Here is a 47,524-nt window from a genome sequence, read left to right on the forward strand (position 1 = left end):
AACGTAGTATTATTTAAATTGAAATATTAAGTATATGACTTAACGTATTTAAACGTAGTCTTAATCTAATTGAAGTTCAAGTTCATTAATTTGCTTTTTTAATAGATCTATTTGCTTACGAAGATGTTGGCTTTTTTCATCATTAGATTCAATAACTTGTTCTTGGGCTGCTGCTGTTAAAATAGATTGACCTATGCTTACAATAAAATTTCCAAGTGAATTTTGTTGGTTTGCATCTAAGCCATCAATCAATAGGACGCCTATCAATGATGCTAAGATTGCAAATTGTTTTGGAGGTAAGGAAAAGAAACATGAATTACATGTGTCCTTAATATGATTTATGTTTAAAATATTATTATCTTTATTACCGTATGTTTCATTATTCTTCATATCTAAGTAGCTCCTTTCATAAATAAGTCAATTTTGAATATTGTAATCAATATAAATAAGTTCATATATATTATATTATGTGAAGATTTCATAAAGTTGAGAGTATAACAATATAATGACAAAAGATTAAATTAACTGTTGATAATTAAATATGATATTGATATAATTCTAAATTAATACTTGAGTTCTGTGAAAATGAAGTAATAATTAGTAATGTTCTGAAAAACAAATATGCTTAAATTTTTAATCTATATTAAATAAAAGTTATCTCATAAATAAAAAGGAGATAAGAATTATGCTATATACAAATGTTAATATTTTGTATTCAAATAGAGAAATTTACATCTATATTTAAAGATGCAATTTGTGATATGTCTAGACTCAAATTTAATTATCTAAATAATTTAATATGTAGTCTAATAAATGTAGAAATTATTAATTATATTTGAAATATAGAGAATAAAAGGATAAATATTTTTAATACTCTATCTTAAAAATTTTATGATTGAAAGAAAAACATAATATAAAATAATTGTCTAATATAGGATAGAAATGGGTAAATAATAGAATATAATTAAGCAATAGATATAAATAATATAAGTAAATTATATGGAGGTAATGATGAAAAATACTGTATCTCAAGAATGGTTAATAAATAATATATTAAAAGATAATTTAATTATACTAGATGTTAGAGCCGAGTTAGATAATCCTGATTATGGAATTGTAGAATATAAAAATGGTCATATAAAGGGAGCCCAATTTGTTTCAGTTGAAGATATTATGACAGGTAAAGTCAGTACTCATGGTGGCAGACATCCATTACCTGATATGGAGAAGTTCATAGAAGATATGAAAAGACTTGGCATCAATGATGATTCTACAATAGTTATTTATGATGATGGGGATCTAGCAATGGCAGGAAGATTATGGTGGTTGCTTAAATACTCTGGAAAAAATAATGTTTATATTTTAGAAGGAGGCATAAAGGCTTGGAGTAATAGTGGATTAGAAATAACAGCTCAAATTCCCGAAAATGAAGAATCTAAATCATTAAGCTTAAATATAGATTCTTCAATGAAAGTAGATATAAATTATGTAAAGAGTGCTATAGATTCAGATAATATAGCAATAATCGATTCAAGGGCAGCTGAAAGATATAGGGGAGAAGTAGAGCCTATAGATAAAATAGCAGGTCATATTCCAAACGCATTAAATTATCCTTGGATGAATTTAGTAGTAGATGGAAAGATAAAATCTAAGGAAGAGTTAATTGAATACTTTAAAGACCTAGAGAAATATGAAGAAATAATTGTACATTGCGGATCTGGTATCACAGGTACAGTAAATTATATTTTTATGGAAGAAGTAGGACTTAAGCCAAAGCTATATGTAGGAGGATATAGTGATTGGGTTAGCTATGAAGATAATATTGTAATATGATAGAGGATAGCATTGCTATCCTCTATTTTTTAGTATAAAAATTCTTAGTTTTTATGGAAATATCTATATAATACTTTTACAAATTCAGGTATGGTCTTAGACACATTAGTCAATTTTACTTTTCTTTCGTATTCTTTTTCGTTTTTTATTGTTTGAAGTGCATACTGTAAAATATCTTTTTCACTTGCTCTTACTCCTGTTTTGTAGAAATACATATCTGATAATAAAGTTAAGGCTTCATCATTATCTATAAAAGCAAAGGAAGCAAACAAGCAGAAACCAAGATTCTCTAAAGCAATTATATAGGCGTATAGATAGTCTAAGTCTGACAATCCTAGTAATTTAACAGCCTTTGACTGGATATCTATATTAAAATTATCTTCTTCTGTTATAGAGGGCCTTGTTACCATATCTTTATACTTTTCTTTTTCTCTAAATAAATTATATATACCTGAAGTTTTGCTGCCTAGTACTCTACCAGCTAATGTCATATTTTTAACTTCTTCTAGAGCTTTGTCCATTTCTTCCATACTACCTTTTATATCTTGAAGGTTAAAATAAATATTACAGCTAAATATAAATTCAATACAATCTATCCCTAGTTCAAAGCATCTTTTTGTAAAGTTTTTTACATAGTGCTTATCATCTATACCAAATGACGCATTTAATGCTGCATAAGCTTCACTTTCAGTAGGAGCAGAATAATAATCTTCACCTGTTTTAGCATGTCTATTTAAGCATCCCACCACACAAAGAGGAGAACATGTTCTATTTATTTTAAATTCTGTATCCTTGTTATTTCCTTTAGAACTTCCCTGACTGACATCAATATTTTTACCTTGCTTTAACATTTTCATTAAAGTAATAGAGCCAAGCCCAGGTAAAGCCTTACCACAGATAGGATGTTCTATTATGATTCTAGATAAGGACTTTGAAGCTTGCTTCATATTTTCTTTATCCAATACAGTGGATTTAAAATAAGCTTTATTCTTGGCAACTATAGCTTTTATGCCTTTATGTCCAAATACATCACCAATACTATTTCTAGCACAATAGAATGAAGGATTACCTTCTGGGTATGTACTAAATAAGGTTGATATTGGCAATAAATTTTCTCCTGAAGGTCCTATGCCAATGATTCCACAATTTTTTCCATAAAGATTATGTATCATGTCTATAGTATGAGAGACTTCCATTTCTTTAATGCTGTCTATAGTATTTAAAGTAATATTGTCTTCTTCGATTACTATAGTTAAAGGGATTTTATCCGTATTTCTCCCTAATATAACAATAGCATCTATATTAAATGATGCTAACTTTTGTGATATAGTTCCCGCTAAATTTGAAATTTGAATACCTTCATCTTTTGATCTCTTTGTACCTACTATTAGTCTTCCCGTACTAGGTGCAAGAGTTCCCGAAAAAAGCCCTGGAACTAATACTATTGCATTTTCATCTGTTAATCTTTCTGTCTCTGGAGAAACTTCTTCATTTATAATTTTTGCAATAAGACCTCTGCCATAGTCAGAAAAATTCTTTTCCTTTTTAATAATCTTTCGGTTTGTAAGATTTATATAAATTATTTTACCCATAAAAATGCCTCCTAAAGTTCATCTTAAAAAGGATTATACCATTTAAAAAGTATCTTTTTAAATTAGGATAATCTATACTTGAAAATTTGTTATAGATAATTTTAAAAGGATAGTTAAAATATTGACATGAAAAATTATATATGATATACCTTACATATGTTGATGATGGACAGATATAGGCAACTAGAACAGTATATTAATTGACTAGGAAAGGGTGTGGAAGATAAAAATGAGTTTTTGTAAAAGAGGAATTTTGATCTTATTAGCTATTATATTGACTATATCCATGGTAGGTTGTAAACCAAAGGATGAGCTTAAACTGGACGAAGGAACAGGAGATGTATCGGAAACGCTACAAACAGAAGAAATAGAGAAACAATCACAAGAAAGTAAAAGTATCACTATAACAGATCATCTTGGAAGAGAAATAATACTTGACAAAAGTGCAGAAAAGATAGTAAGTGGTTATTACATAACTACATCCATGATGATAGCTTTAGGACTAGAAGATAATGTAGTAGGTATAGAAGCAAAGGCAAAATCAAGAAATATTTATGCATTAGCAGCACCTGAGTTTCTGGAGCTTCCAAATGTAGGTACTGCAAAAGAATTTGATTTAGAAGGCTGCATTGCTCTTGAGCCAGATCTTGTAATTTTACCTGTCAAATTAAAAGAAGCAGTAGAAAGCCTTGAGGGACTAGGTATAAATGTAATAGCAGTAAATCCTGAAGATATGAATTTATTAAAAGAAACCTTGATAATGATTGGGAAAGCTACAGGGACTGAGGATAGAGCTGAAAAATTAATATCCTATTATGATGAAAAGATTTCAGAAATTGGGAAGATAACTGAAAATAAAGAACAAAAGAAGGTTTATCTGGGAGGAAATAGTGATTTTCTTTCTACTGCACCAAAGAAAATGTATCAAAACTATATGATAGAAACAGCAGGGGGGGTCAACGTTGCTTCTGATATAGAGGATACCTATTGGGCTACGATTTCCTATGAGCAGCTATTAGCTTATAATCCAGATGTAATTATTATAGCACCTAGTGCTGATTATACAAAGGATGACATAATAAATAACAACAAATTATCTGCAATATCTGCAATGAAAAACCGTCGAGTTTATGTAATGCCAGATTCCTTTGAAGCATGGGATGCGCCTATACCATCAAGTATTTTAGGCACAATGTGGCTGACAAGTATATTAAATGAAGAGGACTACTCAAATGATACTTTTAAACAAGATGTGGCTGATTTTTATAAGGAGTTTTATGATATAGAAATAAATAAGGAAGATATTATAAAATAATGAATGTTAATGATAGAATATTGGTAGAAAATCATAATAAAGAGTTTATACAATATTTAATAGCCTCCACATTATTGGGGGCTGTTTTTCTAATATCAATAGGAGTAGGTAAGTATCCTATTAATATTAGTGATATCTTAAAAATTATCTTTGGTGGTAAAGTTGAACCTACTGTAAAAATGGTATTTTTCTCTCTTCGTCTTCCTAGGAACATTATGGTTACCATAGCAGGAATAGGGCTCAGTATAGCTGGCAGTGTATATCAAACTATTTTTAAAAACCCCCTTGCAACACCAGACATTATAGGAGTTGCATCAGGTGCAAATCTAGGAGCAGCCATAGCTATTATTTTTATTGCAGGTGGAACCTTCACTATAGCTATATCTGCCTTTGTAGGTGCTATAGTGGCAGTATTTACAGCAATAGGGCTTACTAAGATATCAAAGGATAAAGGAATTTCAACATTTGTACTTTCAGGAATTGTAATTAGCTCTATAACCCAAGGTTTAATAATGATGTTAAAATTTTTCGCAGATCCAGAGCGTCAGTTGGCAGCAATAGAATTTTGGTCAATGGGAAGTTTTGCAGGAGTTACAAAAGAAAGGGTAATATCCATATTACCATTTTTTCTAATAGGCATAACAATACTTATTTTACTAAGATGGCAGATTAATGTATTGTCTCTGAGCGATGAAGAGGGGAAAAGTTTAGGCATTTCTGTGGAATTGATACGTTTAGGTGTAATCATAGCTGCAACTTTAGTGGTGGCTAGTATTGTTTGTATTACTGGTTTAATATATTTTATAGGTTTAATAGCTCCTCATATAGGAAGAATGATCACAAAGAAAAATGACTTTCATACGACTATTTTAAGTGGATTTATTGGAGGCATAATTTTAATTATAGCAGACTGTCTTGCAAGAAGTTTGGCAGGCAGTGAGATTCCTATTAGTATATTGACTACCTTTATCGGAGCACCATATCTGGCGTATCTAATGACTCGCTTGAAATAGGAGGATTATAATGGATTTGATGAAAGTAGAAAATATAAGAGCAAGGTATGATAAAGAGTTAATAGTTGATGATATTAATTTAACTATGAAAAGTGATGAGTTTATTGCACTTCTAGGTTTAAATGGAACAGGGAAGACGACCCTTCTAAAAGTGATTTGTGGATTACTAAAACCTAAGAGTGGTAAATGCTTAATAAATGGTATGGATATCTATGAGTTTAGTGAGAAACAAAGGGCAAAACATATTAGTTTCATGCCTCAACGACATAGTATAGTTTATGATACAAAGGTATTGGATGTTGTATTAATGGGTGTAACTCCATATCTTGGAGTATTTGAATCTCCTACAAAGGACCACAGAGAGATGGCTTATAATATGCTGAAAAAAATGGGAATAGAGAAATTTGCAGAGGAAAATTTTCTTCATTTAAGTGAAGGGCAAAAACAGCTTATTATAATAACTAGAAATTTAATGCAAAACTCAGAGATTATGTTATTTGACGAGCCAGATAGTGCTCTTGATTTTAACAATAGGCATATGGTCTTATCTAAAATAAGAGAAGTGATAAAAAACGAGAATAAATCTGGATTGATTACTTTACATGATCCAAATATGGCACTTAATTATTGTGATAAAATAATAGTTTTAAAAGATAAGAAAAAATTTGCTGATTTTTATACTACCAATGTAGATAGAGAGTTTCTTATAGAAGTATTCACTAAAATATATGGTGAAATTGAAATAATAAAACATAAGGAAAAGTATTTAATAATAAAATGATAAATAAAATTCTCATTTCTGGTTTGAATTATAGATTAATTCTTACCTAAAATGAGAATTTATTTTTTGTTTATCTAAAATACCCAGTTTCCATCTTTAAATAATTCAACTACGTTTCCATTCTTTTCATATGCAGTAATATTTAGTTGTGGTCCACCTACCATAAAGTCCACATGGATTAAACTAAAATTAGCACCTTTAGCCGTTAATTCTTCTTGAGTCATATTGGAGCCATTTCTCATAGCATAAGCATAAGCACGACCTAAGGCAAAATGACAGGAAGCATTTTCATCAAATAGAGTTTCATTAAATAATATACCAGTATTGGATATAGGAGAATCATCTTGAACTAAAGCAACTTCGCCTAAGTATCTAGCTCCTTCATCATTTGCTAAGAGCTTTTCTAACACGTCATATCCTTTTTCTGCATAGAAGTCTACTACTTTACCATCTTTAAATATAAATTCAAAATTATCTACAATTTTACCATTTACACTAAGAGTTTTGTAGCCTTTAAAGTACCATTGACTTTTAAACGATGAGGTGTAGTAAATACTTCTTCTGTAGGAATGTTGGCAACATAAAAATGTCCAGCCTGACTTTCTTTAGCTCCACCCATCCAATAATGTTCATCCGCTAAATATACTTCTAAATCTGTGCCAGGACCTTTAAATATTAACTTTTCAAATTGTTTCTCATTTAAGAAGTTTCTATACTTTTTAAGATTTTTATCGTGTATTTCCCACGCCTTTACGGGATCTTCCTGATCAACTCTAGTGGCAGCAAAGATATTTTCCCAAAGTTTTTCTATAGAATTTTCCTCATCTAAATCAGGGAATACTGATTTTGCCCATGAAATTGACGGCATAGCAATTATATTCCATTTAGTGACTCCGGTCATTCTGTATTTCATTACAGGAGCCATTGCTTGTGAAGCTGATTTTTGACTTTTAGCAACTATTTCTCCGTCAATATCCTTTAGTAGTTCAGGATCAGATGCAAGAATAAATATATGATGGTAATTATCCTTATACATAGCCTCTAAGGAGCTTACTTTCCATTCTGGGAAGTTGTCAAATACATAATCCTTTCCGTATTTAAACCTTAATAAGCTGATTTCATCATCAGCAAGCTGAAACTCTACATGCTTTGCTCCTATTTCATAGGCTTTTTTTACTATTAATCTTGCGAGGGGTAAGGTATCGGCATTACCAGTTACTATAAGACCTTCCTTTTCTTTTAGATTAACACCAACTTTTACAGCTAGTTCAGCATATTTCTCTAGATTGTGTTCAAAATTATTCATTATGACCTCCTTATATAACTTAGCATTTATATACTAACTTTATTGTTATCATTATTATCATTATATTCTTTATTTTAATAATCTTAAAGAATAATTTACAAAAAAAGTAAAATAATAGCTATGAGAGAGTAAAATTTAAAGTTATACAAGCATTAAGAATATTATAGGAGGTAGTTTGGTGAATAATAAAAAAGTGTCAGCAGAAGAGTTGAAAATTATGATATCTGAATTTCTCAAGGAACATAAGGAGGGTTCTCTTGCTACATGTATGAATAATATACCAAGAAGTAGTCCTGTTCAGTATTTTGTAGGGGATAATATGAATATTTTTATACTTTCAGCAGGTGGAGAAAAATTTAATGCAATAGCAGAAAATCCTAATGTCTGTCTATTAGTTAATACAGATTATATTAACTATAGACAAATTAGAGGGGTACAAATATTTGGTACAGCAGTAACTAGTCTAATGGATAATGGGATTTTTGGAGAGGCAAAAGATCAATATTCTGACTCATATGTAATGGAGAAAGAAAAGGATATAAAAGTTATAAAGATAGTGCCAGAGGAAATTGTTTATTTGGATTCTCTAGGAGATGGAGATAGAACTAAGCAAATTCTTAGATACAATAATGTGATAATAAAAGAAGATAGAGAACCCATATATCTTTAGTAGGGCACAAACAAATAGTAGGGAGCATATCCCTACTATTAATTATTTCTTTATAGTAATTTTAGTATTTATATTTATAATTTCATTGTAACATATATGTAACTTACTCAACACTTGAATTAGGTATAATATATATAAAATTTAGTTGTGGTTTACTAAAATATATATTGGGGGACATATGATTAAAGAAAAACGAAAATCTAAATTTATTATAACGAATAGGAAAGTTCTACTTATAATTTTTATTTTATCAGCTTTTTATAATGGACTTATTGTGAAGAACTATAAGATAAGAACCGATAAGATATTAGATAGTCATTCTATAAGAATTGTGCTTATATCAGATTTACATAGTCATGTATATGGTAAAAATCAAAGTAAGATTATAAATAAAATAAAAAAGCAAAATCCCGATATAATTGCTCTAGCTGGTGATATTGCAGATGATATGGTTCCTATAGAAGGTACTAAATTATTTTTAGAAGGTATCAAGGATATTGCACCTATCTTTTATGTTACAGGCAATCATGAAATTTGGACAGATGAAGTAGATTATATTAAGGAAGTTTTCAAATCCTTTAATATAATTGTATTAGAGAATGATTATAGGAAAGTAGATATTAACGGAGTTGAGTTAGTTATGGCAGGTGTAGATGATCCAGATATAATCAAATATGAAAGACCCCAGTCTAATTGGAATGAAGAAATATATAAATCATTTTCTAATATAGAAGATGTATCGGGATATAAGGTGTTATTATCTCATAGACCAGAAGCTGTTGATTTTTATAACTCTTTACCTTTTGATATGGTACTTTCGGGGCACTCTCATGGTGGACAGGTACGTATTCCATTTATATTAAATGGACTTTTTGCACCAAATCAAGGATTTTTTCCCAAATATGCTGGAGGAGTATATGAGCAGGAAAATTATACTCACATTGTAAGCAGAGGGGTGTCATTTAATCCAAGATTACCTAGAATATTCAATCCACCAGAAATAGTAGTTATAGATATACAAGGTCAATAAATATATAAGAGGTTCAATTTATTGTACTTGAAAAATAAAGCTTGACAATAAGGAATTATTATTATATCATGAACATGAACGATGTTCACGGGGTGAAATAAGACATGGAAAACTATAATAAAAATTATAGAGAGATTATTTTATCAGAAGCTAAAGATATTGCTATGAAGGAAGGTATTTCAAATATAAATATTCGTGCTGTTGCTAAGAATAGTGGAATAGCCATAGGTACAGTATATAACTATTTTCCTTCAAAAGGAGATCTGCTAGTAGCTATTATTGAAGATTTTTGGGAAGGTGCTTTTGCGAATGTTGATTGGCAAGATCTCTCTTACAATAACTTCTATGATAATTTAGGGAAGATTTATAGCACTTTATATCATTATCTTCTCAAATTTAAAGAAAACTGGCTAGAACAGCTTGCTTTGCTAAAGACACAGGAAAAGATACTTGGAAAACAAAGGGAAAATGAATATTTTGAGAAAATCTATTCTAAGATTAAAATATTAATGGATATGGATAATGAATTAAGACAGTATCCATGGTCAGAAGCAATCTCAAAAGAAAAAACAGCAGAATTTATTTTTGAAAATATGCTTATTATGCTTAGAAAAGAAGAGGAAGATATAAGTTTTTTTATAGCAATTCTAAAAAAAATAATGTCAGATTAAAATCATACTACAGTATGATTTTTAATTTGAACATCAATGAACAATGTTCATCAATATAATTAAGGAGTGATTATTATGCAGGCAATTATGGAAACTTTATTTGATGCAGTTTATTTAGTAGGGGTTATTACAATAGGAATGATAATGATATTAAAGGGTGGGAATAACAAGCAATTTAAGTTATTTGGTATTATGGCTGTTGTATTAGGGGCAGGAGATTCATTTCATTTAATACCTCGGTCATATGCTTTACTCACAACAGGATTAGAAGCCAACGCTGTTGCACTTGGGATAGGAAAATTTATAACATCTATTACAATGACCATCTTTTATGTAATTTTATATCATATATGGAGACAGCGTTACAGAATTAGGGGGAATAAGGGACTTACATTTTCAATCTATGCTTTGAGTATTATACGAATAGGATTATGTATTTTTCCTCAGAATGATTGGTTAAACTATAATGCACCTGTTTCATGGGGAATATATAGAAATATTCCATTTGCTATTATGGGTGCTATTATTATCTATATTTTTTATTCTGAAGCAAAGAAGTGTGATGACAATAATTTTAAATTCATGTGGCTGGCGATTGTATTATCTTTCGTTTTATATATACCTGTAGTGCTATGGGCTAATACAATTCCATGGATTGGAATCTTAATGATACCAAAAACTCTTGCCTATGTTTGGGTAGTATTAATGGGTTATAAAGAATTTAGGTTCAATGAAAAAAAGAAAGCTTTATAAGAAATAAGACGTTATATCTTCTAACTACTATAAAAAATATTTGGATTAACTAGGTCATAATAGGGTATCACTAAAAAGCAAACAAATAATAAATAAAATAATTAATAAGATTATAATAAAAATTAGAAGGAGAGATATCCATGACAAATTTCCATGGCCAAGAAATAGATTTGAATACTGGGAAATACTCTCAGATAATAGAATATATCCTCAAGAAGCATCATACTCCGTTAAAAAAGGAATTACCAGAATTAGAAAAATTAGTATATACAATATTTAAAGTTCATTTTGACGATTCTGGAGATGTTTTTGAAAAGGTTCATAGATTATTTGGAGGATTAAAGACAGTGTTAGAATCTCATATCATTAAAGAAGAGAGAAAGTTATTTTATATGATAATTGACTATGAAAAGGAACCTTCACAAAAGCTGTTAGAAAATATAGTAGAGGAAATTGAGAATGTTGAGAAGGATAATAAAGAATTAGAAGGGCTAGTTAAGAAAATTCGAGAGATTACAAATGACTACTTAGTTCCACCTACAGGATGTCCCACTTATGTAAATACTTACGATAGACTGAAGGAATTAGAGATAGGCCTATTACAGCATATAGATATAGAAAATAATATAATGTTTTATAGATTGAAAAAAGAAGCTAATAAGGGATAGTAGGATAATTTCCTACTATTTTCTATTTTTCTACTTTCGGCTATCATTGCATATTCATACCTTACTTGGAAAAGATAATCCTATAACTTAATTGGAGGGATTTCATGAGGGCAATAGTATATGAGGGAATAAATGATGTGAGGGTAGCAAAGGTTGATGATCCAAAGATACAAAATGAGGATGATATTATCGTTAAGGTAACATCAACAGCTATATGTGGATCTGATTTGCACTTAGTTCATGGAATGGTACCTAATATGCCAAAGGGATTTATTTTAGGGCATGAAACCATGGGTATCGTAGAAGAAGTGGGTAAAGGTGTAAATAAGGTTAAAAAAGGTGATAGGGTTATTGTTCCTTTTCCAATAGCGTGTGGACATTGCTGGTATTGTGAGCATGATTTATGGAGTCAATGTGATAATTCCAATGATAATGGAGAGGCTGGAGCTATATTTGGATATAGCAACACCTATGGAGGGTATGATGGAGGTCAAGCAGAATATCTTAGAGTACCTTATGCAAATGTAGGTCCTACAGTTATACCTGAAGAACTAACGGATGAGCAGGTACTATTTCTTACGGATATATTACCAACTTCTTATTGGGGAGTTGAAAACGGTGGAGTAAAAAATGGTGACACAGTAGTAGTACTAGGTTCTGGACCGGTAGGACTATTATCTATGAAATGGGCAGCATTTAAAGGTGCTAAACGAATAATAGCAGTAGATAGAGTTGGATATAGATTAGAGCATGCTAAAAGATACAATGGTGTAGAAGTAGTAAATTTTGAAGAATATGATAATACTGGAGAATATATAAAAGAATTAACAAATGGTGGAGCAGATGTAGTAATTGATTGTGTTGGAATGGATGGAAGGATGTCGTTTATTGAAAAGATGGAAACTGCATTAAAACTTCAAGGGGGCTCAAAATCTGCAATTGAAATATCTACTCAAGCAGTTAGAAAAGGTGGAACTATATCTATGGTAGGGGTATATGGTGCTAGATATAATATGTTTCCTTTAGGGGATTTCTTTTCAAGAAATATTACTATAAAAATGGGCCAATGTCCTGCACATTCCTATGTAGAACCTATTCTTAAGCTTATTAATCAAGGAAAGTTTGATGCTACTGATATAATAACTCACAGATTATCCTTAGATGAAGGAAAACATGGGTATGAGATATTTGATAAAAAAGCTGATAATTGTATTAAAGTAGTATTAAAACCTTAAAATAAAAACTATCACTAATATTTCTTGTTCTTGACATAAAAAAATAAATATGGTACATTTTTCTTATTAGCACTCTAACACTTAGAGTGCTAATAAAATTATAATATAAAAAAGGAAAGGGAAGATATCTATGGAAAGAAAGGAATTTAGAGCAGAGTCAAAGCGTTTGCTTGATTTGATGGTAAATTCAATTTACACACATAAAGAGATATTTTTAAGAGAGCTGATTTCCAATTCATCTGATGCTATTGATAAGATTTATTATAAAGCTTTGACTGATGAGAGCATAAGCTTTAATAAAGATGATTATTACATTAAGATTATAGCAGATAAAGAAAATCATACATTGACCGTATCAGATACAGGAATTGGAATGTCGAAGGAAGAATTAGAAGAGAATCTTGGTGTGATTGCAAATAGTGGTTCCTTTGCATTTAAAAATGAAAATGAATTAAAAGATGGCTTTGATATAATTGGCCAATTTGGTGTTGGATTTTATTCTGCATTCATGGTAGCGGACAAGGTAACAGTTATAAGTAAAACCTTTGGAGCCAATGAAGGATATAAATGGGAATCTGAGGGTGCTGAGGGATATACAATAGAGCCTATAGAAAAAGATACTGTTGGGACAGATATAATACTTACAATCAAGGAAAATACAGAAGACGAGAATTATGATGAATTTTTAGAAGAATATAGATTGAGGGGAATTATTAAAAAATATTCTGATTTTATTAGATATCCAATTAAGATGGATGTTACAAAGAGCAGATTAAAGGAAGGCTCTGAAGATGAATATGAACAATATGAAGAAGAGCAAGTAATAAATAGTATGGTTCCAATATGGAGAAAAAATAAAAATGAATTAACAGAAGAAGATTATAAGAATTTTTATTCAGAAAAGCATTTTGGATTTGATGAACCTATAAAGTCAATTCATCTATCTGTAGATGGTGTTGTAAGGTATAATGCTTTATTATTTATGCCAAGTCAAACTCCTTATGATTTTTATACAAAAGAGTACGAAAAGGGACTTGAGTTATATTCCAATGGAGTACTTATAATGAATAAGTGTGCTGATTTACTTCCAGATTATTTTAGCTTTGTAAAAGGAATTGTAGATTCAGAAGATTTATCCTTAAATATATCTAGAGAGATATTACAGCATGATAGACAATTAAAGTTGATTGCAAAGAAGATAGAAGATAAAATTAAAGATGAATTAACTTTAATCCTAAAGAATGAAAGAGAAAAATATGAGGAATTCTTTAAAGGCTTTGGAAAACAATTGAAATTTGGAGTTTATAGCGATTTTGGAATGCATAAAGAAGTATTGCAAGATCTGCTTATTTTCTACTCATCAAAGGAAAAGAAAATGGTTACTTTAGAGGAATATGTAAGTAGAATGCCAGAAGAGCAAAAATATATCTATTATGCAGCTGGTGAATCTGTAGAGAGAATTGATAAATTGCCACAAACTGAATTAGTAAAGGATAAAGGCTATGAAATTTTATATTTCACAGATGATATAGATGAATTTGCAATTAAAATGCTAATGCAATATAAGGAAAAGGAATTTAAATCTGTATCGTCAGGTGATTTAGGTATAGAAGCTGATGAAAAGGATAAGGATAATGAAAAGGAAATAGAAGAAAATAAGGATCTATTTTCATTTATGAAGGAAACCTTATCAGATAAAATAAAGGAAATAAAACCTTCTAAGAGACTTAAAAATTATCCTGTTTGTCTATCTAGCGAAGGGGAACTTTCAATAGAAATGGAGAAAATCTTAAGTCAAATGCCAGATAATCAGGGTATAAAGGCTGATAAAATATTGGAAATTAATGTACATCACCATGTATTTGACACATTAAAATCTGCCTTTGAAAATGATAAGGATAAACTAAAGCTTTATACTAATTTATTATATAATCAAGCCTTATTAATAGAAGGATTACCTATAGAGGACCCTATTGAATTTACAAATAATATATGTAAGCTTATGTAGCATGAAAGGGGGCGTTTGCATGGAAAGCAAAAAAACCGCCTATGCATTCATTTCAATGCTTTAGAAAGGAGAAAATATGAAAATTTTAGTACCAGTTATAGTCGGAGCAATCATAGGATATTTTACAAATTGGCTTGCTATAAAGATGTTGTTTAGACCTCATCATGAGAAAAGAATAATGAATATAAAAATACCCTTTACTCCAGGCCTTATACCGAAGGAGAGAGAGAGGATTGCTAAAAGTATAGGGGAAACAGTAGGAAACTATTTATTATCACCAGAAACTATAGTTGAGGCTTTAGCCAATAAAAGAACGGATAGAGAAATTAAATTGTGGTTAGAAGATAAACTAAACAAATTAAAAGAAAACCAACAATCTATGAAGGGGATTTTAGATAATTTGCTAGGTGAAAATTATGATAGATTTATAAAGAAAGCAAAAGAAAATTTAAAGAATATAATAATTTCTCATATCAGGAGTCAACAATTTAAAACGTTAATATCTAAGGCTATTGAAGATAAAGTAAATAGCTTTGATACTGAAGAAATTTATGGATTAGTAGATGAAAAGTTGAGGGGATCTTTAATTGAATTATCAAAATCCTCAGAGCTAAAGAATGGAATAATCAGACACCTGGATTCAAAGCTAAATGAATTTGCTCAAGATGAAAGAATGCTGTCACAATTGATTCCAGAGGAGTTATTAGCCGCTATAAATCAGTATATTGATGAAAATGGAAATGAAATCGGATATAGTATAAGGACGAGTTTCAAAGATCCTGAAATACAAAGAAAAATTAAAGATTCCATTTCGGAGCTTATCTCTCAAAATATGTCTAAATTAATTATTGCTTTTATTAGCCCAGAGTTAATTTCTGATAAAGTATTTCATATGATTGAAAAATATATAGATAGTGAAGATGCAAATAAAAATATAGTTATGCTTGTTAAGGCTTCAATAGATAAACTACTAGAATCCAAGGCTTCAGAGGTGGTACCAAGACTAATGGAAACTATTGGTCATGGCAGTCTAGCAAGAATTTCGGATGTATTAATTAATTATATTTCTGATGAAAAAAATTATGATATTATGTTACAATTGATACAGGATAAACTAAAAGCTTCAGAATTAAATAACAAGGAAAATATAATAAATTACTTAAATACTAATATAGACATAATATTAAATTCAACTAAATTAGAAGAGAGTATCTTTAATTTTACTCAAATTATAGTAGAACAATTTTTGAACAAACCTATTTCTTCTATGGCAGAAAAAATAAATAAGGATATGATTACAAATATTTATAATATAGCTAGAACTATATTTGAAGAATTTGCTATACATGAATTGCCACATATTATTGAATTGTTTAATATATCAAAGATTGTAGAAGATAAGGTAAATAGCTTCGATGTAGATTTTACTGAGGAATTGATTTTAGATATTGCGAATAAGGAACTAAAGGCTATTACTTGGTTAGGAGCACTTTTAGGAGGTGTACTAGGTATATTGACCCCTTTAATTCAGATGTTATATTAAGATAATATAATATACTTGATTTTCAAGTTAATATTTGATAAATTGGGTATATGTAGTATACGAATAACATATATGACACTATATATAGTTGATTGTAATCTATTTTTAACTATTAAGGATTCATTATAAAGGGGGAGCATTATGTTACATGTTGAAAAGCGAAATGGCAATATAGTTGTATTTGAGGAAGAGAAAATTGTAAATGCAATTAAGAAAGCTATGGGAGAAACGGATTTAGGCATCGATGAAGATCTGGCTCAAGAAATTGCCCATAAGGCTTTTATAGATTTTAGTAAATTAGAAGTAGTAAATATAGAAAAGATTCAAGATTTTGTAGAAGTTGAACTTATGAAATCACGTCCTGATGTAGCTAGACTTTATATTATTTATAGAGAAGAGAGAGCTAAATTAAGAGAACAAGGATGGGTAATGTCAGATCTTCAGAGAGATATTTATGAAAAAAAGTATCGCTTTGAGAATGAATCCTTTGATGGGTTCTTAACTAGAGTCAGTGGTGGTAATAATGCTATTAAAAAAGCTATAAAGGATAAAAAGTTTATGCCAGCAGGCCGTATCTTAGCTGGGAGAGGACTAGACAAATTTGGTAGGAAAATCACTTTATCAAATTGTTACGTAATGCCAAAAGTTGAGGACAATATTGAATCCATATTTGATACTGCAAAATACCTAGCAAGAACTTATTCCTATGGTGGCGGTGTAGGACTTACTATTTCTAAGCTAAGACCAAAGGGGTCTAGAGTAAATAATGCTGCAAATACTACAACTGGTGCTGTTTCCTTCATGGATTTGTTTTCTATGGTTACAGGATTAATTGGTATGAGAGGTAGACGTGGTGCTTTAATGCTCAATATGGATTGTAATCACCCTGACATAGAGGATTTTATTGATGTCAAAAATGATTTATCTAAAGTGAACTATGCAAATATATCTGTTAATATAGATGATAAATTTATGAATGCAGTGAAAAATAATGAAGAATATGATTTGTATTTTAAGGTTGAAGCAACTGGAGAAGAAATTAAAAAGATTGTCAATGCTAGAGAATTATTTGAGAAATTATCTAGAAACAACTGGAATATGGCTGAACCGGGAATATTGTTTCAAGATAAGATAAATTCTTGGCATCTAATGAGTGAGGATAAGGATTTTGAATTTGCAGGAGTTAACCCATGTGCTGAAGAGACTCTTCCAGCTTTTGGTAGTTGTAACTTATCATCTATCAATTTAGCTGAATTTGTAAAAAATCCATTTACTAAGTATGCATATTTTGAATATGAAAAATTTGGGCAAATGGTAAGGGATGGTGTTATTTATTTAAATGAAGTATTAGATGAAAATATGGAACTACATCCTTTAGAGGAACAAAGGGAAATGTCAAGAGAGCTAAGACAAATTGGCCTTGGAATTATGGGATTAGCAGATATGTTTATTAAATTAGGAATAAAATATGGAAGTGAAGAATCTATCTCTTTAATCCATAAGGTAGGGCATACTATGATTAATGAAGCTTTAAGACAATCAGCTTTAATGGCTAAAGAATATGGTCCGTTTCCAAGATATAAGAGGGAGGCAGTACTCAACTCACCTTTCCTTTTAGAAAATGCAACTGAAGAAGTATTAGGATTAATTAAAGAATATGGACTTAGAAATAGCCAGTTGTTAACTATACCACCTACTGGAAGTATTTCAACTTTAATAGGATGCAGCAATGGAGTAGAACCAATATTCCAAGTATCCTATACTAGAAAGTCAGAATCACTTCATAATATTGACACATATTATAAGGTATTTACACCTATTGTTAAGGATTATATGGATAGAAATCATATATCTAAAGAAGAAGATTTACCAGATTTCTTTATTACAACTTCAAACTTAAATTATAAAGATAGAATTGACGTTCAAGCGGCATGGCAGCAATACATTGATGCTAGTATCTCATCTACAGTTAATGTACCTAATGAGTTTACAGTTGAAGAAGTTGAAGAACTATATATATATGCTTGGGAAAGAGGTTTAAAGGGAGTTACTATCTATCGCGACGGTTGTGCAAGGTCTGGTATCCTTATTACAGATAAGCCAAAAGAAAACAGACTAGATAAAATAGATGAATTGAAAAATGAGTTAAATAAGTTAGCTGCTGAACAAATAAAAGAAAATCCAGAGATTTGCCCAATGTGTGGGGGTACTATGATGCATAGTGGCGGATGTGCAGAGTGTCAAGATTGTGGATATAGTCCATGCTCATTTTAATCTAAAAGCGACAGGGAGATATATATCTCCCTGTCGTATTTATAGCCCAAGGGAAATCATATTAAATAGAAATAGGTTTATACTAATTATCTGATTAATAAAAAGAAATTTGAATTTAATGAGACTTTTTTGTTTATGAGTTTCTAAAAAGCTTCCTTAAGTTTTTTAGATTTCAATAGAAATTTTTTTATTTTTTAGTGAAAATTTTATCAGAATAGGATATAATATAAAAAAGTACAAGGAGTTGATTAAGTGCACGGTGAATCAGGAGGACCATTAAAAAAGATAGAGAAATGGATGAAAAGCTTTATTCTGTGGATAGAAATCTTATTGGCAACTTTTATTATGATAACGGTTCTTATAAGTGGAAAAGATATTGTTGTCCTTATTTACACTGTTTTTGTCACAGAGGCTAGTGCATCCTATGAAATTTTACAGGGATTACTAACTCATATACTATTATTAGTAGTTGGTTTGGAACTTGCACTTATGCTAATCACTCATTCTGCAGGAAATGTCCTTGAAGTAATACTATATGCAATTGCAAGAAAGATGCTAATCAGCAGTTCCAATACTATGGACATACTTTTGGGAGTAATATCTTTAGCAATAATATTTGGGGTTGATAAATATTTGCATACAAAAGATGTTAAGAGGCTTTTTTAAGTAGATAAATAAACCCATTTTGAATATAGAAATTGATTAAAATTAAGAGTTAAAGAAGAATATTTCTTTAACTCTTTTTTATAAGCAATAGGAAAGTTCTAATTTTTATCTTTTTTATTTTAAGAACCTGTTATTATTTAAATGAGTTTTAAGCAGATTGCCGAAATATTTAGTTTGGTGCAAGTTGCTTATGCAGTAGTCAAAAAAGCTTCATTGAATGTTTTAATTTTACTATAGAAGCTTTTTTAATTGATGATATAATTTGAGTCAAAGTCTGAATATGATTCAGGGGGGATTGGCTTGAGGGGAAAGAAAAATATATTTATTTCATTGTCTGTATTTATAGCTGTTATACTGATATTTACATCTTCAACTTTATTAGCTGATAATGAAAGCAATATTTCTGAAATCAGGGAGAAGTTAGATAATATTTCTGAAAAGGAAAAACAGATTCTTGAAGATCTTTTTATAAAATTTCAAGAGATAGAGGAGATGGAAAGAGAGAATAAAAGGATAAGCCAAGAGATATATACAATGAAGATAGGCATAGAGGGGTTAGGAGAAAAGATTGAAAAAGAAGAGACTAACTATAAACACAATCTAAATGCATTAGAAAATATTTTAAAGAGTTATCAAAGAATGGGGCCAGCATCTTTCTTAGATATAATACTTAATTCAGATAATTTAACAGATCTTATTAGAAGAATAAACATAGTTAGAGATTTAGCTAGAAACACAGGAAATCTTTTAGATAAAATAGAGGAATCTAAAGGGAGTTTAATACTTGAAAAATCTAATTTAGCTGAGAAGCTTAAATTATTAGAAGATAAGCAAGAGGCATTAGGAGAAACCCTAACAAAGAAACAGGAACTAGTAAAAGCTCAAGAAGAATATCTAGATTCTCTTGCAGAAGATAAAGAATTATATCTAGAACGTTTACAATATATTTCTATGATTATGAATGAACTTAAGATAATATTTTCAGATTTCACGAAGGAATTTGCTAAAATTATTGAGGAAGGTAATTTTCCTCAAGACGCAGTGAAAGAAACTCTTACATTGCGAGGGGTAAAGGGGATTATAGAAGAAAAGACATTTAATGATATAATTGCAGCTCATAAGGGTCTGCCTCAGATGGAATTTAAATTTTCTTCGGGAAAAATAGAGATGGAGGCACCAGAAAAAAATCTTACTCTTGAGGGTAAATTTGTTATTATAGGAGACCAAATTATAAAATTTGAGGCAGAGAAAGGTAGTTTCTATGGTATGCCCCTAGAAAAAGGAACTATAGAGGATTTATTTGAAGAAGGATATTTTATTTTAAACCTTGAGCCGCTGATAGGTAAAAATATTTTAAGGTCTGTTGAAATTATGGATGGATATATGGAATTATTAGTTACCGTAAAGCTATTTTAAAATATGGGGGAGATTTTATGATAGAAGCTAAGAATATTTCTCTAGTATATAGTGATGGAACAGTAGGATTAAAGGATGTAAATATTAAGATTGAATCTGGAGATATTGTATATATTACAGGGCCTAGTGGATCAGGTAAAACAAGCCTTCTAAAACTTTTCATGGGAATAGAATATCCTACCACGGGAGAATTAAAAGTACTAGATCTTCCTATGAGCAAAGAACAGTCAGCAAATATTAGAAAGCTTAGAAGGATTATAGGTCCAATTTTTCAAGAATTTAAGTTAATAAAGGGAAGAACTGCTTTAGAAAATGTTATGATGGGTATGAGATTTCTAGGTATTCCGCCTAAACAGATAAAAGAAGAATCAAATAATGCATTAATAAAAGTAGGACTTGAACACAAAAGGCTTTCTCTAGTAGAGCATCTTTCCTGGGGAGAAACTCAAAGGGTAGCTATAGCTAGGGCAGTAGCTAGGAAGCCAGCAATAATACTCGCTGATGAACCTACAGGTAATTTAGATATAGACAATGCACTCAATATATTAGAGCTTTTAACTTCATTTAAGAACAAGGACACATCTGTAATCATAACTACCCATGCTACACATCTAATAGAAGATTTGACAGAAGGAAAATTTATTAAAGTAGAAAATGGGAAAGTCAGCCTGGAAAGTAGAGGTGAAGCTTAAATGAAGAGTTTTTTCTATAATTTAGGCTATTTTATAAAAGAGTCTAATACCATATTTCGTGTAGATTTTCTCTCAAATATTTTTTCCATTTTTAGTATAGGATTGATTTTCTTTATTCTTTCAATGATTTTTTCTGGATGGTGGATAAGTAATGAAGTTATTGAAGTTTTGCAAAAGGAAGCAGAGATAAATGTCTATTTTGATGAAAGTCTAGGAGATAGTGAAATTGATGATTTGATTCAAAGTATACGAAGGATACATGGAGTAAGAGAAGCGAGTTTAGTTAATGAAGAAGAATCTTATAATAGAATGACTGAAATACTGGGTAAGGAATCTCGTATATTAGAGTTATTTGAAGAGAATCCCTTTAGTTCTTTTATTGAGGTTAAGATTCAGATAGAAGAGATAGATTTCGTTTTAGAGAGATTAGACTTATTAGATGGGATACAGCATATCAGAGATAACAAAGAGGTAATAGATCGTCTACAAAAAATTATTACAATACTTACAGTTTTAGGAGTATTAGTTATAACTGCCGTAGGAATATCCACTTTAGTAGTAGTATCGCATATAATCAGACAGGTATATATAACAATAGAGAACAAATTAATACATTGAAATTATTAGGAGCTCCAGATAGTTTTATAGGTTTTCCATTTTTATTGGAAGGATTATTTTTGACTGTAGGTGGAGGTATATTAGCTTCAAGTCTAGGAGCCTTGATAATACACTATGGATATAGCCAGATGGGAGGATCTCTTCCATTTATTCCATTGCCACCTAAGGATGCAATAGTAACTTCCTTGACTATTTTAACCATGTCATTGAGTTACATTCTGGGCATTATAGGTAGCTTATTTGGACTATCCTCTGCTAAGGCTAGTTAATTAATATAATTATAAGAAAGGAGTTGAAAGGCAGGATAAAATCCTGTACTAATATGAAAATAGGTTTAATTGGATTACCAACAGTAGGTAAAACTAGTTTATTTAATCTTTTAACAGGTTCAGGCATTGAAATAACAGGTTTTTCTCAAGGGAAAGTTGAGGCTCATTTAGGTATCGCAAAGATACCTGATGAGAGGATTGATTTCTTATCTAATATGTACCAATCTAGAAAAACAACCTATGCAACAATAGAGGTAATTGATGTACCAGGTCTAGTAAAGGGATCAAGTACAGGTCAAGGTGTAGGCAATCAATTTCTAGATAATATTAGAAAAGCAGATCTTTTAGTTCATGTACTGAGAGTATTTGATAATGATAATGTAATCCATGCTGAAGGTAGTATAGATCCTATGAGAGATATAGAGACGATAAATCTTGAGTTGTTATTTGCTGATTTAGGCATTATAGAGAATCGAATTGAACGTATAGAAACATCTAAGAAGGTGACTAAGGAGAATTTAGCAGAACTAGAAGTACTTAAAAAATGTAGAGAAGGATTAGAGAATGGTCTACTACTACACAATATAGATCTCTCAGATGAAGAAAAGGACATCTTAAAGACATTTTCATTTCTATCAGAAAAACCTATGATATTAGTAGCCAATATAGATGAAAATCAATTAATGGAAAAGGATTATTCTGGGAGAAAGAGTTTAATAGATTTTGCTAAATCTGTAAATACCCCTTTAATTGAACTTTCCATCAAAACAGAATTAGAGATATCAGAACTAGATCTAGAAGATAGAGAAATGTTTATAGAAGATTTAGGCATTATAGAATCAGGTATAGATGTATTAGCTAAAACTGCCTATGATTATCTTGGACTTATTTCTTTTCTTACGGCAGGGAAAGATGAAGTAAGGGCTTGGACCATTAGAAAGGATACTAAAGCAAAGGAAGCAGCTGGAAAGATACATTCAGATATAGAAAAGGGATTTATAAGAGCAGAGGTATGTAAATTTGTTGACTTGAAAGAGTATGGTTCTATGGTAAAGGCCAAAGAAAAGGGTCTAGTTACCTTGGAAGGAAAGGAATATATTGTTGATGATGGAGATATAATTGAATTTAGGTTTAATGTTTAGATATTTTCTATAGATATAAAACTTGAATAGTTTATTCTGTTCGAGTTTTATCTTTTGTTACTATAGATGAAAATTACTAAATATTTGACTAGTTTTTGGGTATATATTAGCCAATTCATAATATAATGTTTATCATTACTTTTTTTAAATTAACTATATAAAGAAGCAGTAAAATTAATAACAATTCTTTTATTTCTTGTATTATTCTTGGAGGGTTAGGAATGAAGAAGTTTATATCTATAGTATTGATAATAATAGGAATTGCTTTGATCTTAACTCCTACTATTAAAAATCAAATAATTAAGCATAATATTAAAAAGAAATCTGAAATAGTAAATACTATTACCCATGAGGAAATAACTGAGAATATAGAGACTGATGCAGAATTTGACTATGAAGCTATAGAAGATGTTGGAATTACATCTACAATTATTGGGTCAATTAACTTTGACAATAAATCTATGATAGGTCAGTTAATTATCCCAGAATTAGATATAAACTTACCAGTATTAAAGGGTGTAACCAATGCCAATCTATTAGCAGGGGCTACTACTATGGTTCCTGAGCAGAAAATGGGTGAAGGAAATTATCCCCTTGCAGGTCATAGAATGAAACAAAAGGATTTATTATTTGGTTCTTTAATGGATATAGAAGTTGGAACTACTGTGTATATAACGGATAAAAAAACTATTTATGAATATAAGATATATAATACCGTTGTAGTACCAGATACTGCTATGGAGATGTTGGATAATAAAAGATCCGAGGAACAAGGGAGACCAATTATATCCCTTATGACCTGTTATTATTCGTCAAAGACGGGGAAAAGATTTTTTGCTTTAGGAGAATTAGTAGATGAATATCCAGTGGAGGATTAAATCATAATTAAATTAGGAAATAGAATAAAAGAAAGAAGGGATATAGATGGGAAAATATAATATGGAAGAGCTACACGAAATGACTATAGAAATGCTTGAAAGAAGGGGGGTAACCTTAGAAGATATAGGAGAGTTAGTTTTATTCCTTCAGGGAAAGTATTATCCTGATCTTACACTAGAGGTTTGTATAGAAAATATTAAGGCTGTCCTTACAAAAAGAGAAATAATCCATGCCATTTTAACGGGAATAGCCTTAGATGAAATTGCAGAAAAGAAACTATTACCAGAACCATTACAAACTATAGTTGAGTCGGATGAAGGATTATATGGTATAGATGAGATTATTCCATTATCCATAGTAAATGTTTATGGTACTATAGGATTAACGAACTATGGATATTTAGATAAGGAGAAAATCGGTATTATAAAGAAAATAGATGGAATGAAGGGTATAGCAGTTCATACATTCTTAGATGATTTAGTTGCTGCCATTGCAGCTGCAACGGCTAGTAGAATAGCTCACTCTAGGAAAGATTGATAGATGAAAGAGATTTTTGATTGAGAGTTATCAAGAATCTCTTTTTTTAGATTTTCACCTACCATTGAAAATGCACAGATGTATTGACAAATTATTTATATTTGTTTAACTTATTAAGTAGAATTACATAAGAAAGAATCTATACAATTTTGCATATAGGATATAACTAAGGTATCTGATATATTATAAATAGAGATGTGAAATTGTATGATATTTTAGGAGTGATCTAATGAGAGAAAATGATTTGAATACAGAAGAAAAGATACTTTTAGCTGCAATAGAATTATTTCCAGTCAAGGGAGATATGACTACAAGAGAGATAGCAAATTTAGCTGGAGTAAATGTAGCTGCTATTAACTATCATTTTAAAAGTAAAGATAATTTGATGAAAGCAGTAGAGAAGCACTATTCTAGTATGTTATATGATATACAAAATGAAATCATAAATGATCCTAGCACAACTTTGGAAGATAAGCTGATTATTTGGGCAAATCACTTAATGGAATTTATGTTTAAATGGCCTGCACTTATAACTGTGGTATCCAGTTTAATCTTACAGGATAAAGAATATAACCCTGAAATAATAAACAAATTTTTTAGAGATGTGGAATTAAAAGATAAGATACAAGATATTATATCTAAGATTACAGGAATAGAAGATATGGATACTCTTAATTATAAATATATTCAATTATTCTCAGGTGTATTGGGACCTATTATATTTCAAGTATTACCAATGATATCAGGAATGAAGGGGATCTTCATAGATTTTAGTTTAGAGGAAGAAAGGATGAAATATATTAAAAATCTAGTAACATCTATTTTAGATAAATAGATATTGATTTTTTAGTATGTGAGTATTAAAATATATTTAAACGGTTGTTTAAAACAACTGCTTAAATATATTTTTTTATGGGGGGATTTGTGTGGAGAGTTTTGGAAATTTTATAGTAAGTCATAAGAAAGCTATAATTCTTACCTATATACTAATGATTATATTATCTATTATTACTAGCCAATTTGTAGATATTAATTATGATTTAAGCACATATTTACCAAAAGAAATAAATTCTATAAAAGGTAAAGATCTACTAGAAAAAGAATTTGGAATTTCAGGTATAGGTTATATATTGATAAAGGATAAAACCTTTCAGGATTTAGATAAAATAGCGAAGGATCTTAAATCTATCCAAGGGATAGAAAATATAATCTGGTTAGGGTCAGCAGAAGATATTTTAAAACCAGAAGAATTTATGGATGAAAGTATTAAAAAAGAATTTTTGAATGGAAATGCTAATCTAATGCAAGTGCAGTTTTCCAACTCTAATGACTCTAAGGAAACTGTAGATGCTGTTGAAAAGATACATCTTTATATAGATGACTTTGGAATAATAGGTGGCCCTGCATCAATTTCCTATGATCTGCAAAAAATCACATCTAAAGAGATTTTATACTACTCTGTAATCGCATTTGTAATAATTTTCATAGTCTTGTTTTTATCTATGGAGTCTTTTATTGAACCAATACTATTTTTTATAGCCATAGGCGTGGCAATTATATTAAACAAAGGAACTAACATAATGTTTTCAAATGTATCTTTTAATACAGATTCTATAGCAAGTATTATTCAATTGGCAGTTTCCATGGATTACTCTATATTCCTAATCCATAGATATATAGAAGAAAAGAAATACCATGAAAATAATGATAGGGCTATGGTAGCTGCCATTGGGAAAACATTTACTTCTGTACTTTCCTCTTCATTAACAACTGTAGGTGGTTTTTTAGCACTAATTGTCATGAAATATGGTATAGGAAAGGATATAGGTTTAGTTTTAGCTAAGGGAGTATTATTTAGTTTAATTTCAGTTATTACTTTGTTACCAATATTAGTGTTACTATCTGATAAATGGATTGAAAAATATCAACATAAGATATATCTACCTAGATTTGCAAAATCCTCACATATTATAGTTAAATATCATTATGTGTTTTTAATATTAGCTATCTTAATAGCAATACCCTCATCACTGGCTCAATCACAGATAAAATATTATTATGCTAATGAAAAAGTGATTCCTAAGACATTTAAATCAAATGTTGCAAATACAGAAATAGACAAATTGTTTTTAAATAAAAATCAATTAGCATTAATGATTCCCAAAGGAGATAAATTAAAAGAATCTGAGTTGATAAGAAAACTTGAGAAAGTTAACGGAGTAGTTGATATAAAAGGTTTATATGGGATGGTAGATATAGAAATACCTGAGGAATTTTTACCTCTAGATATTACTGAAAACTTTCAAGGTGAAAATTATTCCTTAATAAATATAAATTTAAATCTTCCAATGGAAGGAGCATCTACAAAGGAGACATTAGATAATATTAAAAGTATTCTATCTAATGAATATGATGAATGGTATCTTACAGGTGAATCAACGATTTATGCAGATCTAGAAAGGATTACATCTCAGGATTTTAGAAATATAACCATTATATCTACTATAGTAATAGGAGTTATAATACTTTTGGCTTTTAAATCCTTAATCATACCTATTATATTGGTATCTGTTATTCAATTAGGGATTTGGATAAATCTGGCGATACCTTACATGCAAGGTATAAGCTTAAACTTTATTAGTTTTATTATAATAGGGGCCATACAATTAGGAGCTACAGTTGACTATGCAATTCTTTATACTGCAAGATACTTGGAAAATATTGAACAGTTGAATAAAAAAGAAGCTGCCATAAAGACAATAAAGGATACAGGAAGACCAATACTTACATCAGCACTAATATTATTTACTGGAACATTAAGTGTTTATCTAATCACTAGTATGAAAAATACTGCAGAATTGACATTACTCATAGGAAGGGGAGCTATTATAAGCTTTATATTAGTGCTTGTAGTTTTACCTTCATTGCTAATTATATTTAATAGTTTAATCAAAAAGACTACTTCAAGATTATCTAGAGAAATAAATAATTGATGGAGGGGAAAAAAGTGAAAAAAGTTATTAGCTTTATTTTAATTTTTACAATTATATTTTCATTTTCAATTACTGGTATTACAGAAGTTGTCAGACATGAAACAGTATATGTAAATTTAGATCACGATGGTAACACTAGAAATATTAATACAGTAACTCATATTTCAGGAGAAAGTAAAGATGAATATTATATGGACTATGGAAATTTAGAGGATGTAAGAGTCCTAACAGAAGGTGTAAATCCTATAATAGATAATGGAACAATAAAATGGGATACAAAGGTATTAAGTGAGAAAGATATATATTATGAGGGAAAACTTGAAAAGAAAATTCCTCTGGAATTGGAAATTCAATATTTTATAGATGGAGCAAGGATAGAGGGGAAGGATTTAGCAGGTAAGTCGGGAGATTTAGAAATCAAGATAAATGTTAAAAATAGTAAGAGTCTAACTACCCAAATTCAAGTACCTTTGGATTTAGACATTTTTACAAGGATTGAAGCTCAAAAAGGAGTTACTTCTGTAGTAGGAAAAACTATGAATGTGGTATTTACACATCTTCCCCTAGGAGATGAAAGTTTTACAATTAAGGCGGAAGGTAAAAATATAGAGCTAAATCCAATATTAATCTCCTCCACAAGTGCCAAAATATCTCTTTCAGGAGAATTTGATGAATTTGCAGATGGAATTAAAGTGATGCATAACGGAACAAAAGAATTGGAGGATGGTTCTACAAAACTAAGTAAAGGCATGAAAGCGTTAAAAGACGGACTTGTGTCTTTAAGCGGAGGAATATCAAAATTTTACAATGGGTTAAAAGAGATAGGTAATAATTTAAAAACTCTTGTTAATGGATTTTCTCAATTTAATCTAGGATTAGGTACATTAAATGAAAATATTTCTGGGGTAGTAAAAGGAGTAGAGGAAGTTAACGGTGGAATAAATAAATTAAATTTAGAAAGTGGAAATATAGAAACTGGCATTTCAGGGTTAAATGATGGAATAAAAGAGATCAATGGGGCCTTAGAAAATCTTAATAGGGGTTTAGGAGAAATAAATAATGGTCATAGCAATTTAGTTCAATTAGCCCAAAGTCTAATTTCTAGTGATGACCCTAGAGTAAAAGCTCTTGCAGAAGGAGTTATTAATGAATCTAAGGCTATAGATGAACTTAGCCAAGGTCTAAATCAATCTAAAAGAGGTATGGATACAATTGGTGAAAACTCAGAGAAATTACTTTATGGGTATAATGAATATAATAAAGGATTAAATAAATTAGCTTTAGGATTTAATCAGCTAAAGGATGGAATAGAGGAATTACCTCAAGAGATTAATAATATGTATTTAAGTCATAATCAGTTAATAGAAGGGCTTACATCTTTAAATCAAGGATTTGATGCAGCCATTAATGGTGGAAATGAAATAAATGTAAATACGAAGAAAATTTCAGAAGATATTACTGAGATGGTAGAAGGGCAAGAGGAATTGGCAGATGGTTTAAAAGAATTAAATGACAGTGGATTTAAAAAAATTGTAGAGGGTTTGGAGAACTTTACTATGGATGAGGCTAAAGATGACAAATCATATACTTCATTTATAGATGAAAAAAATAAGGAAAATTCAAGTTGTCAATTTATCATGCAAACACCATCTATTAAGATGGATCATGAAAAAGCAAAAATAGAAACCAATGATGAAAATAATAAAACATTTATTCAAAGGTTTTTAGATTTATTCAGCAGGTTCGTTGGTAAAAAATAGGATTCAAAAATAAGCTCCAATCGGAGCTTATTTTTGATTACCATTCTATAGAAATCATAGATTTGTTTATAGATGCTAAATCCTTAGCACCAGTTAATATCATAGTTTGAACAAGCTGATTCTTCATATTTTCAATTATTAATGAAACTCCTTTACTACTACCTCCATAGGCACCAAAGATTACTGGTCTTCCTATTAGAACTGCATCTGCTCCCAGAGCAATCATTTTGAAGACGTCTATTCCTGAACGAATTCCACCATCAACGAGAATCATTATTTTTCCTTTAACAGCTTCAGCTATTTCAGGAAGTGCTTTTGCAGTAGATTCTGTATGGTCTAGTACTCTTCCACCATGATTTGATACGACTATAGCCTTAGCTCCAGCTTCCACTGCTAGAATTGCCTCTTCCTTTGTCATTATACCTTTTAAAATGAAAGGGAGGTTAGTAGAAGAAGTAATTTCCCTTAGTTCATCTACAGGTTTTGGGCTAACAGGAGCGCCTTGTAAGGCCATTGTAATTAATCCTGCACCATCAATATCCATTCCGGCAGCAATGGCATTTATATTTTCAGCTTTCTTCACAGAGTCTATAACAAGATTATTTTTTTTAGGTTTGAGGATACCGACACCTTTACCATTTACTTTTTTCAGAATTTCTAATCCAATTTCATAAAAAGCAGGATTAGCCGAGTCGCCAATCATAGCAATAGTACCAGCATCTATACTACCATTTACTACACTGCTTATATATTCTTCTTCCGTTAATGCACTACCCATATTAAAAGCTGTACCAGTAATTGGAGCACTAATTATTGGTATTTCTAGTTGTGTACCGAAAAAATTAAATTTTAAATCGGGATTTTTTGCATTATGGATAGTTTTTAGCCTTATTTTTACTTTAGTTAAATCTTCAACATTAGATTTGAAAGAGGAACCCGTTAAATGGCCACCCATACCGGGAACTTCCCCTGCACAAGCTATACCATTACATATGGGGCATACTCTACAGTATCCCTTTAACTTCTCTCTTGCTATATTCCTTATTTCTTTTAAATCCATCTCTTTCACCTCTATTTATTCTTATTGTATATAATCAATTATTATGCTTTTGAATATATACATTTTCAATTATTGCTGCAACTAACTCTGCTGTTTTAACAATATCATCTTCAGCTATATATTCATCTACACTATGGGCGCCAAACATACCGATTCCGAGGGTAGCTGCCTTAAGTCCGTTTCCATTGAAAATATTTGTATCAGATCCACCACCTGTAGGTTTTGGCATATAAGGAATATTTACTTTTTTCATTGCATTTTCTATTATTTTTAATATAGGTTCATTATTATCTAATTCAAATGTAGGATAGGAGTTATCAACTTTAATATTCACCTTTGAGTTAAAGTCTTTGGCAGCTTGCTCCATGGCTTCTACCATATGATTAACCTGTTTGTTTAACTTTTCTTCGTTTAAACTACGAGCTTCAAATTCTACCTCAGCATAATCAGCTACAATATTTGTGGCTGAACCTCCTTTGATAATACCTATATTTGCTGTAGTTTCTTCATCTATTCTAAGTAAAGACATTCTGTCGATTGCTCGTGATGCAACTTGTATGGCGTTTATGCCCTTTTCTGGATTTAAACCTGCATGAGCAGCTTTACCATGGAACTTAGCATGAATTTGTGCTTGGGCAGGGCCTTGTACATTAACTCCTCCAATATCTCCACTAGCATCTAGGACAAATGCTATTTTAGATTTTATTTTAGAGTAATCTAAATATTTAGAGCCATATAGCCCAACTTCTTCGCAAATTGTAAAGACAACTTCTATATCTCCATGTGGTATATTATTTTCTTTTATATGCTTAATGCCTTCCAATATAGCGATTATTCCTGCTTTATCGTCTGCAGAAAGAATAGTATTTCCTTTAGATTTTATTATTCCATTTTCAATAATAGGTTCAATATTTTCACATGGAGTCACAGTATCCATATGGGCACAAAACATAATAGGTTCTATATCTTCATTTCCGCTTAAATACCCTATAATATTGCCAGTATCAGAACCTGCCTTATTTCCAGCATCATCAACCACAACTTCCAAGCCTATTTTTTTCATATCTTTTTTTAATATTTCAGCAAAATGTCCTTCTCTGTAACTAGGGCTTGATATCCTTACATAGTCTAAAAACTTAGAAATAATACTCTCCTTATTCATTTATATGCCTCCTTAAGTTAATTCAATAAATAAATCATACTATAATTAGTTATTGATTTCAAACGAAAAATAGTGCATAATAGGGTATGGGGGTATACGGTTAGGCTGTTTTTGAAAAAGAAAACTGGGTAAAAGTATTAGGAAAATGCTAAATGAATATATTAAAATAGATATTAAATATTAGGAGAGGGTTTTATGGATTTAGGGAATGTTTCAATACCAATAGCTTTTGGAGCTGGATTTTTATCTTTTTTTTCACCATGTATACTTCCATTGATACCAGCTTATATAATGTATATTACTGGTGTTAATGTGGAAGATGAACTTGAAAAAAAGAGACTATTTGCTTTAACAAGAACTATTGGATTTGTAATAGGATTTACAATTATCTTTATGATAATGGGTACTTCTGCTAGTTTTTTGGGTAAGCTATTTATAAGAAATAAAGAAGTCTTTTCAAAGATTAGCGGTGGAATCATAATTTTATTTGGTTTAAATATGATGGGGATTTTGAAGCTTAAATTCCTAAATTTTGAAAGAAGAACTAAAGCGCCTAAAAAGATTACCAACTGGTTTAGTTCAGTTCTAATGGGAATGGCATTTGCAGCTGGCTGGACACCTTGCTTTGGACCTGTATTAGGATCTATACTTATGTATGCAGGTGGAACAGCTACTGTTTCAAAGGGAGTTTATCTATTGCTGATATATTCCATTGGTATGGCATTACCATTTATATTAACAGCTCTATTTATAAATACATTTACTAGATTTATGAATAAAGCAGATAAGTTTTTGAAATATATGCCTATAATCAGTGGTTTTATTATGGTGGTCTTTGGATTGCTTGTATTCTTTAATAAGATGATGAGTATAAGTAGATTTTTATTGTAAAAGGAGAGGAACTATGAAGAAAATTTTATTAATGATTCTAGTATTAGCAATTGTAGGTGCAGGTTGCAGCAAGTCTTCACCAGAGAAATCTAATGAAAATATAGAAGAACAATCTCCAGAGGATATAGTGACTGAGGAAAACACAGAAACAGCTGGAGAAGTAGCAGAAGAATTTGATATAGCAGTTGGTAAGGAGTCTCCAGATTTTACTCTCAAAAATTTAGATGGAGAAGAGGTTTCTTTATCAGATTATAGAGGAAAAATAGTTTTAATAAATTTTTGGGCTACTTGGTGTACTTGGTGTGATAAGGAAATGCCAGATCTTCAAAAGCTAGATGATGAAAATGATGATTTAGTTGTATTAGCAGTAGATGTAATGGAAAAGCAAGATGTAGTTAAAGAATATATTGATAATGGTAAATATGATTTTGAAGTAGTTTTAGATGAAGATGGAGAAATAGCTAGGACCTATTTAGTAAGTGGTTTTCCTACATCCTATTTTGTAGATGAAGAAGGTGTTCTATTAGGAGGAGTACCAAGAGCTATGACATATGAAGAAATGACTTCAGTTTTAGAAAGTATTAGAGAGGAAGAATAGAAAGATATGGAGCATATCACACAATGATATGCTCCATATCTTTTACTTTCTTACAAAATCTTTTAGTCTATAACTACCAGCTGTAAATAGTGCTAAAACTATTAGAAGTACTATGAATACATTAGGAAATATTACTGATTTTTCTAGACTATCAAACATCCAGTATTGTGGAGTGAACTTACCTAGGTTTTTTATAAATTCAGGGACATTTTGATATATTCCATCCTGAGCAAACATAGATAGAAATAAAGTTAATATAGCAACTAAAGCTGTCACCATAGAAGCTGAACCTTCGTTATTAAATATCCTAGTCATGGCTAAAGATAAAGTAATGGAAAATAAGCTAGCTAATATGAAATTTATGAAAATAATAGGAAGATTAACTATATTATATCCGGTTACTTTTGCACCTAATAATACAACTAAAATATTTGCCGCAACTTGAAAGAATAATAGGGAGAGGGCTATGCTTCCTAAAATTACACTGCTTTTGTTAGGTGTTGCAATAGATCTTGATATAATATTTTTTTTCTTAAATTCCATTAATTCTGTAACGATAGGAGAGGCACCAAGTATGATAAAATATATTAGTAGCATAGTGGCCGTATGCAAATCTCCCGTTACTATTTTCTGATTTCTTTCAAATAGGGTCTCGGTTTTAAGTATATATAAATCCTCTTTGTTCGAAATAATACCCTTATCTATGAGTAACCTTTCCTTGATAAATTCATTTATTTTATTATTAATATCCATTTCTAATGGAATGGTTATATTTCCTTCTTCTCTTTTATAGGATTCTATAATTGGTTTTTCATAGTTATTGATTTTTTCAGTAAAATCTGATGGAATATTATAAACTGCTGCTACCTCATTGCTTTCTAGTAACTCTAAGGCTTTATCCTTTTCATTTTGGAAAATCCATTGTGATTTAGAAGGAGAACTATATATTGTTTCCCATAGATCACCTTCATCTTCAATATTATAAGCTACAGTAACATTTGATAATTTACTAGATTGATGACTATCTCCACCTTCAAGAAAATTAACAAATAAAATAACGGCAATAGGCATTATAAGCATAAGCCCAACCTTTAAAGGATCCTTTAACATTCTTTTAATATTTACAATAATTAACTGAATTAGATTCATTTACTTACACCCCATTTCATCTGGATAGCTAAGATATTGATTAAATACAATACCATAGATATACCTACCATAATCAATAGATAATTAGATATAGATGATAGATTATTATGGATTATATAGTTTCTATAGGTATTGCTAATTAAAATATCTGGTTTATATTTAGCGAAAAATGTAAATATCGCATTACTACCCAATTTATCTAAAGGACCTATCATTCCGCCAAGTATTAATTGGAAAATTAAGAATACCTGTACTAAGGGCAAACCATATTTTTTCTTGAATATGGTAGATATTAGAGTGCCTATTACTGTTATCATAAAGCTTTGTACTAAGACGATTAATAGTAGAATAGGTAAAGAGCCTTTAAAAGATAATCTGCTTATCTTATATGCACCTACATAGATTAAATTAACAACTACCATCATTAAATAGTTTGACATAACACCATAATTAAAATATTGAAATTTTGTTATGGAAGTAGACATAATTCTATTATAAAGTCCATTTTCCTTTTCTAATGCATCAGAAGCAATAACTGCCATAACGAATACAATAAAAGCATAGTTTAGAAAGGATATAGAAAAATATTCATAGGAATTTAAGCTTTTTCGTACATCATGAATATTAGTCTTAATAGAATCCGTTGAATATATATTAGTTAATATTGCATTGATTTCTTCGACTAGTTTGCTCTTTTCTTCTTTTGATAATGAGTTATTCTCTATGTTATTTCGGATAATTAAATCTTGGCTTATTTCCTTATTATATTTATCCACTATATTAACTAATACATTGCCCATGGTAGTGGATGAGTTTTCCTCTGCTTCCACCTTTATTGAAGAAGAGTTATTACCAAGAAGACTATCCTCATAACCTTTTAGAATCCTAAGGGTGTAGTCGAATTTTTCGCTATCATTTGATTTTATAGTTAATATTTTAGAAATGTCTTCACTATTTAAAAATGATACCAAGTTTTGAGATTCTTTAGTATTATCCTCATCTACTATTATGATAGAAAAGATAGGGTCATTTACTACTGGAGTGAACATATCTTTTTGTACATAGCCCATTACCAATGAAAGTACTATTGGATAAACGGCATAGGATAATAAAAAGGCTGGAAATTCCTTTATTAATCCTTTTAGGGATAACTTTAAATAAGCTAATAGTTTCATCATATCACCTCTAATCCCTTAGTTTTTTTCCGGTTAAGGCCAAGAAGACTTCCTCTAAATTAGGTTCATCAACATTTATACTTTTTATTGCAGACTTATTGCTCTCAAGCACTTTTAGTAATGGCTCAAGCTTGAAACTATTTCCTTCAACTAGTAGATTGATTTCATCATGGGAGTTTTCACAGTCTACTACACCACTGATTAGTTTAATATTATTGATCAAGTCTTTATTAATGTTGTCAATTCTTAAATTGACTTTGTTATTATTGCTAATCATAGACTTAACTGTCTTTTTAGAACCATAGGCAATTTCTTTACCTTCATCTATTATAAAGATGTTGTTACAAAGATATTCTACCTCTTCCATATAGTGAGAAGTATAGAGGATAGTAGTATTTTTTTCTTTATTAATTCCTTTAATAAATTCAAAGATATGGTTTCTTGATTGAGGATCAATGCCTACTGTGGGTTCATCGAGGATTAGTATCTTTGGTTCGTGCATTATAGCTGCGGCAAGGTTTAACCTTCTTTTCATACCACCCGAGAATTTCTTTACTTTATCTTTTCTTTTCTCAGTTAATCCTGTGATATCTAGAGCATAATTGATTCTTTCCTTCAAAAGTTTTCCCTTAAGTCCATAAAGACTACCGAAAAATTCAAGATTATCATAAGCTGACACTGTTTCCATTAAAGCCAATTCCTGCGGGACAAGTCCTAAAAATTCTTTTGCTTTGATGGATTCTTTTTTTATATCAAAGCCACCAATAGTGATACTACCTTTATTAGCATCCAATAGACCAGTCATTATATTGATTAGTGTAGATTTTCCAGCACCATTTGGGCCAATTAGACCAAAGATGTCTCCCGTTTCCACAGAGAAAGAAATATTATCTAATACAAGTTTATCATCAAACTTTTTACTGATATTTTTTACTTCTATGATATTCATTACTTTATTCCCCCCTTGAGTTAGTAATAACGAATAACTAATATAAGCAGGGTACCAAAATTGTGATTTTCAATTTTGTGTACATCGCTTAGCTACTAATATTTGCCCCGCAGGGTACTGTTCAGTAGTCCTTTAGAGTTTGTTTATCTAGTGAATAACTAATAGTGAATAATTAATAGTTGAAAATACTAAAAGATCAAAAGACCTAAAAGCCTTACCAAAAGCTATTCACTGTATCTATTTTTATTATATTAAAATCAATCAATAATTTACACTGCCCTAGGTAATGAAAAAGTAGTGACTTTAGTCACTACTTAGTAAGATTATTCTTGAATGCAAAGACTACTATTTGGGTACGATCACGAAGTTCAAGCTTTGATAAAATTGTACTTACATTATTTTTTATAGTTCCTTCAGAAAGGAAAAGCTTTTCTCCAATTTCTTTATTTGATAGACCGTCAGCGATATATTTTATAATATCAAGTTCTTTATGGTTTAAATCATATCTTTCACAAATTTCATTTAAATCAGTTTCCATGGGAGTAAGGTTCAAGATATTAGTCGCAACGTCAGGATGAATGACGATATTACCCATGGCGGCAGCCTTGATGCCTTCATAAATAAGGTCATAGGAGCTATCCTTTAGAAGATAGCCAGAGGCACCTTTTTTAAGAGCTTCCTGTATATATTCAATATCCTTAAAGGTAGTAAGTATAAGGACTTTAGTATTTGGGAATTTGTCCTTGATTAGTTGTGTACCTAGTACACCGTCACACATAGGCATTCTGATATCCATTAGAACTAAATCAATTTCATTTAGTGTACATAGCTCTAATGCATCATACCCGCTTTCACCCATTGCAATAACATCTATATCACTGTAGCTTGAAAGAATAATTTTTAGTCCCTCTCGTATTAATTTTTCATCATCAATAATCGCAATCCTAATCTTATCCATAATACACCACCAATCCTTCAATTCACAATGTACAGTTCACAATTCACAATTTTTTTAATTCACAATTGCTAGGGCAGGTTTTTGTAGTCTTTTGATTCCATATTATGACTTTCATAATTGTGCATTTAAGCAGGGGACCAAAATTATGGTTTTCAATTTTGTGTACATCGCTTAGCTACTGATATTTGCCCGCAGTATAATTCGGTAGTCCTTTAGGGTTTGTTCACCTAGTACATTGATTTAAGCACTACTCTAAGTAAAAATCCCTTACCTTCTTTGCTTTCATAACTTAGATTTCCTCCAAGTTCACCCACCCTCTCAGATATACTAGTTAGTCCTAGTCCGGGGGTTATTTCATTTGTTCCAATTCCATTATCTTGCATAGTGACAATCAAATCACTGATACTAAAATGCATAAATATACTAATTTTAGTAGCTTTCCCATGTCTAGCAGAATTAGATAGAAATTCTTGAACGACTCTATATAAAACTAAAGATGTTTCTTCATCAAGCTGCCATTTGTTTTTAGAAAATCCAAGCTTTACATCAATTCCAGTTAATTTGCTAAAATCTTTAATTAATCCTTCAATGGCTAATAATGTCTCATATTCTTTAAATTCCTTAGGCTTAAGCTCTCTTAGAGCCTTTCTGATTTCTTCAAGACCGTTCTTCGTAAAGTCACGTAGGTTTGATGCCATCAGGGAAGCAGCTTCCCCATTATCATTAGCAATTTTTTCAATGGCTCCTAACTGAATTATAATGGTAGATAGGCTATGACCTACACTATCATGTATTTCTCTAGATATTCTGTTTCGTTCTTTAAGAATAGATAACTCTTTAATTGAATCTGCATAAGCTTCTAATTCGTGATTGGTTTTAATCAATTCATCTTCTGATTTTCTAAGCCTATGATATAATTCCTCTGCTTTTAATGTTCGATTTTGTTCTTTTTTTATAATGGAAGAAATCAATCCCAAGGTTATGATTGCAGTTATATAGGATAATAATTCATACAGTGGAAGCTCATTTCCTGCATATAAGAAAATCAAAAGTCCTAAAGAACCAAGAATATATTTGCTAAAATTCTCTATAAGAAAGAAACTATCTATTATTCCTATGATAAAATAGGGCAAAAGTAGACCATTATAATTTTTATATAAAATATATCCAAATATAAAATCAAATATTATAGATATAAAAACAGGGACAGATATGTCCCTGAATAAAAAATAACGTAACTGAGTATTTATAATGAAAAGTAAGATCAATATAATAGCAAAGAAGTTTAACTTATCAATCTCAGTAAATGTTATTCCTAATATTATTATAAAGGCAGTCAGGTATCGTGAAATTAAAAAAGTTTTGTTTTCCATAAAAAATCTCCCTTGCTTGCAATTAACGATTATCAAAGAACAAATAACGATTGAAATGCTAAAGATTAGAAAATGGGTCTATAAACTTTTTTATTCTAATATTTTCATTGTTAACTGTTAATTGTGCATTGTACTAAATATATGTTCTAACATTTCTATACAGTTTTTAGTAGTTCTCTTATCTTCATTATCAATTTTTGGATTTAATTCTACAAAATCCATGGAAGTAATGAATTTTTCACCTAGTAAAGTGGTGAATATTTCTTTGCCTTCCTCTATGGAAAATCCACCAGTTACAGGAGTTCCAGTACCAGGTACAAGGGATGAATCAAGAACATCTATATCAAAGCTTATATGAACTCCATCTACATTGGAAGCTTTAATTTTTTCAACTATTTCTTTTAATACATTGTCTAGACCTCTTTCACGTACTATATCCATAGTATACATATTGAGGTTTAATTCATCAGCTAGAGCAAATTCACCTGAATCAATATCTCTGCCGCCAAGAATATAGACATTTTGAGGACTTACCTTGATTCCGTCATAATAAATATTTGTAAGGGCAGGATGTCCTACATTCATAGAAGCAGCTAATGGCATACCATGTATATTGCCTGAAGGTGAGGTTTCATAGGTATTTATATCCCCGTGGGCATCTATCCATATTACAGCCATATTTTCAAAGAATTTACTTGCGCCAGCAATACTACCTGCACCTAAAGCATGATCGCCTCCTATAATAAATGGAAAACTTTGTCCCTTAAGAGAACAGTATACATTATTAGCTAGATTACTATTAATTTCAGCCACAGTATTTAGGTATTTCATTTTTGGATGATCCTTATATTTATCCTCAGATACTACATAAGGAATATATATATCACCCATATCATGGACATCGTGTCCATTCTTTTTAATAATATCTATAATTCCATTTTCCCTAAGTGTAGCAGGTCCCAATTGAGCACCATCTCTGTCACAACCATACTTTAATGGTACTCCAATTAAGTTAATATCCATTAGTAAATCCCTCCCCAGATATATTATCTATTATATTATATCATTTTTTGTAATACTGTGTTAATAAAAAAGCCTAATTATTCATAAATTTGGACATTCTAATAGATGTTTAAGGATTATGGACATCCTTTTTATGATATAATTGTTTTATTATATAAATAGAGGTGGAATAATGGGGAAGTTTTACTATGCAGTAAGGAAAGGAAAGACTCCTGGTATATATGAAACTTGGGGGAAATGTGAAGAACAAGTAAAGGGATATTCAGGAGCAGAATATAAAAAGTTTTCAACATATGAAGAAGCATTATCCTTTATAGATGGTGGAAATGAAGAAATTGAATTATTAGATGAAAGTCAGTTAAAAGAAAATGAAGCAATAGCCTATGTAGATGGAAGCTTTGATATAAGAAACTCAACATATAGTTATGGGGTTGTATTTATCACCCTTGATGGTAAGGAAACATATAGTGGTCGAGAAGATAATGAGGAGTTAGCTGAGATGCGAAATGTATCTGGAGAAATAAAAGGAGCTATGGTAGCTATGGATTTGGCTATAGAAAAGGGAAAAGACACTCTATATCTTCATTTTGATTATACAGGAATAGAACAATGGGCTAAGGGTAGCTGGAAGACAAACAAAGATGGGACTAGGTTCTATAAAGAATTCTACGATTCTATAAAGGATAAATTAAATGTAGTATTTATAAAAGTGAAGGCTCATTCAGGAATAGAATATAATGAAGAAGCAGATAAACTAGCTAAAGAAGCTATAATTATTTAACAATAAGTATCATTTGGTGCCTGGCACCAAAATGATACTTATTCTATTTTTTCAAATCCAATTCCATTTTTATTAAGTAATTCTATAGCATACTCATCTATTCTATAATCATTCTTATAGTAAATGTGCTTAATTCCAGATTGTATCAATGCTTTTGTACAATTTAAACAAGGAAAATGAGTTACATAAGCAGTACATCCCTTTACAGAAATACCCTCTTTAGCACAATATAATAATGCATTTATTTCCGCATGAATAGTTGCTATACAATGACCATCTCTCATAGTGTGTCCTACATCGTCACAGTGAGGGTTTCCAGAAACTGAACCATTGTAGCCGCTAGAGACTATTCTATTGTCATCATTGACTAGAAGACAGCCCACAAATGCTCTATCGCAAGTAGAACGAGTTGCCACTAACTCAGTAATCTCCATAAAATACTCTTTCCAAGATTTTCTATCTGACATTTTCTACTCCTCCTAACCTTATAAATTATCATTAATTTTCCTAATTAAATATTATACCATATAAAAATAAAATTTATTGAATTTGTTTTTTCACAAAGAGCAAAAAATACATTATACTATAGATAGTAGAAAAGGAGTGGTTAAAATGAGTTTGTTTAGGATACAAAATTCTGTACAAGAAGTTGCGGAAGCTATAGAAGCAGTATTAAATGTAGATGTAACAATAATAGATGAAAATATGTATAGAGTTGCAGCTACTGGAAAATATAGAGATTCTATAGGCAGTAGGATTCCTAATAGCTGTTCCTTTGAAGTTGTTGCTGAAACTAAAAAACCTCAAGTAATAAATAAACCAAATATAAGTAAGCAATGTATTAATTGTAGCCTAAAAGGGAGTTGTGCTGAAATGGCAACCCTTGGATATCCTATATTAAATAAAAATAAGTTAATAGGAGTAATTGGACTTATAGCCTTTAAGAATGAGCAAAAAAAGAAGATACAAGAACAAAAAGAAAATCTTTTAATTTTCTTAAGTAGGCTATCAGATTTAATAGTTGGAAATATTAATTATTATGAAACTATAAAGAATATTACTATTCAACATGAAGAAACAAGAATGATAATAGATAGCTTAGATAAAGGGCTTATATGTACTGATGAGGACGGAAAGATAAAGTTTGTTAATTCCAGTATTGAAAGCTATCTTATGAAAGATAAAAATAAGTTAATAAATAGTAGTATAGATAAGATATTTCCATATTTAAAGGAAAAGGGAGAACAAGACTTTTCTATAGAGAAAAAGATTAAAATAGGTAATAAGAAAAAGAGTTTTATTATAAGAAATATTCCTGTGATGGTAGAAGGAAAGAAAGTTAGTAGCATTTTAGAAATTCAGAAGACCTTTGATATGGTAAGAAGTGCTTATAGACTGATAGAAGGGGAAAGAAAAGTAACATTTAAAGATATATTGGGAAATAGTCCCAAAATGTTGGAGGTTAAATCAATAGCAAAGAATATTGCTCCTAGTGAATCTTCTGTGTTATTAAAGGGTGAAAGTGGTACAGGTAAAGAACTCTTTGCTAGAGCTATTCATTATGAAAGTGATAGAAATAAGGCTCCTTTCATAGCTATAAATTGTGCTTCTATTCCAGATAATCTTTTAGAATCTGAATTATTTGGATATGAGGAAGGAGCATTTACAGGAGCAAAACGGGAAGGAAAAATGGGTAAATTTGAATTAGCCAACGGAGGTACTTTATTTTTAGATGAGATAGGTGATTTACCTATTCATCTCCAGCCTAAACTGCTAAGAGTATTGCAAGAACAAGCATTTATTAGGGTGGGAGGAAAGGAATTGATAAGTATTAGCTTTAGGCTAATAGCAGCTACCAATAGGAACTTAGAAGGAATGGTTCTAAGTGGAGAATTTAGGGACGATCTATATTATAGATTAAATGTAATACCTATAAATATACCTCCATTAAGAGAGAGGCAGGAAGATCTTGATTTACTAAGTGAAAGTTTACTTAATAAAAATTGCATGAAATTAGAAAAAGAAAAGAAATATTATTCTCAAGAAATAAAGAATGCTTTCCACAAATATCCTTGGCCTGGTAATATTAGAGAACTAGAAAATACAATAGAATACTTAGTAAATGTGGTTCAGGAAAAGGAAATTTCATATGATGATTTACCTGCTAATATAAAAGACTATTTCTGTAATAATGAAAAAGACATAAAATTTAATCATAAAAGAGCTTTGAAGGATATGGTTGATAGTTATGAAAAAGAAATATTAGCAAGGTATCTTGAAGAATATGGATATTCTACTAAAGATAAGGAGTTAATAGCTGAAATACTAGATATTAATCTCTCAACTTTATATAGAAAACTAACAAAATTCAATTTGCAATAATGCGAATAAATTTGCATTATTGCAAATTAATGTAAACCAAGAATATCTCACTATATTGGTTGATATATCTGAAGATTATTCGCAACAATGCGAATAAAATATATATTGGATGAACTACGAAATAATCTGAAATCTGGTCCTATAGCTAATTATAGGAGTTTTCTATTTATTTCATAGGATTGGCACAAAGTTTGCAATAATTATTCTATAACCATAGGAAAGTTTTATTTTTACTTAGCGTAAATTTGACTTTAAATGGGCTTTAAAAGAGAGGTGCTAATTTTATGATAAATGAAGAGAAGAAAAGATATCTATTGAATATGGTAAAAAGAGAGACGGTGCCAGCCATAGGATGTACAGAACCAGTTGCTGTAGCCTATGCTGCTTCTTTTGGTAAAAAATATATAGATTCACATATAGAGAAGATAGCAGTTTTAGTAAGTAAAAACATATTTAAAAATGGTAAATCTGTAATAATACCAAATACAGAAGAATGGGGACTAGAATTAGCGGCAGCCCTAGGAATAGTTGCGGGAAATGCTGATGATGGATTAATGGTACTTAAAAATGTTAATAGACATTATATTGATTTAGCTCATAAATTAGTAGAGGAAGGGAGAATCACAGTAGGATATCTAGAAAAAAGTCCAGATGTATATGTAGAAATTCATTTTATATCTAAGTCACAAAAAATAGAAGTAGTACTAAAAGATAGTCATAATTTTATAGATACAGTAAAAGTAGATGGAAGAACAGTATATAAAGGAGTTTTTCAAGAAAAGGATACCCTTTCATATGAGGTTTTAAGGGAAATGACATTTGAAGAAATAAGAAAGATTGTAGAAAGTTTTTCTATAGAAGAAATTCTATTTATTAAAGACGGAATAAATATGAATAAAGAGGCTGCCTATGATGGGTTAAAAGGAGACAAGGGATTAAAGTTAGGTGCTGCCTTAAATAAATTACAGGGACAAAATAAAATGCAAATTGATGCATTTACTAAAGCAAGAATTCTTACGGCTGCATCTGCTGATATGAGAATGGGTGGTGGCAATTGCCCAATAATGACAAGTGCAGGAAGCGGAAACCAAGGTCTGGGAGTAGTATTACCGATAGTTGCAGTAGGCGAGGATAATAACATTGAAGAAGAAAAGCTATTAAAGGCTGTATTTTTTGCTCATGTAGTAAATAAATATATAAAACTTTATACTGGAAAATTATCAGCTATGTGTGGATGTGCCATAGCTGCAGGGGTGGGCGCTAGTGTAGGTATCACTTGGATGCTAGGAGGAAACGATCGGGAGATTAGTGGTGCTGCTAATAATATGTTATCAAATTTAACGGGTATGATATGCGATGGAGCCAAAGAAACTTGTTCTTTTAAACTGTCAACTTCAGCCGGTGAAGCTGTATTAGCTGCATATTTAGCCTTGGAAAATATAATAGTTAAGCCAAATATTGGTATAATAGGTTCAAATATCGAGAAAACTATAGAGGGATTAGGAGTTCTATGTAAAGACGGACTTTCACAAACAGATAACGTAATAATAAATATAATCTAATAATAAAAACTCTGATTTACAATATCAGAGTTTTATTATAATATTTAAGGGTATATTTAAATATTATAAAAGGAGGAGAAGATATGTTAAAAGAGTTTAAAGAATTTGCAGTAAAAGGTAATGTAATAGATTTAGCTGTTGGGGTAATCATAGGCGGAGCCTTTGGTAAAATAGTTACATCTTTAGTTAATGATATGATAATGCCAGTAATTGGATTGTTAATTAAAAATGTAAATTTCACCGATTTATTTATAAGCTTAGACGGGAACTATTATCCATCATTGGCAGCAGCCCAAGGAGTTCCGACTATAAACTATGGAATATTTATTAATACTATTCTTGAGTTTTTAATTATTTCTTTTTCTATATTTATTTTTATTAGACAATTAAATAGATTAAAAAGAAAAGAAGAGGTCATTGAAACTGTACCTACTACAAAGGCTTGCCCATACTGCTATACAGAAATTCATATAGATGCAACAAGATGTCCAAACTGCACTTCAATAATTAGCGAAGAACAAATAGTAATTAACGATTAACAAAGAACAATTAACAATGAAAAGATAAAAATTAAGACTCTTCGATCATACTTAGAATGACATATATTTGCTCATACTGAGTATAATCTTATGGACTCTAGTATTATTTACTGTGGAGCAAATTAATGTTGAGAAGATTATAAGGTTCTGAATTGTTAATTGTGAACTGAATAAATGGGGGGATCGAATGAATAGGGGATTATATCTATTTTTCGTTTTAACTATGTTTTCAAATATACTTCCTCTTAAGATTGAGGAAAGGCCAAGAGCACAAATAAGTATAGTAGAAAAGAAAGTTGTAGAGATTAAAGAGAAAACAACTATATCTGTAGTGGGAGATATGTTGATGGATGGCAGTATGAGGGCACGGATAAATAAAAATGGAGTAGAGTATCCTTGGGAAATGGTAAAAGATTATTTTCAAAATGATGATATTACTATAGGAAACCTTGAAACTAGTATTACTACTAAAGGTACTCCATGGCCTGATAAACAATTTAATTTTAGATCTGATCCAAAGAATTTAAAGGCCATGAAAGAGTCAGGCATAGATATAGTTGTTTTAGGTAATAATCATTCTTTAGATTATGGCTATGATGGATTTCTAGATACATTGAATCATTTAGATAAATCAGAAATAAAAAGAGCCGGTGGTGGTAAGAATAAAAAAGAGGCCATAGAAGGTACTATAGTTGAAAGAAATGGTATTAATATAGGAGTGTTATCTTTTACTAGGGTAGTACCTGATGTAAAGTGGTATGCTACAGATAAAAGACCAGGCATAGTAGGTGCATATGATCCTCATTTAAAAGAAGTATTGAATAGGGTAGAAGAAATGAAAAAAGAGGTGGATGTTCTAGTATTATCCATACACTGGGGAGTAGAACTTAGTACCACACCAAGGAAACAGGAAATAGAACTAGCTAAAAAACTAGTCGATGCAGGTGTAGATATTGTAATGGGTCATCATCCCCATGTATTACAAGGTATTGAAATTTACAATGGCAAGCCTATATTCTACAGTCTAGGGAATTTTGTTTTTGGTACAAAAAATGAACTAACTTCCAACACTATAATTGGTCAGATTAATCTCATAGATAAAGATATAGACAGTATACAGATTATACCTTGTACAATAACAGGTGGAAGGCCCATACCTGATATTGAAATAAAAGAGAAAATTAAATATATGAATACAATTTCCAAAGATTTTAAAACTAATATAGATAAGGATGGAATAATAAAAATAAAACAGTATTAAAGAGGTGTTATTGGAAATGTATGGCCTAGTATTAGAGGGTGGAGGAGCCAAAGGTTCATATCATATGGGAGTTTATAAGGCATTAAGGGAGTCAGGAATTGAGATAAAAGGAGTTGTAGGTACATCAATTGGTGCTTTAAATGGAGCGATGATTGCACAAAATGATTATGAGAGATGTTATGATCTTTGGAATGAAATTACTTATTCTATGGTCGTTGATGTAGACGATAATGAAATAGACAAAATCATGCAGCTAAAATTAGTTAAGGAAGATTTATCTTTTTTGCGAGACAAAATAAAAGATCTAATAAGTACTAAGGGATTTGATATAACACCTTTGAAAAACTTATTAGATGAGTATATAGATGAGGAAAAGATTAGAAAGTCTAATATAGATTTTGGTATGGTTACCATAAGCTTGAGCCCATTTAAGCCTTTATATGTATTCAAAGAAGATATTCCAAAGGGAGAATTTAAAGAATATTTAATGGCAAGTGCATATTTACCAGCTTTTAAATCCGAAAGGTTAGGAGGAAAATTATATTTAGATGGTGGATTTTATGATAATCTTCCCTTTAAAATGCTTATAGATAAAGGATATAAGGATTTGATTCTTGTAAGAACTCATGCCATGGGTTTTACTAAGAAACTTGATCTACAAGGCACGAACTCTATTGTAATATCTCCATCTGATAGTATAGGCAGATCTTTTGAATATGATAGTAGCAGGTCTAGGGCAAATATAGAACTTGGATATTACGATGGATTAAGGGCATTAAACGGTTTTAAAGGACATAGATACTATATAGTCTCAGAAAAAGATCAGGATTATTATCTTAATTTTTTACTCAGTATACCTGAAGAAGAAGTAAGAAAGATGGAAGAAATATTAAAGCTCCCAGAAATTCCATATAGGAGATCTTTGCTAGAACATATAATACCTAAAATATGCTCCATGCTTTCTATAGGTAAGTCTTGTAGCTATGAGGAGTTACTA

The 47,524-nt window shown here is 30.4% G+C and carries 43 protein-coding genes and 1 pseudogene; 32 read left to right on the top strand and 12 right to left on the bottom strand.

Annotation, left to right across the window (positions count from 1 at the left end; genetic code table 11):
* Nucleotides 1–60: 60 nt before the first annotated feature.
* On the bottom strand, nt 61–390 hold the full coding sequence (locus CIW83_RS17580) for a hypothetical protein (protein WP_094903638.1): 330 nt from the start codon (nt 388–390) through the stop codon (nt 61–63).
* 621 nt (nt 391–1,011) lie between these two features.
* Here CIW83_RS17580 and CIW83_RS17585 point away from each other — a divergent pair.
* Nucleotides 1,012–1,833 (top strand): sulfurtransferase, encoded by an 822-nt coding sequence (locus CIW83_RS17585; RefSeq protein WP_094903640.1) that lies wholly within the window; start codon nt 1,012–1,014, stop codon nt 1,831–1,833.
* A gap of 44 nt (nt 1,834–1,877) precedes the next feature.
* On the opposite strand, the gene CIW83_RS17590 is transcribed toward CIW83_RS17585, so the two are convergent.
* Nucleotides 1,878–3,425: an aldehyde ferredoxin oxidoreductase N-terminal domain-containing protein gene (locus CIW83_RS17590; RefSeq protein WP_094903642.1), complete on the bottom strand. Its 1,548-nt coding sequence runs from the start codon at nt 3,423–3,425 to the stop codon at nt 1,878–1,880.
* Nucleotides 3,426–3,654: 229 nt separating this feature from the next.
* Here CIW83_RS17590 and CIW83_RS17595 point away from each other — a divergent pair, with 229 nt between their 5' ends.
* From CIW83_RS17595 to CIW83_RS17605, 3 genes are read left to right on the top strand one after another with little or no spacing between them, the layout of a single operon-like run.
* Nucleotides 3,655–4,740 (top strand): ABC transporter substrate-binding protein, encoded by a 1,086-nt coding sequence (locus tag CIW83_RS17595; protein WP_094903644.1) that lies wholly within the window; start codon nt 3,655–3,657, stop codon nt 4,738–4,740.
* Complete coding sequence (locus tag CIW83_RS17600) at nt 4,740–5,753, top strand: iron ABC transporter permease (protein WP_094903646.1); 1,014 nt, start codon at nt 4,740–4,742, stop codon at nt 5,751–5,753. Before CIW83_RS17595 ends, CIW83_RS17600 begins: the two co-directional genes overlap by 1 nt.
* A gap of 10 nt (nt 5,754–5,763) precedes the next feature.
* Complete coding sequence (locus CIW83_RS17605; RefSeq protein ID WP_094903648.1) at nt 5,764–6,534, top strand: ABC transporter ATP-binding protein; 771 nt, start codon at nt 5,764–5,766, stop codon at nt 6,532–6,534.
* 74 nt (nt 6,535–6,608) lie between these two features.
* On the opposite strand, the pseudogene CIW83_RS17610 reads toward CIW83_RS17605, so the two are convergent.
* Nucleotides 6,609–7,840: pseudogene (locus tag CIW83_RS17610) on the bottom strand (aminopeptidase).
* A 178-nt stretch (nt 7,841–8,018) separates the two neighbouring features.
* Between CIW83_RS17610 and CIW83_RS17615 the strand changes: the two are divergent.
* The 20 genes from CIW83_RS17615 to CIW83_RS17705 all read left to right on the top strand — a co-directional run bounded on the left by CIW83_RS17615 (nt 8,019) and on the right by CIW83_RS17705 (nt 29,664).
* The gene (locus CIW83_RS17615; RefSeq protein WP_201260007.1) at nt 8,019–8,510 is read left to right on the top strand and encodes a pyridoxamine 5'-phosphate oxidase family protein; all 492 of its coding nucleotides are present in this window, start codon (nt 8,019–8,021) and stop codon (nt 8,508–8,510) included.
* 178 nt (nt 8,511–8,688) lie between these two features.
* The gene (locus CIW83_RS17620) at nt 8,689–9,540 is read left to right on the top strand and encodes a metallophosphoesterase (protein WP_094903650.1); all 852 of its coding nucleotides are present in this window, start codon (nt 8,689–8,691) and stop codon (nt 9,538–9,540) included.
* Nucleotides 9,541–9,644: 104 nt separating this feature from the next.
* Nucleotides 9,645–10,211: a TetR/AcrR family transcriptional regulator gene (locus tag CIW83_RS17625; protein ID WP_094903652.1), complete on the top strand. Its 567-nt coding sequence runs from the start codon at nt 9,645–9,647 to the stop codon at nt 10,209–10,211.
* Nucleotides 10,212–10,286: 75 nt separating this feature from the next.
* Nucleotides 10,287–10,964, top strand: coding sequence for a hypothetical protein (locus CIW83_RS17630; protein ID WP_094903654.1), 678 nt, complete (start codon nt 10,287–10,289; stop codon nt 10,962–10,964).
* A 140-nt stretch (nt 10,965–11,104) separates the two neighbouring features.
* Nucleotides 11,105–11,632 carry a hemerythrin domain-containing protein gene (locus tag CIW83_RS17635; RefSeq protein WP_094903656.1) on the top strand — a complete coding sequence of 176 codons (528 nt, stop codon included), beginning with the start codon at nt 11,105–11,107 and terminating at the stop codon, nt 11,630–11,632.
* 104 nt (nt 11,633–11,736) lie between these two features.
* Nucleotides 11,737–12,867 (top strand): zinc-dependent alcohol dehydrogenase, encoded by a 1,131-nt coding sequence (locus CIW83_RS17640; protein WP_094903658.1) that lies wholly within the window; start codon nt 11,737–11,739, stop codon nt 12,865–12,867.
* Between the two features lie 130 nt (nt 12,868–12,997).
* Nucleotides 12,998–14,875, top strand: coding sequence for a molecular chaperone HtpG (gene htpG, locus CIW83_RS17645; RefSeq protein ID WP_094903659.1), 1,878 nt, complete (start codon nt 12,998–13,000; stop codon nt 14,873–14,875).
* Between the two features lie 76 nt (nt 14,876–14,951).
* Nucleotides 14,952–16,418 (top strand): DUF445 family protein, encoded by a 1,467-nt coding sequence (locus CIW83_RS17650; RefSeq protein ID WP_094903660.1) that lies wholly within the window; start codon nt 14,952–14,954, stop codon nt 16,416–16,418.
* A gap of 141 nt (nt 16,419–16,559) precedes the next feature.
* Nucleotides 16,560–18,692: an adenosylcobalamin-dependent ribonucleoside-diphosphate reductase gene (locus tag CIW83_RS17655; protein ID WP_094903662.1), complete on the top strand. Its 2,133-nt coding sequence runs from the start codon at nt 16,560–16,562 to the stop codon at nt 18,690–18,692.
* Nucleotides 18,693–18,944: 252 nt separating this feature from the next.
* On the top strand, nt 18,945–19,358 hold the full coding sequence (locus tag CIW83_RS17660; RefSeq protein WP_235601401.1) for a hypothetical protein: 414 nt from the start codon (nt 18,945–18,947) through the stop codon (nt 19,356–19,358).
* 300 nt (nt 19,359–19,658) lie between these two features.
* Nucleotides 19,659–20,774 carry a hypothetical protein gene (locus CIW83_RS17665; RefSeq protein ID WP_094903664.1) on the top strand — a complete coding sequence of 372 codons (1,116 nt, stop codon included), beginning with the start codon at nt 19,659–19,661 and terminating at the stop codon, nt 20,772–20,774.
* 17 nt (nt 20,775–20,791) lie between these two features.
* A complete protein-coding gene (locus CIW83_RS17670; RefSeq protein ID WP_094903666.1) occupies nt 20,792–21,466 on the top strand; it encodes a cell division ATP-binding protein FtsE in 675 nt (224 codons plus the stop codon).
* The gene (locus tag CIW83_RS17675) at nt 21,467–22,084 is read left to right on the top strand and encodes an ABC transporter permease (protein ID WP_201260008.1); all 618 of its coding nucleotides are present in this window, start codon (nt 21,467–21,469) and stop codon (nt 22,082–22,084) included. It abuts the gene before it with no gap.
* Nucleotides 22,081–22,353, top strand: a complete 273-nt coding sequence (locus tag CIW83_RS23285; RefSeq protein ID WP_201260009.1) for a hypothetical protein — start codon at nt 22,081–22,083, stop codon at nt 22,351–22,353. Before CIW83_RS17675 ends, CIW83_RS23285 begins: the two co-directional genes overlap by 4 nt.
* 53 nt (nt 22,354–22,406) lie before the next feature.
* On the top strand, nt 22,407–23,495 hold the full coding sequence (ychF, locus tag CIW83_RS17680) for a redox-regulated ATPase YchF (RefSeq protein ID WP_094903668.1): 1,089 nt from the start codon (nt 22,407–22,409) through the stop codon (nt 23,493–23,495).
* A gap of 221 nt (nt 23,496–23,716) precedes the next feature.
* Entirely contained in the window at nt 23,717–24,373 is a 657-nt protein-coding gene (locus CIW83_RS17685) for a class A sortase (protein WP_094903670.1), read from the top strand.
* A 46-nt stretch (nt 24,374–24,419) separates the two neighbouring features.
* The gene (locus tag CIW83_RS17690; protein ID WP_094903672.1) at nt 24,420–24,911 is read left to right on the top strand and encodes a phosphatidylglycerophosphatase A; all 492 of its coding nucleotides are present in this window, start codon (nt 24,420–24,422) and stop codon (nt 24,909–24,911) included.
* Between the two features lie 229 nt (nt 24,912–25,140).
* Nucleotides 25,141–25,746: a TetR/AcrR family transcriptional regulator gene (locus tag CIW83_RS17695; protein WP_094903674.1), complete on the top strand. Its 606-nt coding sequence runs from the start codon at nt 25,141–25,143 to the stop codon at nt 25,744–25,746.
* 91 nt (nt 25,747–25,837) lie between these two features.
* Nucleotides 25,838–27,904: an RND family transporter gene (locus CIW83_RS17700; protein ID WP_094903676.1), complete on the top strand. Its 2,067-nt coding sequence runs from the start codon at nt 25,838–25,840 to the stop codon at nt 27,902–27,904.
* Between the two features lie 14 nt (nt 27,905–27,918).
* The gene (locus tag CIW83_RS17705) at nt 27,919–29,664 is read left to right on the top strand and encodes a hypothetical protein (protein WP_094903678.1); all 1,746 of its coding nucleotides are present in this window, start codon (nt 27,919–27,921) and stop codon (nt 29,662–29,664) included.
* A gap of 37 nt (nt 29,665–29,701) precedes the next feature.
* On the opposite strand, the gene CIW83_RS17710 is transcribed toward CIW83_RS17705, so the two are convergent.
* Together CIW83_RS17710 and CIW83_RS17715 are read right to left on the bottom strand one after the other, a co-directional pair.
* Nucleotides 29,702–30,724 (bottom strand): alpha-hydroxy-acid oxidizing protein, encoded by a 1,023-nt coding sequence (locus CIW83_RS17710; RefSeq protein WP_094903680.1) that lies wholly within the window; start codon nt 30,722–30,724, stop codon nt 29,702–29,704.
* 34 nt (nt 30,725–30,758) lie between these two features.
* Nucleotides 30,759–31,886, bottom strand: coding sequence for a M20/M25/M40 family metallo-hydrolase (locus CIW83_RS17715; RefSeq protein ID WP_094903682.1), 1,128 nt, complete (start codon nt 31,884–31,886; stop codon nt 30,759–30,761).
* Nucleotides 31,887–32,081: 195 nt separating this feature from the next.
* On the opposite strand from CIW83_RS17715, the gene CIW83_RS17720 reads away from it, so the two are divergent.
* The gene (locus tag CIW83_RS17720; RefSeq protein ID WP_094903684.1) at nt 32,082–32,777 is read left to right on the top strand and encodes a cytochrome c biogenesis CcdA family protein; all 696 of its coding nucleotides are present in this window, start codon (nt 32,082–32,084) and stop codon (nt 32,775–32,777) included.
* Nucleotides 32,778–32,790: 13 nt separating this feature from the next.
* On the top strand, nt 32,791–33,375 hold the full coding sequence (locus CIW83_RS17725) for a TlpA disulfide reductase family protein (RefSeq protein WP_094903686.1): 585 nt from the start codon (nt 32,791–32,793) through the stop codon (nt 33,373–33,375).
* 42 nt (nt 33,376–33,417) lie between these two features.
* Here CIW83_RS17725 and CIW83_RS17730 read toward each other — a convergent pair whose 3' ends face one another.
* The 6 genes from CIW83_RS17730 to rocF all read right to left on the bottom strand — a co-directional run bounded on the left by CIW83_RS17730 (nt 33,418) and on the right by rocF (nt 40,002).
* A complete protein-coding gene (locus tag CIW83_RS17730) occupies nt 33,418–34,524 on the bottom strand; it encodes an ABC transporter permease (RefSeq protein ID WP_094903688.1) in 1,107 nt (368 codons plus the stop codon).
* A complete protein-coding gene (locus tag CIW83_RS17735; protein ID WP_158220168.1) occupies nt 34,521–35,699 on the bottom strand; it encodes an ABC transporter permease in 1,179 nt (392 codons plus the stop codon). Before CIW83_RS17735 ends, CIW83_RS17730 begins: the two co-directional genes overlap by 4 nt.
* Nucleotides 35,700–35,709: 10 nt before the next feature.
* Nucleotides 35,710–36,648 carry an ABC transporter ATP-binding protein gene (locus CIW83_RS17740; protein WP_094903692.1) on the bottom strand — a complete coding sequence of 313 codons (939 nt, stop codon included), beginning with the start codon at nt 36,646–36,648 and terminating at the stop codon, nt 35,710–35,712.
* A 310-nt stretch (nt 36,649–36,958) separates the two neighbouring features.
* Nucleotides 36,959–37,606: a response regulator transcription factor gene (locus CIW83_RS17745; protein ID WP_094903694.1), complete on the bottom strand. Its 648-nt coding sequence runs from the start codon at nt 37,604–37,606 to the stop codon at nt 36,959–36,961.
* Between the two features lie 227 nt (nt 37,607–37,833).
* On the bottom strand, nt 37,834–38,979 hold the full coding sequence (locus CIW83_RS17750) for a sensor histidine kinase (RefSeq protein WP_094903696.1): 1,146 nt from the start codon (nt 38,977–38,979) through the stop codon (nt 37,834–37,836).
* A gap of 117 nt (nt 38,980–39,096) precedes the next feature.
* Entirely contained in the window at nt 39,097–40,002 is a 906-nt protein-coding gene (gene rocF / locus CIW83_RS17755) for an arginase (RefSeq protein ID WP_094903698.1), read from the bottom strand.
* Between the two features lie 172 nt (nt 40,003–40,174).
* On the opposite strand from rocF, the gene CIW83_RS17760 reads away from it, so the two are divergent.
* Nucleotides 40,175–40,783: a viroplasmin family protein gene (locus CIW83_RS17760; protein WP_094903700.1), complete on the top strand. Its 609-nt coding sequence runs from the start codon at nt 40,175–40,177 to the stop codon at nt 40,781–40,783.
* A gap of 38 nt (nt 40,784–40,821) precedes the next feature.
* On the opposite strand, the gene CIW83_RS17765 is transcribed toward CIW83_RS17760, so the two are convergent.
* The gene (locus CIW83_RS17765) at nt 40,822–41,250 is read right to left on the bottom strand and encodes a cytidine/deoxycytidylate deaminase family protein (protein WP_094903702.1); all 429 of its coding nucleotides are present in this window, start codon (nt 41,248–41,250) and stop codon (nt 40,822–40,824) included.
* Between the two features lie 145 nt (nt 41,251–41,395).
* Between CIW83_RS17765 and CIW83_RS17770 the strand changes: the two genes are divergently transcribed.
* The 5 genes from CIW83_RS17770 to CIW83_RS17790 all read left to right on the top strand — a co-directional run.
* The gene (locus CIW83_RS17770; RefSeq protein WP_094903704.1) at nt 41,396–43,165 is read left to right on the top strand and encodes a sigma 54-interacting transcriptional regulator; all 1,770 of its coding nucleotides are present in this window, start codon (nt 41,396–41,398) and stop codon (nt 43,163–43,165) included.
* 284 nt (nt 43,166–43,449) lie between these two features.
* Complete coding sequence (locus CIW83_RS17775) at nt 43,450–44,727, top strand: serine dehydratase subunit alpha family protein (RefSeq protein WP_094903706.1); 1,278 nt, start codon at nt 43,450–43,452, stop codon at nt 44,725–44,727.
* A gap of 83 nt (nt 44,728–44,810) precedes the next feature.
* Nucleotides 44,811–45,266: a large-conductance mechanosensitive channel protein MscL gene (gene mscL / locus CIW83_RS17780; RefSeq protein WP_094903708.1), complete on the top strand. Its 456-nt coding sequence runs from the start codon at nt 44,811–44,813 to the stop codon at nt 45,264–45,266.
* A 187-nt stretch (nt 45,267–45,453) separates the two neighbouring features.
* Nucleotides 45,454–46,527 (top strand): CapA family protein, encoded by a 1,074-nt coding sequence (locus CIW83_RS17785; RefSeq protein ID WP_094903710.1) that lies wholly within the window; start codon nt 45,454–45,456, stop codon nt 46,525–46,527.
* A gap of 16 nt (nt 46,528–46,543) precedes the next feature.
* On the top strand, nt 46,544–47,524 hold a 981-nt coding region (locus tag CIW83_RS17790), incomplete at its 3' end, for a patatin-like phospholipase family protein (RefSeq protein ID WP_143598588.1).

The organism is Tissierella sp. P1, assembly GCF_002266425.1.
Lineage (GTDB): Bacteria > Bacillota > Clostridia > Tissierellales > Tissierellaceae > Tissierella > Tissierella carlieri.

What these genes read in the sequence shown, in the direction of transcription:
- CIW83_RS17580 (WP_094903638.1), bottom strand. Translation starts at nt 390, where the DNA reads ATGAAGAATAATGAAACATACGGTAATAAAGATAATAATATTTTAAAC.
- CIW83_RS17585 (WP_094903640.1), top strand. Translation starts at nt 1,012, where the DNA reads ATGAAAAATACTGTATCTCAAGAATGGTTAATAAATAATATATTAAAA.
- CIW83_RS17590 (WP_094903642.1), bottom strand. Translation starts at nt 3,425, where the DNA reads ATGGGTAAAATAATTTATATAAATCTTACAAACCGAAAGATTATTAAA.
- CIW83_RS17595 (WP_094903644.1), top strand. Translation starts at nt 3,655, where the DNA reads ATGAGTTTTTGTAAAAGAGGAATTTTGATCTTATTAGCTATTATATTG.
- CIW83_RS17600 (WP_094903646.1), top strand. Translation starts at nt 4,740, where the DNA reads ATGAATGTTAATGATAGAATATTGGTAGAAAATCATAATAAAGAGTTT.
- CIW83_RS17605 (WP_094903648.1), top strand. Translation starts at nt 5,764, where the DNA reads ATGGATTTGATGAAAGTAGAAAATATAAGAGCAAGGTATGATAAAGAG.
- CIW83_RS17620 (WP_094903650.1), top strand. Translation starts at nt 8,689, where the DNA reads ATGATTAAAGAAAAACGAAAATCTAAATTTATTATAACGAATAGGAAA.
- CIW83_RS17625 (WP_094903652.1), top strand. Translation starts at nt 9,645, where the DNA reads ATGGAAAACTATAATAAAAATTATAGAGAGATTATTTTATCAGAAGCT.
- CIW83_RS17630 (WP_094903654.1), top strand. Translation starts at nt 10,287, where the DNA reads ATGCAGGCAATTATGGAAACTTTATTTGATGCAGTTTATTTAGTAGGG.
- CIW83_RS17635 (WP_094903656.1), top strand. Translation starts at nt 11,105, where the DNA reads ATGACAAATTTCCATGGCCAAGAAATAGATTTGAATACTGGGAAATAC.
- CIW83_RS17640 (WP_094903658.1), top strand. Translation starts at nt 11,737, where the DNA reads ATGAGGGCAATAGTATATGAGGGAATAAATGATGTGAGGGTAGCAAAG.
- htpG (WP_094903659.1), top strand. Translation starts at nt 12,998, where the DNA reads ATGGAAAGAAAGGAATTTAGAGCAGAGTCAAAGCGTTTGCTTGATTTG.
- CIW83_RS17650 (WP_094903660.1), top strand. Translation starts at nt 14,952, where the DNA reads ATGAAAATTTTAGTACCAGTTATAGTCGGAGCAATCATAGGATATTTT.
- CIW83_RS17655 (WP_094903662.1), top strand. Translation starts at nt 16,560, where the DNA reads ATGTTACATGTTGAAAAGCGAAATGGCAATATAGTTGTATTTGAGGAA.
- CIW83_RS17670 (WP_094903666.1), top strand. Translation starts at nt 20,792, where the DNA reads ATGATAGAAGCTAAGAATATTTCTCTAGTATATAGTGATGGAACAGTA.
- CIW83_RS17675 (WP_201260008.1), top strand. Translation starts at nt 21,467, where the DNA reads ATGAAGAGTTTTTTCTATAATTTAGGCTATTTTATAAAAGAGTCTAAT.
- ychF (WP_094903668.1), top strand. Translation starts at nt 22,407, where the DNA reads ATGAAAATAGGTTTAATTGGATTACCAACAGTAGGTAAAACTAGTTTA.
- CIW83_RS17685 (WP_094903670.1), top strand. Translation starts at nt 23,717, where the DNA reads ATGAAGAAGTTTATATCTATAGTATTGATAATAATAGGAATTGCTTTG.
- CIW83_RS17690 (WP_094903672.1), top strand. Translation starts at nt 24,420, where the DNA reads ATGGGAAAATATAATATGGAAGAGCTACACGAAATGACTATAGAAATG.
- CIW83_RS17695 (WP_094903674.1), top strand. Translation starts at nt 25,141, where the DNA reads ATGAGAGAAAATGATTTGAATACAGAAGAAAAGATACTTTTAGCTGCA.
- CIW83_RS17710 (WP_094903680.1), bottom strand. Translation starts at nt 30,724, where the DNA reads ATGGATTTAAAAGAAATAAGGAATATAGCAAGAGAGAAGTTAAAGGGA.
- CIW83_RS17715 (WP_094903682.1), bottom strand. Translation starts at nt 31,886, where the DNA reads ATGAATAAGGAGAGTATTATTTCTAAGTTTTTAGACTATGTAAGGATA.
- CIW83_RS17720 (WP_094903684.1), top strand. Translation starts at nt 32,082, where the DNA reads ATGGATTTAGGGAATGTTTCAATACCAATAGCTTTTGGAGCTGGATTT.
- CIW83_RS17725 (WP_094903686.1), top strand. Translation starts at nt 32,791, where the DNA reads ATGAAGAAAATTTTATTAATGATTCTAGTATTAGCAATTGTAGGTGCA.
- CIW83_RS17730 (WP_094903688.1), bottom strand. Translation starts at nt 34,524, where the DNA reads ATGAATCTAATTCAGTTAATTATTGTAAATATTAAAAGAATGTTAAAG.
- CIW83_RS17735 (WP_158220168.1), bottom strand. Translation starts at nt 35,699, where the DNA reads ATGAAACTATTAGCTTATTTAAAGTTATCCCTAAAAGGATTAATAAAG.
- CIW83_RS17740 (WP_094903692.1), bottom strand. Translation starts at nt 36,648, where the DNA reads ATGAATATCATAGAAGTAAAAAATATCAGTAAAAAGTTTGATGATAAA.
- CIW83_RS17745 (WP_094903694.1), bottom strand. Translation starts at nt 37,606, where the DNA reads ATGGATAAGATTAGGATTGCGATTATTGATGATGAAAAATTAATACGA.
- CIW83_RS17750 (WP_094903696.1), bottom strand. Translation starts at nt 38,979, where the DNA reads ATGGAAAACAAAACTTTTTTAATTTCACGATACCTGACTGCCTTTATA.
- rocF (WP_094903698.1), bottom strand. Translation starts at nt 40,002, where the DNA reads ATGGATATTAACTTAATTGGAGTACCATTAAAGTATGGTTGTGACAGA.
- CIW83_RS17760 (WP_094903700.1), top strand. Translation starts at nt 40,175, where the DNA reads ATGGGGAAGTTTTACTATGCAGTAAGGAAAGGAAAGACTCCTGGTATA.
- CIW83_RS17765 (WP_094903702.1), bottom strand. Translation starts at nt 41,250, where the DNA reads ATGTCAGATAGAAAATCTTGGAAAGAGTATTTTATGGAGATTACTGAG.
- CIW83_RS17770 (WP_094903704.1), top strand. Translation starts at nt 41,396, where the DNA reads ATGAGTTTGTTTAGGATACAAAATTCTGTACAAGAAGTTGCGGAAGCT.
- CIW83_RS17775 (WP_094903706.1), top strand. Translation starts at nt 43,450, where the DNA reads ATGATAAATGAAGAGAAGAAAAGATATCTATTGAATATGGTAAAAAGA.
- mscL (WP_094903708.1), top strand. Translation starts at nt 44,811, where the DNA reads ATGTTAAAAGAGTTTAAAGAATTTGCAGTAAAAGGTAATGTAATAGAT.
- CIW83_RS17785 (WP_094903710.1), top strand. Translation starts at nt 45,454, where the DNA reads ATGAATAGGGGATTATATCTATTTTTCGTTTTAACTATGTTTTCAAAT.